The sequence below is a fragment of the Pseudofrankia coriaricola genome (assembly GCF_001854805.1).
Classification (GTDB): Bacteria; Actinomycetota; Actinomycetes; order Frankiales; family Frankiaceae; genus Pseudofrankia.
The window spans coordinates 1-57671 of record NZ_MBLO01000246.1 but is presented as its reverse complement, the minus strand read 5'-3'; the positions used below and the strand labels follow the sequence as shown (position 1 = coordinate 57671).

General features: G+C 74.4%; 46 protein-coding genes and 1 pseudogene (1 of these 47 running past the window's edge). 24 read left to right on the top strand and 23 right to left on the bottom strand.

Annotated elements, in window-relative coordinates; translation table 11 throughout:
- Nucleotides 1-766: the 5' portion of a class I SAM-dependent methyltransferase gene (locus BCD48_RS34585; RefSeq protein ID WP_083419640.1), read on the bottom strand. Its footprint begins 62 nt before the window's first position; only the first 766 of its 828 coding nucleotides appear in the window; the start codon lies at nt 764-766; the stop codon falls past the left edge of the window.
- A gap of 305 nt (nt 767-1071) precedes the next feature.
- On the opposite strand from BCD48_RS34585, the gene BCD48_RS34580 reads away from it, so the two are divergent.
- On the top strand, nt 1072-2148 hold the full coding sequence (locus BCD48_RS34580) for a GlxA family transcriptional regulator (protein WP_083419639.1): 1077 nt from the start codon (nt 1072-1074) through the stop codon (nt 2146-2148).
- Nucleotides 2149-2170: 22 nt separating this feature from the next.
- Here the strand turns inward: BCD48_RS34580 and BCD48_RS34575 are convergent, their stop codons facing one another.
- Complete coding sequence (locus tag BCD48_RS34575; protein ID WP_071052598.1) at nt 2171-2776, bottom strand: hypothetical protein; 606 nt, start codon at nt 2774-2776, stop codon at nt 2171-2173.
- 249 nt (nt 2777-3025) lie between these two features.
- Here BCD48_RS34575 and BCD48_RS34570 point away from each other — a divergent pair, with 249 nt between their 5' ends.
- A complete protein-coding gene (locus BCD48_RS34570) occupies nt 3026-4234 on the top strand; it encodes an MFS transporter (RefSeq protein WP_071052597.1) in 1209 nt (402 codons plus the stop codon).
- Between the two features lie 152 nt (nt 4235-4386).
- Here BCD48_RS34570 and BCD48_RS34565 read toward each other — a convergent pair whose 3' ends face one another.
- From BCD48_RS34565 to BCD48_RS34550, 4 genes are all read right to left on the bottom strand, one after another.
- The gene (locus BCD48_RS34565) at nt 4387-6369 is read right to left on the bottom strand and encodes an ABC transporter ATP-binding protein (RefSeq protein ID WP_116271759.1); all 1983 of its coding nucleotides are present in this window, start codon (nt 6367-6369) and stop codon (nt 4387-4389) included.
- Nucleotides 6366-8102 carry an ABC transporter ATP-binding protein gene (locus BCD48_RS34560; RefSeq protein WP_071052595.1) on the bottom strand — a complete coding sequence of 579 codons (1737 nt, stop codon included), beginning with the start codon at nt 8100-8102 and terminating at the stop codon, nt 6366-6368. Before BCD48_RS34560 ends, BCD48_RS34565 begins: the two co-directional genes overlap by 4 nt.
- Before the next feature lie 269 nt (nt 8103-8371).
- Nucleotides 8372-8959, bottom strand: a complete 588-nt coding sequence (locus BCD48_RS34555; RefSeq protein WP_071052594.1) for a Clp protease N-terminal domain-containing protein — start codon at nt 8957-8959, stop codon at nt 8372-8374.
- Between the two features lie 76 nt (nt 8960-9035).
- Nucleotides 9036-9248, bottom strand: a complete 213-nt coding sequence (locus BCD48_RS34550; RefSeq protein ID WP_071052593.1) for a helix-turn-helix domain-containing protein — start codon at nt 9246-9248, stop codon at nt 9036-9038.
- 94 nt (nt 9249-9342) lie between these two features.
- Between BCD48_RS34550 and BCD48_RS34545 the strand changes: the two genes are divergently transcribed.
- Both BCD48_RS34545 and BCD48_RS34540 read left to right on the top strand, forming a co-directional pair.
- A complete protein-coding gene (locus tag BCD48_RS34545) occupies nt 9343-10488 on the top strand; it encodes a tyrosine-type recombinase/integrase (protein WP_071052591.1) in 1146 nt (381 codons plus the stop codon).
- A gap of 160 nt (nt 10489-10648) precedes the next feature.
- A complete protein-coding gene (locus BCD48_RS34540) occupies nt 10649-12310 on the top strand; it encodes a toll/interleukin-1 receptor domain-containing protein (protein ID WP_083419638.1) in 1662 nt (553 codons plus the stop codon).
- Between the two features lie 12 nt (nt 12311-12322).
- On the opposite strand, the gene BCD48_RS34535 is transcribed toward BCD48_RS34540, so the two are convergent.
- The gene (locus tag BCD48_RS34535; RefSeq protein WP_241842224.1) at nt 12323-12877 is read right to left on the bottom strand and encodes a MarR family winged helix-turn-helix transcriptional regulator; all 555 of its coding nucleotides are present in this window, start codon (nt 12875-12877) and stop codon (nt 12323-12325) included.
- A gap of 179 nt (nt 12878-13056) precedes the next feature.
- Between BCD48_RS34535 and BCD48_RS34530 the strand changes: the two genes are divergently transcribed.
- From BCD48_RS34530 to BCD48_RS34510, 5 genes are all read left to right on the top strand, one after another.
- On the top strand, nt 13057-14712 hold the full coding sequence (locus BCD48_RS34530) for an MFS transporter (RefSeq protein ID WP_083419637.1): 1656 nt from the start codon (nt 13057-13059) through the stop codon (nt 14710-14712).
- Nucleotides 14713-14894: 182 nt separating this feature from the next.
- Nucleotides 14895-15884, top strand: a complete 990-nt coding sequence (locus BCD48_RS34525) for an SDR family NAD(P)-dependent oxidoreductase (protein ID WP_083419648.1) — start codon at nt 14895-14897, stop codon at nt 15882-15884.
- 283 nt (nt 15885-16167) lie between these two features.
- Nucleotides 16168-16581, top strand: coding sequence for a fluoride efflux transporter CrcB (crcB, locus tag BCD48_RS34520; RefSeq protein WP_241842223.1), 414 nt, complete (start codon nt 16168-16170; stop codon nt 16579-16581).
- Nucleotides 16578-16925, top strand: coding sequence for a DUF190 domain-containing protein (locus BCD48_RS34515; RefSeq protein ID WP_071052589.1), 348 nt, complete (start codon nt 16578-16580; stop codon nt 16923-16925). Before crcB ends, BCD48_RS34515 begins: the two co-directional genes overlap by 4 nt.
- Nucleotides 16922-17296 (top strand): fluoride efflux transporter FluC, encoded by a 375-nt coding sequence (locus BCD48_RS34510; protein ID WP_071052587.1) that lies wholly within the window; start codon nt 16922-16924, stop codon nt 17294-17296. The genes BCD48_RS34515 and BCD48_RS34510 overlap by 4 nt, the downstream gene beginning before the upstream one ends.
- A 74-nt stretch (nt 17297-17370) precedes the next feature.
- Here BCD48_RS34510 and BCD48_RS34505 read toward each other — a convergent pair whose 3' ends face one another.
- A complete protein-coding gene (locus BCD48_RS34505) occupies nt 17371-17838 on the bottom strand; it encodes a hypothetical protein (protein ID WP_131804158.1) in 468 nt (155 codons plus the stop codon).
- Between the two features lie 565 nt (nt 17839-18403).
- On the opposite strand from BCD48_RS34505, the gene BCD48_RS34500 reads away from it, so the two are divergent.
- Complete coding sequence (locus tag BCD48_RS34500; protein WP_083419636.1) at nt 18404-19468, top strand: hypothetical protein; 1065 nt, start codon at nt 18404-18406, stop codon at nt 19466-19468.
- Between the two features lie 14 nt (nt 19469-19482).
- On the opposite strand, the gene BCD48_RS34495 is transcribed toward BCD48_RS34500, so the two are convergent.
- The 5 genes from BCD48_RS34495 to BCD48_RS34475 form a co-directional block, all read right to left on the bottom strand.
- On the bottom strand, nt 19483-20484 hold the full coding sequence (locus BCD48_RS34495; RefSeq protein WP_198543511.1) for a lysophospholipid acyltransferase family protein: 1002 nt from the start codon (nt 20482-20484) through the stop codon (nt 19483-19485).
- Complete coding sequence (gene larAH / locus BCD48_RS34490; RefSeq protein WP_071052630.1) at nt 20481-22061, bottom strand: NPN-dependent hydroxyacid isomerase, LarAH14/15/16 family; 1581 nt, start codon at nt 22059-22061, stop codon at nt 20481-20483. The genes BCD48_RS34495 and larAH overlap by 4 nt, the downstream gene beginning before the upstream one ends.
- Nucleotides 22062-22215: 154 nt before the next feature.
- Nucleotides 22216-23523 (bottom strand): zinc-dependent alcohol dehydrogenase, encoded by a 1308-nt coding sequence (locus BCD48_RS34485; RefSeq protein ID WP_071052628.1) that lies wholly within the window; start codon nt 23521-23523, stop codon nt 22216-22218.
- Nucleotides 23520-25862, bottom strand: coding sequence for an HAD-IB family hydrolase (locus BCD48_RS34480; protein WP_071052583.1), 2343 nt, complete (start codon nt 25860-25862; stop codon nt 23520-23522). The genes BCD48_RS34485 and BCD48_RS34480 overlap by 4 nt, the downstream gene beginning before the upstream one ends.
- 452 nt (nt 25863-26314) lie before the next feature.
- Nucleotides 26315-27421, bottom strand: a complete 1107-nt coding sequence (locus tag BCD48_RS34475; RefSeq protein WP_083419635.1) for a 5'-3' exonuclease — start codon at nt 27419-27421, stop codon at nt 26315-26317.
- 240 nt (nt 27422-27661) lie between these two features.
- Between BCD48_RS34475 and BCD48_RS34470 the strand changes: the two genes are divergently transcribed.
- Entirely contained in the window at nt 27662-28207 is a 546-nt protein-coding gene (locus BCD48_RS34470; protein WP_274536614.1) for an Lrp/AsnC family transcriptional regulator, read from the top strand.
- Between the two features lie 59 nt (nt 28208-28266).
- Here BCD48_RS34470 and BCD48_RS34465 read toward each other — a convergent pair whose 3' ends face one another.
- On the bottom strand, nt 28267-28905 hold the full coding sequence (locus BCD48_RS34465; protein WP_131804157.1) for a hypothetical protein: 639 nt from the start codon (nt 28903-28905) through the stop codon (nt 28267-28269).
- 66 nt (nt 28906-28971) lie between these two features.
- Here BCD48_RS34465 and BCD48_RS34460 point away from each other — a divergent pair, with 66 nt between their 5' ends.
- From BCD48_RS34460 to lnt, 4 genes are all read left to right on the top strand, one after another.
- Nucleotides 28972-30585, top strand: a complete 1614-nt coding sequence (locus BCD48_RS34460; protein ID WP_071052579.1) for an amidohydrolase — start codon at nt 28972-28974, stop codon at nt 30583-30585.
- A 148-nt stretch (nt 30586-30733) separates the two neighbouring features.
- The gene (locus BCD48_RS34455) at nt 30734-31297 is read left to right on the top strand and encodes a SigE family RNA polymerase sigma factor (RefSeq protein ID WP_071052577.1); all 564 of its coding nucleotides are present in this window, start codon (nt 30734-30736) and stop codon (nt 31295-31297) included.
- On the top strand, nt 31294-32538 hold the full coding sequence (locus tag BCD48_RS34450; RefSeq protein ID WP_071052576.1) for a hypothetical protein: 1245 nt from the start codon (nt 31294-31296) through the stop codon (nt 32536-32538). The genes BCD48_RS34455 and BCD48_RS34450 overlap by 4 nt, the downstream gene beginning before the upstream one ends.
- A 217-nt stretch (nt 32539-32755) precedes the next feature.
- Nucleotides 32756-35620 carry an apolipoprotein N-acyltransferase gene (lnt, locus tag BCD48_RS34445; protein ID WP_071052574.1) on the top strand — a complete coding sequence of 955 codons (2865 nt, stop codon included), beginning with the start codon at nt 32756-32758 and terminating at the stop codon, nt 35618-35620.
- Between the two features lie 265 nt (nt 35621-35885).
- Here lnt and BCD48_RS34440 read toward each other — a convergent pair whose 3' ends face one another.
- The gene (locus tag BCD48_RS34440; RefSeq protein ID WP_007519376.1) at nt 35886-36230 is read right to left on the bottom strand and encodes an RNA polymerase-binding protein RbpA; all 345 of its coding nucleotides are present in this window, start codon (nt 36228-36230) and stop codon (nt 35886-35888) included.
- 96 nt (nt 36231-36326) lie between these two features.
- Here BCD48_RS34440 and BCD48_RS34435 point away from each other — a divergent pair, with 96 nt between their 5' ends.
- The gene (locus BCD48_RS34435; RefSeq protein WP_241842222.1) at nt 36327-36785 is read left to right on the top strand and encodes a hypothetical protein; all 459 of its coding nucleotides are present in this window, start codon (nt 36327-36329) and stop codon (nt 36783-36785) included.
- 21 nt (nt 36786-36806) lie between these two features.
- On the opposite strand, the gene BCD48_RS34430 is transcribed toward BCD48_RS34435, so the two are convergent.
- Complete coding sequence (locus BCD48_RS34430) at nt 36807-39047, bottom strand: WD40 repeat domain-containing serine/threonine protein kinase (protein ID WP_071052573.1); 2241 nt, start codon at nt 39045-39047, stop codon at nt 36807-36809.
- Nucleotides 39048-39467: 420 nt separating this feature from the next.
- Between BCD48_RS34430 and msrB the strand changes: the two genes are divergently transcribed.
- The 3 genes from msrB (at nt 39468) to BCD48_RS34415 (ending at nt 41768) form a co-directional block, all read left to right on the top strand.
- The gene (msrB, locus tag BCD48_RS34425; RefSeq protein ID WP_071052572.1) at nt 39468-39902 is read left to right on the top strand and encodes a peptide-methionine (R)-S-oxide reductase MsrB; all 435 of its coding nucleotides are present in this window, start codon (nt 39468-39470) and stop codon (nt 39900-39902) included.
- Between the two features lie 399 nt (nt 39903-40301).
- Entirely contained in the window at nt 40302-41054 is a 753-nt protein-coding gene (locus tag BCD48_RS34420) for a DUF4262 domain-containing protein (RefSeq protein WP_071052570.1), read from the top strand.
- Between the two features lie 78 nt (nt 41055-41132).
- Nucleotides 41133-41768 (top strand): pyridoxamine 5'-phosphate oxidase family protein, encoded by a 636-nt coding sequence (locus BCD48_RS34415; RefSeq protein ID WP_071052623.1) that lies wholly within the window; start codon nt 41133-41135, stop codon nt 41766-41768.
- Nucleotides 41769-42006: 238 nt separating this feature from the next.
- Here the strand turns inward: BCD48_RS34415 and BCD48_RS34410 are convergent, their stop codons facing one another.
- Nucleotides 42007-42897 carry a PhzF family phenazine biosynthesis protein gene (locus BCD48_RS34410; RefSeq protein WP_241842221.1) on the bottom strand — a complete coding sequence of 297 codons (891 nt, stop codon included), beginning with the start codon at nt 42895-42897 and terminating at the stop codon, nt 42007-42009.
- A 1024-nt stretch (nt 42898-43921) separates the two neighbouring features.
- Between BCD48_RS34410 and BCD48_RS34405 the strand changes: the two genes are divergently transcribed.
- Complete coding sequence (locus BCD48_RS34405) at nt 43922-44314, top strand: MmcQ/YjbR family DNA-binding protein (RefSeq protein ID WP_071052568.1); 393 nt, start codon at nt 43922-43924, stop codon at nt 44312-44314.
- Nucleotides 44315-44415: 101 nt separating this feature from the next.
- Here BCD48_RS34405 and BCD48_RS47695 read toward each other — a convergent pair.
- Nucleotides 44416-44556, bottom strand: a pseudogene (locus BCD48_RS47695) (LuxR C-terminal-related transcriptional regulator); the annotation flags it as partial.
- 147 nt (nt 44557-44703) lie between these two features.
- Between BCD48_RS47695 and BCD48_RS34400 the strand changes: the two are divergent.
- The 3 genes from BCD48_RS34400 to BCD48_RS34390 all read left to right on the top strand — a co-directional run bounded on the left by BCD48_RS34400 (nt 44704) and on the right by BCD48_RS34390 (nt 50359).
- Complete coding sequence (locus BCD48_RS34400) at nt 44704-47664, top strand: Tn3 family transposase (protein ID WP_071052566.1); 2961 nt, start codon at nt 44704-44706, stop codon at nt 47662-47664.
- 270 nt (nt 47665-47934) lie between these two features.
- On the top strand, nt 47935-49098 hold the full coding sequence (locus tag BCD48_RS34395; RefSeq protein ID WP_198543510.1) for a pentapeptide repeat-containing protein: 1164 nt from the start codon (nt 47935-47937) through the stop codon (nt 49096-49098).
- A 316-nt stretch (nt 49099-49414) separates the two neighbouring features.
- Nucleotides 49415-50359, top strand: coding sequence for a tyrosine-type recombinase/integrase (locus tag BCD48_RS34390; RefSeq protein ID WP_071052620.1), 945 nt, complete (start codon nt 49415-49417; stop codon nt 50357-50359).
- Nucleotides 50360-50397: 38 nt separating this feature from the next.
- Here the strand turns inward: BCD48_RS34390 and BCD48_RS56935 are convergent, their stop codons facing one another.
- On the bottom strand, nt 50398-50469 hold the full coding sequence (locus BCD48_RS56935) for a hypothetical protein (RefSeq protein WP_241842226.1): 72 nt from the start codon (nt 50467-50469) through the stop codon (nt 50398-50400).
- 1 nt (nt 50470) lies between these two features.
- Complete coding sequence (locus BCD48_RS34385) at nt 50471-50764, bottom strand: response regulator (protein ID WP_071052565.1); 294 nt, start codon at nt 50762-50764, stop codon at nt 50471-50473.
- A 28-nt stretch (nt 50765-50792) separates the two neighbouring features.
- Between BCD48_RS34385 and BCD48_RS34380 the strand changes: the two genes are divergently transcribed.
- The gene (locus tag BCD48_RS34380; protein ID WP_071052564.1) at nt 50793-51629 is read left to right on the top strand and encodes a bifunctional 5,10-methylenetetrahydrofolate dehydrogenase/5,10-methenyltetrahydrofolate cyclohydrolase; all 837 of its coding nucleotides are present in this window, start codon (nt 50793-50795) and stop codon (nt 51627-51629) included.
- A 502-nt stretch (nt 51630-52131) separates the two neighbouring features.
- Here BCD48_RS34380 and BCD48_RS34375 read toward each other — a convergent pair.
- The 3 genes from BCD48_RS34375 to BCD48_RS34365 form a co-directional block, all read right to left on the bottom strand.
- Nucleotides 52132-54390, bottom strand: coding sequence for a GGDEF domain-containing protein (locus tag BCD48_RS34375; protein WP_071052563.1), 2259 nt, complete (start codon nt 54388-54390; stop codon nt 52132-52134).
- Nucleotides 54391-54946: 556 nt separating this feature from the next.
- Nucleotides 54947-56245: an adenosylmethionine--8-amino-7-oxononanoate transaminase gene (locus BCD48_RS34370; protein ID WP_071052619.1), complete on the bottom strand. Its 1299-nt coding sequence runs from the start codon at nt 56243-56245 to the stop codon at nt 54947-54949.
- Between the two features lie 158 nt (nt 56246-56403).
- A partial coding sequence (locus tag BCD48_RS34365; protein WP_491677191.1) for an MFS transporter occupies nt 56404-57671 on the bottom strand: 1268 nt, incomplete at its 5' end.

Genomic DNA, 57671 nt, shown 5'->3' with positions numbered 1-57671 from the left:
GGTAGAGGCCGTCGTCGCCGTGGACCAGGGTGTCGAACCGCTGGGACGGCACGCAGTCGTGCTCGTGGAGGAACTCCAGGCGCAACCCGGCGCCGGCGACCGCCGAGACAACGGACCCGAGGGTGTGGTGGTACTCGACGGTCACGTTCGCGTCGGTCTCCGCGTCGGGGTCGGCGTAGCTGCCCTCCTCCTCCCAGACGATCGGGCCGATGTCGAAGTAGTCGAGGTCGAACGTCGAGCCCGACTCGTCGTCGAGGACGTCCTGCACCGGATGGGTCTCGGCCAGGTAGAGGAAGCCACCGGGGGCGAGCAGCCTGGCCACGACACCCGCCCAGCGGGCGATGTCCGGCAGCCAGTTGAGCGCGCCGATACCGGTGTAGACGATGTCGAACGTCTCACCCGTGAGGACGTCCGCCGCGTCGTAGACGTCGGCGGTGAGGAACCGGGCCGGCAGCGTCAGCTCGGCGGCCAGCGCCTCCGCCGCGTCGACCGCCGGGGCGGAGAAGTCCAGTCCGGTGACCGTCGCGCCGCGGTGCGCCCAGGACAGGGTGTCCAGGCCGATGTGGCACTGCAGGTGCAGCAGCCGGGCACCGGTGACGTCCCCGACCTCGTCGGTCTCGAAGGCGCGCAGTACGTCGGGCTCGGCGAGGAACTCGTCGAGGTCGTAGTAGTCGCTCGCGAGATGGATCGGCACCCGCTCGTCCCACCACGCCCGGTTCGCCACCGCCCCGTCGCCCGGCCCGGCCCGCTCACCCAGCTGCGTCACGCGGGTGACTGTAGCGCCTCGGCCGCGTTCCCTCTCCCGATTTTCTCGGCGGCCCCTGGACCAGTCCGCATGCGGAAACCCGGACGGAGATCAGAGCCACCGGGGGCCGCCAGGACGGTGGTGTGCCACCCGGAGGCTGGCCGGTCACCACCGCGGGCCAGGCCTGCCGCAGGGCCTCCATGATCTGGTGGATTTTTCGGGGCCGGAGCACGTTTTCGGGGCCGGAGCACGGACGAACACACCAGATCATGGCAGGGCCGTGGCGGCGAGATGGCTGGAACCCGGCGGTCGGCTAGGTTCCAGCCATGACGACGTTCCCAAGGACCGGCCAGCCCGCCTCCGGGGAGGCGTCTCGCCGAGCGGTCGAGCCGGCGCCAGTGGTCCGTCCCGTCCCGGTAGCGGGATCGGCCGGCCGGCATCTGGTCGCGGTGCTGGCGGTCGACGGGGTGGTTCCGTTCGACCTGGCGGTGCCGGTGGAGGTGTTCGGGCGGGCCCGGCTCGCCGACGGCCGGCCGGCCTACCAGGTCGTCGTCTGCGCGGCCCGGCCAGGAGCCGACATTGACGCGGGGACGTTCACGCTACGGGCGCGCCATGGGCTGGACGCGCTCGCCGAGGCCGACACGGTCGTGGTGCCCGGCGCCGCCGACCCGGCCCTCCCCGTCGAGGCGGTCGTCGTCGACGCCCTGCGCGGCGCCGCCCGTCGCGGGGCGCGGGTGGCCTCGGTCTGCTCGGGCGCGTTCCTGCTCGCCGCGGCCGGGCTGCTCGACGGGCTGCGGGCGACGACGCACTGGCTGGGAACGGCGGAACTCGCGGCCCGCTACCCCGGGGTCGACGTCGACCCGGAGGTGCTGTTCGTCGACAACGGCGGCCGGATCCTGACCTCCGCGGGGGCGGCGGCCGGGCTGGACCTGTGCCTGCACATGGTCCGCGCCGACTTCGGGTCGGCCGTGGCCGCCGACGCGGCGCGGATCTCGGTCATGCCCCTGGAGCGTGCCGGCGGGCAGGCGCAGTTCATCGCGCACGAGCCGCCGGCGCCCGACGGGGTCTCGCTGGAGCCGCTGCTGCGCTGGCTCGCCGACAACCTCGACCGGGAGCTGTCCCTCGACGACATCGCCCGACAAGGCGCCCTGTCGACTCGTACCCTGTCGCGGCGGTTCCGTGAGCAGACCGGCACCACCCCAGCCCAGTGGCTGGCCCGCGCCCGGCTGCGCCGCGCCCAGCAGCTGCTCGAGTCCACCGACCACGGGATCGAGTGGATCGCCGAACGGGTCGGCTTCACCTCGCCGTCCACGTTCCGCGACCGTTTCCGCCGCCTCGTCGGCACCAGCCCCCAGTCCTACCGCCGGGCCTTCCGCGCTCCTGAGGCTGAAAGGGCGGCCTGACCCGGCGTCGGCCCACGGGCCGTCAGACGCCCGTGGTCGAGCCCGGGCGGACGATCATGAGGACGACGACGGCCGCCCAGAGCAGGTTGAAGATGCCGGTGGTCATCCCGAGCCGGGCGGCCGCGCGGGACAGCACCGGCGACGCGTCGGTCGCCACCCGGGCAGGGGACGCGACGGCGACCGAACCGGCGGAACCACCGGAATCGGCCGAGCTGGCGGAGCCCGCCGGAGCGACCGCGGCGGCCGGAGCGGGCTCGTCGTCGCCAGCGGCGGGTCGCGGCGCGGCTTCGGGAAGGGTAGCGAGCGCCCGGCGCTGGCCGGGCAGGATGACGGCGGCGAGCAGGGCGGCCGCGGCGGCGGTCAGCACGATGGAGATGATCACCCAGGCGTCGCCGAAGACGTGCAGCGGGCCGGCGGTGGCCAGGCCGAAGAACGGCACCGCGATCCCGAGCAGCGCGTAGACCCGGCAGATCCGGTGCAGGGCCCGCGCCACACCCGCGGCCGGGCCGTCCGCCGGACCCACCGCCGCCAGCCGCAGGTAGCGGGGGAAGATGCTGGCGGCCACCGCCACGGGCCCGATCGCGAGGATCGCGGCGAGCACATGCAGGCTGAGCAGGATCTTGGCCACGGATCAGTCTCTCCACGGGTCGTCGGGGTCGAATCACGACGCTAGCGACGCCGCAACCGCCCGAGCAGTGGCCAGAACGCCAGATGCCGCCGGATTCCGGCCAACGGCGCGCACAGAAATGCCTTTGGCCCGGGCCTGGCTGGCCATAGGTTGCTGACCATGACCTGGCGACATTGATCCCACCAATGGCAACCCAGCCGGCGACGAAGCGCCGCGCGGCCCGAGCGGGCCCTCGCGCGGCGGCTGTACATGTACGCGTTCCTCGAGGAATGCGTGCCGTTCTACGCCCTCTACGCGCTGCTGTTCGCGGACAGCGGGGTGTCGACGGCGGGCATCTCGGCGCTGTTCGCCCTGTGGTCAGCCACGACGTTCCTGCTGGAGATCCCGTCCGGGGTGTGGGCGGACGTCGTCTCCCGGCGCCGGCTGCTGACGTTCGCCCCCGTGCTCGACGCGGCGGGCTACGCGCTGTGGACGGTCGCGCCGTCACTCTGGTCGTTCGCCGTGGGGTTCGTGCTGCTCGGCGCCGGGGTCGCGCTGCGCTCCGGCGCGCTGCAGGCCCTCGTCTACGCCGAGCTCGACCGGCTCGGCGCCACGGCGGCCTACCCGCGGCTGATCGGCCGCTCCCAGGCGGCCGGCGGAGCGGCCGGTCTGCTCGCCACCGCCCTCGCCGGCCCGCTGGTCGCCGTCGGCGGCTACCTCGCGGTCGGCGCGGTCAGCGTCGCCGCGCTACTCCTGTGCGCCGCCGCTGGCCGCGCCCTGCCGGACCGGCCGCCGGTGGACGGCGCTGCCGGCGGCACAGGTGGAGACAACGGCGGCCAGGACGGTTGCGCCGCGGCGCCTGACGAGGACACGGTCCCCGACGACGAGCGGTCCGGGCTGGCGGTGCTGCGGTCCGGGCTGGCGGTGGTACGCCGGTCGGCGCCGGTGCGCCGCATGCTGTTGCTGTCCGCGGCGCTGACCGGCGTCGCGGCGCTCGACGAGTACGTGCCGCTGCTCGTACGCGACACCGGCGCCGCGCCCGCCGCCGTGCCACTGCTGGTGCTGGCCGTGACAGCCGGGGCGACGCTGGGCGGATTGTTCGCCGGCCGTGGCGGGCGGCTGCTCCCCGCCCTGCTGGCCGTCGCCGCGGTCCTGCTGGCCGTCGGCGCGGGCAGCGGGAGGCCGGTCGGGATCGCCGGCGTCGCCGTCGCGTTCGGGATCTTCTACTGGGCGCTCGCGCAGGCCGACGCCCGGCTGCAGGACAGCCTCGACGACACCTCCCGCGCCACCGTCACCTCGCTGTCCGGCGCCGGCATGGAGGCCGTCGGCATCGCCACCTTCGCGGCCTACGGCGCGGGCGCCGACGGGCTGGGCCTGTCCGCCCGCTGGCTGTTCGCCGCGGCCGCCGTCCCCTACCTCCTGCTCGTCCTCCCAGCCGCCGCCCGCCGGGCCAGGTCCCGGTCCCAGGCGAGCCCATGACCCAGACCAGGCTGCACGCCGCGCCCGCCTGGGACGCCGGCCCGCGGGTCGTGTGGGGATCCGCCGCCTGGGACGCCGGCCCGCGGGTCGTGTGGGGATCCGCCGCGTGGTCCCGCCGCAGAAGCGGCGGGACCACGCGGCCGGTTGCGCGCTCAGACCTCGACGACGGCCTGGGCGAACTGGGCCTTGTACAGCCTGGCGTAGGCACCGTCGGCGGCCAGCAGCTCCTCGTGGGTGCCCTGCTCCACGATCGAGCCGTGCTCCATCACCAGGATGGTGTCGGCGTCGCGGATCGTGGACAGCCGGTGGGCGATGACGAACGCGGTCCGCCCGGCCCGAAGCTGCGACATGGCCCGCTGGATGAGCACCTCGGTGCGGGTGTCCACCGAGCTGGTCGCCTCGTCGAGGATGAGGATCTGCGGGTCGGCGAGGAACGCCCGGGCGATGGTGATGAGCTGCCGCTCGCCGCCGGACACGCCGGCGCCCTCGTCGTCGAGGACCGTGTCGTAGCCATCGGGCAGGGTGCGGGCGAACCGGTCGACGTGGGCGGCCTTCGCCGCCGCGATGACCTGTTCGCGGGTGGCGCCCTCGGCGCCGTAGGCGATGTTGTCGGCGATCGTGCCGCCGAACAGCCAGGTGTCCTGCAGCACCATGCCGGTCGCCGCACGCAGCTCGTCGCGCGTCATCGTCGCGATGTCCACGCCGTCCAGGGTGATCCGCCCACCGGTGACCTCGTAGAACCGCATCAGCAGGTTGATCAGCGTGGTCTTGCCGGCACCGGTGGGGCCGACGATCGCGACCGTGTGCCCCGGCTCGGCGACCAGCGACAGGTCCTCGATGAGCGGCTTGTCCGGCTCGTAGCGGAACGCGACGTGCTCGAACTCGACCCGCCCACGCGGCTCGGCGGGCCGGACCGGCTCGACCGGGTCGAGATCCTGCTCGGGGGTGTCGAGCAGCTCGAACACCCGCTCGGCCGACGCCACCCCTGACTGCACCAGGTTCGCCATCGACGCGACCTGGGAGAGCGGCATCGAGAACTGCCGGGAGTACTGGATGAACGCCTGCACCGAGCCGATCGACAGGTCACCGGAGGCGACCCGCAGCCCGCCGACGACCGCGACGAAGACGTAGTTCAGGTTCCCGATGAACATCATCGCGGGCTGCATCAGCCCGACGATGGCCTGCGCCCGCCAGCTCGCCTCGTAGAGTTTCTGGTTCTGCTCGGCGAAGACCGCGGCGGCCTCCTCCTGCCGGCCGAACGCCCGCACCAGCATGTGCCCGGTGTACATCTCCTCGACGTGGGCGCCGAGCCGGCCGGTGGTGCGCCACTGGCTGACGAAGTGCGGTTGCGCGAACTTCCCGATCCGCGCCGCGAGCAGCATCGACAGCGGGACGGTGACGAGCGCGATCAGCGCGAGCAGCCAGGAGATCCAGAACATCACCGCCAGCACGCCGATGATCGTCAGGACGGACTGGACGAACTGCGCGATGCTCTGCTGCAGGCTCTGCCCGAGGTTGTCGATGTCGTTGGTGACCCGGGACAGCACCTCGCCGCGCTGCGCCCGGTCGAAGTACCGCAACGGCAGCCGGGTGATCTTCTCCTGGACGTCGGTACGCAGCTGGGACAGCACCCGCTGCAGTGCGGCGTTGGTGAGCCGGGCCTGCAGCACGGAGCAGACGCCGGCGAGCAGGTAGACGGCCAGCACCCAGGCGAGCACGGCGCCGATGGCGTGGAAGTCCATCCCGGCGCCGGGGGTGACGTTCAGCGAGTTGAGCAGGTCGGCCTGGGTGCCGTGGCCGGTGGCGCGCAGGTGGTCGACGGCCTCGGCCTTCGTCGTGCCCGCCGGCAGGTTCCTGGAGAAGACGCCGGTGAGCACCAGGTCGGTGGCGTGGCCGAGCAGCTTCGGGCCGCTGACGTTGAAGGCGACGGCAATGGCGCACAGCACCAGCGAGGCGACGAACAGCCGCCGCTGCGGGCGCAGCAGCCCGAGCAGGCGCCGCGTCGACCCCTTGAAGTCCGCCGACTTCTCGACACCACCACCCATCATCATCCGGACCGCCGGGGGGCCGCCGCCCGCGGCGGCGGGGCGCGGCGCCGGCAGCCCACCGGCTGGTCGGCCGTTGGGACTCGTCATGCGGCGGCCTCCTGTTCGGTGAGCTGGGACAGCACGATCTCCCGGTAGGTCTCGTTGCCGGCCATCAGCTGGTGGTGGGTTCCGACGCCGACGACCCTGCCCTCGTCGAGGACGATGATCTGGTCGGCGTCGCGGATCGTCGCGACCCGCTGGGCGACGATCACGACCGTCGCGGCCGCGGTCTCACGGGAAAGCGCCGCGCGCAGCGCCGCGTCGGTGGCGTAGTCGAGCGCGGAGAACGAGTCGTCGAACAGGTAGATCTCCGGGTGGCGCACCAGCGCGCGGGCGATCGCGAGCCGCTGGCGCTGTCCGCCGGAGACGTTCGTGCCACCCTGCGCGATCTGCGTGGCCAGCCCGTCGGGCATCGCCTCGACGAAACCGCGGGCCTGGGCCGTCTCCAGGGCCTGCCAGAGCTCGTCGTCGGTGGCGTCCGGGTTGCCGTAGCGCAGGTTGGAGGCGACGGTGCCGGTGAACAGGTAGGGCTTCTGCGGGACGACGGCGACGGTGGCGGCGAGCAGCACCGGGTCGAGCTCGCGGACGTCGACGCCGTCGACGAGCACCGCCCCCTCGGTGACGTCCGACAGCCGGGGGATCAGGGACAGCAGCGTCGACTTGCCCGCCCCGGTCGACCCGATGACCGCGGTGACCTGGCCCGGGCGGGCGAGAAGGCTGATGTCGCGCAGCACCGGCTCCTCCGCGCCCGGGTAGCGGAACCCGACGCCGCGCAGCTCCAGCTCGCCGTGCCGGGTCAGTCGCGTGACCGGCGCGGCCGGCGGCAGAAGGGTCGTCTCGGTGCCGAGAACCTCCTCGATCCGCTCGGCGCAGACCTCGGCGCGAGGGATCATCATGAACATGAACGTCGCCATCATCACCGACATCAGGATCTGCATCAGGTAGCTGAGGAAGGCGGTGAGCGCGCCGATCTGCATCGCCCCGGAGTCGATGCGGTGCGCGCCGAACCACAGGACCGCGATGCTGGAGAGGTTCACCATGGTGAACACCAGCGGGAACATCAGCGCCATCAGCCGGCCGAACCGCAGCGACGTGTCGGTCAGCTCCGCGTTGGCAACCCCGAACCGGGTCCGCTCGTGGTCGTCGCGGACGAACGCCCGGATCACGCGCAGGCCGGCCAGCTGCTCACGCAGCACCCGGTTGACCGTGTCGAGCCGCTCCTGCATCGCCCGCCCCAGCGGGCGCATCCTGTAGATGATCAGTGAGATGATGATCGCCAGCAGCGGGACGACGACGACCAGCAGCGTCGAGAGGCCCAGGTCCTGGTGGATCGCCAGCACGATCCCGCCGATGCACATGATCGGCGCGGACACCATCATGGTGAACCCCATCAGGACGAGCATCTGCACCTGCTGCACGTCGTTGGTCGCCCGGGTGATCAGCGACGGAGCCCCGAAGTGGGCGACCTCGCGGGCGGAGAACGACTGCACGCGGTCGAACACCGCGGCGCGCACGTCCCGGCCGACCGCCATCGACGTGCGGGCGCTGAAGAACACGGCCCCGCCGGAGCACACGATCTGCCCGACCGTGATCGCCAGCATGATCCCGCCGAGCCGCAGGATGTAGCCGGTGTCCCCGGTGATCACCCCGCGGTCGATGATGTCGGCGTTCAGCGTCGGGAGGTAGAGCATCACGAACGTCGCCGCGAGCTGCAGCGTGACGAGCGCCGCGAGCTGCGCGCGGTAGGGCCCCAGGTGGGCCCGCAGAAGTCGGATCAGCATGCGGTGGCGGTCCCTCTCAACGGTGGTGCGGGTGGCGGCGCTGCCGGCGCTGACAGCGCTCGCGCACGGGTGTGACAGCCGGTGGCGGCCGGGCGTCGCGGGCCAGCCGGGCCGCGGGCGGCACGTTCGGACACTACGGACTCACCTCCAGGTGAGGTCAAAGGCATTTCACGCGTTCCCACGGCGGCCACCAGCTGGCCAGGGCGGCGGCGCGGCCGGGCACGGCGGCCGTGCTGGTCCCAACCAGCCGACCGGCGGGTCTGTTCTCATCAGGACGGGTCGCCGAGCTGGCCGCGGGCGGCGGCGCGGTCGACGCCGAGCCGGTCGAGCAGCGTGGCGGCCGGGTCCGGAGGCGGGCGTTCGAGCAGTGCCAGCAGCACCAGCTCGGGGGTGACGCGGCGGGCCGGGGTGGTGGGCGCGACGGCGAGGGCCCGGGAGAGCACCGCGCGGGCGCCGGAGCTCAGCGCGGTGCGCAGCTGGGCGACCTGCGCCGGCGTCGGCCGCTGCCGGTCATGGCCGAAGAGAACAGCGGCCGGATCGTCGCCCGACGCCGGCTCGCCCGACGCCGGCGCCCGCGCGGCGGGCCACGGGTCCACGCCGTCGTCGGCCGGCGCCGCGGGCGCCAGGGCGCCGACGGCGATCCCCAGGGCGGCCAGAGCAGCCTGGTCCAGCGCGGCGAGTGCCGAGCGCGCGGCGGGCAGGTCCACCCCGAGCGCGCGCGCCGCCTCGGTGTCTGGATGGTGCAGGACACCGAGGAGCAGGTGCTCGGTGCCGATCCGCCGGTCGCCGCGCAGCCGCGCCTCGGCCAGCGCCGCGCCGACGACCCCACGGGCACCGGCGGCGAAGCGAGCGGGCATCCGCCATCGCCTCCTCTTTCTGCTGTCCGAATCTGTCCTGTCCGAAGCACCGGAGGGACGCCGCGCGGGGCGCGGGCTAGCCGGCCGCGCGCCCGTGCTTGGCGTGCGCGGACTGGCGGGACACGCCCAGGGCGTCGCCGATCTGCTCCCACGACCAGCCCTGCTCGCGGGCCGTCACGACGGCCTGCGCCTCCACCTGCTCGGCGAGCCGGTGGAGCGCTCCGACCGCCCGCAGACCGAGCGCCGGGTCACCGGCCCGCACCCGCGTCAGCAGATCGCCCACGTCCATGGCTGTCAGTTTGGACTGACAGCCATGACTTTGTCAATTCAGACTGACAGCCATGGTCTTGCTGACGCGGGACCCGGGGGAGAAGACTTCACCCATGCCCACCGGACGCGAGCCAGCCGCCGACCCCACGGGCGGCGAGCAGTCCGCCGAGGTGGCCAGACTGCCCGCGCGGGCCGACGCCGAGGTGGCGTGGGACGGCGACGCGGACCTGACCGCGGCGCTGGCCGGCCGGGTGACGCAGTACGCCCGCGCCGCGCGGGCGACCTCGACGTGGCGGGCCTACGACACCGACCTGCGGCACTTCCGCGCCTGGTGCGCCGCCCAGCCGACGGTGCCGACGGCCGTGCCGGCGAGCGCGCTGACCGTCGCCGGCTACATCGCCGCCCTCGCGGACGCCGGCTACAAGCCGTCGACGATCCGGCGGCGCCTCGCCGCGATCTCGGTCGCCCACCAGCTCGCGAAGGCGCCCAACCCGGCGACGTCCCCGGAGGTCGCGACCGTGTGGGACGGCATCCGCCGCGTCCACGGCACCCGCCCCGCCCGCAAGGAGGCGCTGGAGACGTCGCTGCTCACCCGCGTCCTCGCGGCGATCGACGAACCACCCGCCGACGCGCCGACCAGCACCGGCGCACCCGCCGACGAGACGCCGAAGGGCGCGTTGGCGGGCGACGCGGTGCCGGGCAGCGCGGCCGCGGCGCTCGCCGCCGTCCGCGACCGGGCGCTGCTGCTCGTCGGGTTCGCCGGCTGCCTGCGCCGTTCCGAGCTGGTCGGCCTCGACGTGGCCGACATCGAGGTCACCGCCGACGGGCTGGTGCTGTCGATCCGCTCGTCGAAGACCGACCAGGAGGGCGCCGGCGCGCTCGTCGGCGTCGCCTACGGCTCCTACCGGCCGACCTGCCCCGTGCGCGCCTGGCAGGCGTGGGCCGCCGCCGCGAGGCTCACGGGCGGCCCGGCCTTCCGCGGGATCAACCGGCACGGCCACGTCGGGGCCAGCCGGCTGCACCCCAGCTCGGTCGCCCGGATCGTGCAGCGCCGGGCCGCGGCGGCGGGCCTGGACCCGGCGGACTTCGCCGGCCACTCGCTGCGCTCCGGGTTCGCCACCGCCGCCGCCCGCGCCGGCGTCGCCGACCGGGCGATCATGCGGCAGGGCCGGTGGCGCTCGGCCTCGTCCCTGGACAGCTACGTGCGCGCGGGGCGGCTGTTCGACCGTGACAACCCGTCGGGCCGCGTCGGCCTCTAGTCCGAAGTCGCTCCCCCGGAAGATCGGCTAGCGCCGATCTTCCGGGGACCCCTGCGGCGATGATGGCGGAGCCTCGCGTGGCCGGAGGCCATCAGACGCGACCCAGTCCGACGCGGGGCCGGCTGGGCCGGGTGACCAGGCACGTGGGAGGCTCGCGGGCGTGACAACGGGCAGTGGGACAGGTGGTTCGGCGGCGCCAGGCGTGGTTCGCTGGGACCTCGCGGTGAGCTTCGCCGAGCAGGACCGCGGCTGGGCCGACTGGCTGGTCTGGCAGCTGCAGGACGCGGGCCGGCGGGCCACCGCCGAGCCGCTGCCCGCCGGCAGCCCGGGCGCTCCAGCCGTGGCGGTGGCGCTGCGGTCCGCCGCCGGGCACGCCGACCAGGTGCTCGTCGTCCTGTCCGCCGCCTACCTCGCCGCTCTCGGTGACGACGCCGGCGAACCATCCAGCCCGGCCGCGCACCCGCCGCGCCTCGGCGAGCCGGCGGCCGGCGGGGACGAGGACACCGACACCCCGGCCGGTGGCCAGGGCCCGGAGACCGGCGCGGGCGAGGTGCCGGTCGGGCGGATGGTCGTGGCCCGTGTCGAGGACCTGCGCCGGCCCGCGCTGCTCGCCGGCGCCGTGTCGTTCGACCTGTTCGGCCTGGAGCCCCCGGTCGCCCGCGAGTGGCTGCGCCGCCAGCTCGCTGTCCTCCCGGCCACCGCCCGCTCCGTGAACGCCGCTCCGGCGACGCCGGCCGACGCCATGCCCGTGCCGTCCGCCGCGGCGGCGCCCTCGGCCGGCACGACCACGCCGGCCGAGGCGCGGCCCGCGGCATCGGCCGAGCCGGCGGCGTCAGCGCCGGTGCTGACGCCGGGGGTGCTCGCCGAGCTGCAGGGGCAGCACTCCCCGGTGCGCGCCGTCGTGCTCCCGTCGACTGGCGGGGTGCTGGTCAGCGGCGCCCAGGACGGCAGGGTCCGGCTGTTCGACCTGGCGAACCCAACCCGCCCGGCGCCGCTCTCCGTGATCGAGTACGGCGGCCGGCTGACCCAGGAATGGGTCCGCGCGCTGGCGGCAAGCGCCGACGGCACCCGCCTCGCCATCACCGGCGACGGGATGCGGGTCGCGCTGTGGGACATCACCGACCCCTCCGCGCCGGAGGAGGTCTTCACCGAGCGGGGCCACCGCCACTACATCCGCGCGGTCGCGCTCAGCCCGGACGCCCATCTGCTCGCCTCCGGCGGGCAGGACAAGATCGTTGCCCTGTGGGACACCCGCCGCTCCGGGACGGACAGTCTCCTCGTCGCGCTGACCGACCATCGCAAGGGGCTGCGGACCGTCGCGTTCAGCCCGGACGGGCGGCGCCTCGCCAGCGGTGGTGACGACAACGTCGTGCTGCTGTGGGACCTGGCCGACCCGGCGAAACCGACCCGGATGGCGACGCTGGCCGCGCACCGCGACACCGTGTACGCCGCACGGTTCGTCCCGTCCGGGCCCCTGCTCGCCACCGCCGGCGGCGACCGGCTCGCACGGCTCTGGGACGTCGCGAGCCCGGCCCATCCAGAGCCGGTCGCGGACCTCGCCGGACACCGCAAGGCCGTGACGGCGCTGGCCGTCACGGCCGACGGCCGCGGGCTCGCCACCGGCGGCGCCGACGGCCAGGTGCTGCTGTGGGACCTCACCGACCCGGCCCGCCCGGCACGGGTCGCGGCGTTCACCGCCGGGCACGGCGCCATCAACGACCTGGCGTTCTCCCGTGACGGCGCGCTGCTCGCCGCCGCCTGCGCGGGCAAGGCCACCGTCCTGTGGAGCACCGGCACCCTGCTCGCCACCGCGAACCACTGACCCGGCGGCGCCTCAGGCGCCCGGGTGGGGTTCGCGGGCGAAGCCGTGGAGAGCGGTGTGGTGCTCGAGGACGCGGGTGAGCAGGCTGATCAGCTCGGCGCGCTCCTCGGTGTCCAGGGGGGCGAGGAAGACGTCCTGAAGGTCGGCGGCGACCACGTCGAAGTCCGCCAGCCGCGACCGCCCGGCCGGGGTGATCGCGATGATGTTGCGGCGCCGGTCGGCCGGATCCTGCGCACGCTCGACGTGGCCAGCCTGGACCAGTTCGTTGACCATGGTCGCGACGTCGCTGCGGTCGAACCCGCAATGCCGCCCGAGGTCCGCCTGGCTCGACGAGCCGAACTCCTCGAGTGAGGCGAGCAGCGCGTAGTGGAAGCGGCGGCCGCCAACGGCGGTGAACGCCTCGGCGGTCAGCCGGTGCGAGTGCACCGCCGTCTTGTTCACCAGCCAGCCGGCGAGCCCGCGCACCCGGGCCGGCCAGGATGCGGCAAGCCCTTCGGCGGCGGTGGCTCCCACGGTATCCGTCGCGGCCGCCGCGACGCCGCCCGCAGGGGCACAGCTCTCGCCCACCAGGTCCCACCCCGCTTCGTCCGACAAATTTGTTGGCGCCACCCACGAATCTTGTTAGTGTTGGCGACACCAACGTTGGCAGTCCCCATGATAGTGCCGCCGAAGCCCAGCATCCCGCATCCGGTTTCGGCGCCCGGCACGAGACCCCGCCAGGACGCGGGGCAGAGGGTGGAAACGCGATGAGCACGGACCCTTCACCGACACGGCCCGCCGACCCGGCCGCCGCGGCCACCAGCCCCGACCACGACGACGGCGCGGCCGACCCGCGGCGCTGGCGAGCGCTCGCGGCCGCGGCGCTCGGCCAGCTGATGGTCGCCGCGGACTTCACGATCATGAATATCGCGTTGCCGTCCGCGCAGCGCTCGCTGCACATGTCCGACCCGAGCCGGCAGTGGGTCATCACCATGTTCGCGCTCGGCTACGGCGGCTTCCTGCTGCTCGGTGGCCGGGTCGGCGAGCTGCTCGGCCGCCGCCGCGCGCTGCTGATCGGCCTGGCCGGCTTCGCCGTCGCCTCCGCGCTCGGCGGCGCCGCGGTGAACACCGGCATGCTGCTGGCCGCCCGCGGCCTGCAGGGAGCGTTCGGCGCCCTGTTCACCCCGGCCGCGCTCGCCCTGCTGGGGACCACGTTCACCGTCCCGGCCGAACGCGCTCGCGCCTTCGCCATCTTCGGCACGGTGATGGGCTCCAGCTCGGGGATCGGGCTGATTGCCGGCGGGCTGCTCACCGGCTACTTCTCCTGGCGCTACAGCCTGTTCATCTCCATCCCGCTCGCCATCCTCGCGAGCGTCGTCACCCTCGCGGCCGTGCCCGCCAAGGCGGCACGCCCGGCGCGCGGCACCGAGGCGGCCAGGATCGCCAGGGCGGCGCGGGAACGGCTCGACCTGCTGGGAGCGCTCCTGGCGACCGTCGGGCTGATGGCGCTGGTCTTCGGGTTCTCTCGGGCGGAGACCGACGGGTGGGACGCGGCCATGACGATCGTCTCCCTGGTCGCCGGCGTCGCGCTGCTCGCCCTGTTCGTGCTCGTCGAGTCCAGGACCGCCAGCCCGCTGCTGCCGCTGCGGGTCGTCACGCACCGCGGCCGCGGTGGCTCGTACCTGGCGACGTTCAGCCTCGGCGTGGCCGTGTTCGCCGGGATGTTCTTCCTGACCTTCTATCTCCAGGAGGTGCTCGGCTACTCGCCGACCCGCACCGGCGTCGCGTTCCTCCCGATGACCATCGGCCTGATCATCGGGGCGCGCATCGTCGGCCGACTGATCGTGCGGGCGCCGATCCGCAACCTGCTGGTGACGGGACTGGTGAGCGCGGCCGTCGCGCTCGCGCTGATCGGCCTGCTGCGGCCGGACAGCTCCTACTGGACCGGGGCGCTGCCGTCGCTGGTCGTGCTGGGCTTCGGGATGGGCTGGGTGATGATGCCGGCGAACAGCATCGCCACCCTCGGCGCCGGCCGTGACGCAGGGGTCGCCGGTGGCGCGGTGATGACCTCCCAGCAGATCGGCGCGTCCCTCGGGCTCGCGCTGCTGGGCACCATCGCCGGGACCGCCACCTCCGGCTACCTGGGCTCCCACCCGGCGGCCACCGGGGCGGCGGCCCACGGGCGGCTGCTGACAGCCGCGACCGTGCACGGCTTCAACGTGGCCAGCCTCGTCGGCGCCGCCTTCCTCGCGGCCGCGGCCATCGTCGTCTTCCTGGTCGTCGGCGCCCGCGCGTCCACCGCCACCGGCGGCGCCGCCGCCGCGCCCGGCCCAGGCCCGGCTCTGGCGGCCGAACCGGCGGCCCTCCCCGCCCAGGCCCAGGGCGCCACGCCCGAAGCGACCCCGGTCCCGCTGGCCACCTAGCCCGGCGGATGGCCGGCCGGCCGCCGCGTGCCGCCCCGGCACACGGCGGCCGGCCCGTCCCGCCGGGGAAACACGGCGGCGACGTTCCGCCAGCCCAGCGGGCACAGCCGGCCGTACCGTGGGACGATCCCCGCCGGCCGGGGGTGCCCCAGGGGAGGCACGCGGGTGCCGTGGGAGTGACGATGGTGGAGACGACGCCTGAGACGGCGAAGAAGCCGGCACAGCCGGCGCAGGGTGGCCCGAGCCCAGCGGCGGGCCACGGCGACGCGGGGCAGGCCGCGGACCGGACGACCCGGGCGCGGGGCAGCGAGACGGACCGGCCCACCGCCGGGCGGTCGATGGTCGGCAGGACCGTCGTCATCACCGGAGCGAGCGCGGGGATCGGCGCCGCCGCGGCCCGCCAGCTGCGCGCCCTCGGCGCCCGGCTCGTGATCCTCGGCCGCTCGCCCCAGCGGACCGCCGCCGTCGCCGCCGAGACAGGCGCTCTGCCCGTCGTCGCCGACTTCGCCCGGCTCGCCGACGTCCGCCGCGCCGCCGCCGAGATCATCGACGTCTGCCCCCGTATCGACGTGCTCATGAACAACGCCGGCGGGCTGTTCCCGGCGCTGACCCGGACCGAGGACGGCAACGAGCTCACGTTCCAGGTCAACCACCTGGCCCCGTTCCTGCTCACCGGCCTGCTGCTGCCGCGGCTGTCGGCCACCCCCGGCTCGCGGGTGGTCGTGACCAGCAGCGTCGTCAACCCCCTCGGCCGTCTCGACGCGAAGGACCTGGACCGTGCGCGGCGCCGCTACCAGCAGTTCGGCGTCTACTTCGACAGCAAGCTCGCCAACGTCGTGTTCGCCCGCGAGCTCGCCCGCCGGGCCGCGCCCGGCTGGCCGACCGCGACCGCCGTGCACCCGGGTGTCGTGGTGAGCAGCTTCGGCCGCGACACCTGGTTCGTGCACACGTTCTACCGGCCCCTGCGGCTGGTCGGTGCCCGGACCCCGGCCGGTGGCGCCCGCCCGCTCGTGGCGCTGGCAACCCGGCAGGACCCGGAGGCCGTCAATGGCGCCTACCTGCACCGCTACAAGGTGCGTGACCGGTTCTTCACCGGCCGGCAGGCCCGTGACACGGAGCTTGGCAGGGCGCTGTGGGAGTACTCGGCCGCCCGTGTCAGCCTGCCTGACTGACCCTGCCGGGCGGTGACCAACGGCGCGGCCGTGTGCGCGCCTCGTCGCGGCCGGGCGGCATACCGTGAGACGGCGGCGCGGCCGCCGATCGGCCTGGCGCGGGCCGTGGCCGCCGCACCGCTTCGGTACCGGCCGGCCAGGGACACCGCCGCCGGCCGGCAGGCTGTCCGTCGCGGCGGACAGCCGGGGACGTCAGCGGGAGAGAGCCCTGAGCGACGCGGAACCTGTCCTTTCGGCGGCGCCGGCGGTACGCCGCCGGCCGCTGGCGGGGACGCACGGCGCGGTGATCGCGGTCGTCGCCGCCGGCGGGGTGGTCGGCGCCTGCCTGCGCTACGGCGCCGCGCTCGCCTGGCCGACCCCGCAGGCGGCGTTCCCCTGGACGACGTGGGCGGTCAACACCGCCGGCTGCGCGGCGATCGGCGTGCTCATGGCGGTGGTCGCCGCGCGCCGGGCGGTGCACCCGCTGGTCCGGCCGTTCCTGGGCACCGGCGTTCTCGGCGGCTTCACCACCTTCTCCACCTATGCCGTCGACGCGCAGCGCCTCCTCGACGCGGGCCGGGCGGGCCTGGCGCTGGCCTACCTCGCGGCGACGATGGCGGCGGCGCTCGCGGCCGTCACCGTCGCCTCCGCCGCGACCAGGCTTACGCTGCGGGCGGGGCCTCAGGCGGCCCGCGCGCTGTTCGGGAGGCACCGATGACCAGGCTCGCAGGCCGGGCGCTGCGCCTCACGGTGTTCATCGGCGACAGCGACCAGTGGCACCATCGGCCGCTGTCGAGCGAGATCGTGCGCCGGGCGCGCGCCGCCGGCCTTGCCGGGGCGACCGTGTTCCACGGCGTCGAGGGCTACGGCGCCTCGTCCGTCGTGCACACCACCCGGCTGCTGTCGCTGTCGGAGGACCTGCCCGTCGTGGTCGTCATCATCGACGAGGAGCCTCGGGTCCGGGCGTTCCTCCCCGAACTCGACGAGCTGGTCGGCGAGGGGCTGGTCGTGCTCGACGAGGTCGAGGCCGTCCGCCACACCGACCGGCGGCCGGCGGGGTGAACTGGCTGCTCGTCGCCGCCGGCGCCGCCGTCGGCGCCCCGCTGCGCTACCTGGTGGACCGGGCGGTGCAGGCCCGCCACGGCGCCGTCTTCCCCTGGGGGACGTTCACCGTGAACGTGGCGGCGAGCCTGCTGCTGGGCCTGGTCGCCGGGGCGGTCACGGCCGGCGTCGCGTCGCAGCGGGTGGCCCTGCTGGTCGGGACGGGGCTGTGCGGGGCGCTGTCGACCTACTCGACGTTCTCCTACGAGACGCTGCGCCTGGCCGAGAGTGGTTCCCGGCTGGTCGCCGCGGCGAACGTCGCCGTCACGGTGCTGACCACGCTCGGCGCCGCCATCCTCGGCGCCGCCGTCGCGGGCGCCGCCTGGGGCTGAGCGGGCCGACCGGCGGGCGGTCACCGCGCGAGGCGGACGCCAGGGAGCCGAGAAGGGTGCCGGGTCCCCGGCGGTCACCCCGCCGCGACCAGCCGGGAAGGCGGCGGCTGGTCGCGGGCGGCGGTTGACCGCCTCGGTGGGTCGGCCGGCCGGTACGCCCGCGCGATGGCGGGGCCGGAGGTGGGGCGGCCCGCGACCGCGGTGCGCTGCCGGTCGGCGCGGCGGGCCAGCAGCCGCTCGGCGAGCGCGTCGGCGCGTTCGATGTCGTCGAGGGTCGCGCGCTGGCGGGCGTCGACCTCCAGGATCGCGGCGAGCAGCTCGGCTGACAGACGGGTCCGGGCCGCGACGCGGGCGACGCTCGGTGGCAGGGCGGCCGGCGCCCACGGCGGGCCGCCTGGGGCGGCTGCCCGCGCGGCGACCGGTGGGTGGGTGACGGTGGCGCGGTGCGCCGGGGCGGGTGGCGGGGCGAGGCCCGGGGCCGGCGCGGCGCCGCGATGGGCCGTCTCGGCGGTGGTCGTCTCGTCGCGGCGGAGCCGTTGCATCAGGGCCATGCACCCAGTGATACCTGCGGGCGTGTCCCGTTCAACGCCTTGACATCCGGCCTGTCGGCGGGATCAGCCCTGTCCCACAGGCGATCCCCAGCCTTGACCCCCCCCGTCCCCAGGGGGCACCCAGTTACCCACCGTGTCGTCACCAGGGTTATCCACATGTCGATCATCATGTGACGCATCTCACATGCTGTGGCCGGGGGGTGGGCCAGGCCTCCGACGCGCGGGGTGCGCACACTGCCGACCTCTCACCGGCGCCGGGGTGGCCGCATCGCGGTCATCCCTGTGGACGAAAGGTGTCCGTCCACAGGGATGAGACGAGCCTGGCGGGCCGGGCGCGGCCCGGTCCACGCTCGGTCCCGCCTGGCGGACGCGGCGCCAGGGCTCGCGGCCGGCGGTCATCCGCCGACGGCCGACGGTGACCGACAAGGACGAGGGGCCCAGGCATGGCGGTGAAGGTGCGGCGCGGCGGGGTCGCGCACGCGAGGGACGGCGCCACGGCGCCGCGGGGACGCCACCAGGCGGCCCCGGTGGCGGGACGGGCGCGCGGGGGTACGCGGTGAACGGCGAGGCGGCCCCGGTGCCGGTGAGCCTGGTCGCGGCCGGCCGGAGCACCGGGAGACCGGCGGCCCAGGCCGAGGGCCTGGGGGACGTGCTGCACCTGCGGCTCGAGCCCGACGACGCCGTCGCGGGGGTGTCACTCGGCCAGGCAAGGGCGCTGTTCGCCGGGGTCGCGCGGCTGTTGCAGGCCGCGGCGATGGCGGCCATCGGCCCGGCATCGCGGTTCGCCGGCCGGCGGCCGGACGCGGTGAAGGCGTTCGTCGAGCAGGACGTCCGGTTCGTCCACGCCGAGGCGGACAGCCCCCTGCTGGCGGTCTACACCCGGCTCGACGACGGCCCACTGCCCGGCGCGGACCGCGGCCGGGGCGCGCCCGCGGCCTGGCCTTCGGGGGCGCGGCTGGCGCCGTTCCAGCGGCGGGTGGGCACGACCCTCGCGGGCGCGCTCGTCGAGGTCACCGAGGCGATCCGTGACCACCACACGGCCCGCCGCCTGCCGTTCGCCGAGCCGGCGGACGACCCGGCCGGCCCGCTGGCCGTGCCGGCGGCGGGCCTCGGTCCCGCCGGCGGCACGGCCACCGAGGCGGCGCCGTCGCCGCTGGTGCTGCGCGGGGTGAGCGTGGACTTGTGCGACGCGCTGCTCGGGATGGTGACCGCGCCACGGGTGCGCAGGATGGAGCTGGCGTTCTACTGGGCGCCGCGCGCCGGGCTGGACACCCCGGCGGTGGTCCGGGTGGCGTTGCGCCGCGACGACGCCGAAGCGCTGCTGCGGCTGCGAGCCGTCCTGGCCGCCCTGTCCGAGCGGCCCAGGACGGCGGTGTACGGGCAGGTCACCCGGCTCGACCGCGGCGAGGCCGACGACGGCGGGATCGCCACGATCCGCGGCGTCGTCGGCCGGTCCACCCCGCGCACCGTGCAGGTCACCGTGTCCGGCCCGGAGTACGACGACGCGATCCGCGCATACCGGACCAGGGAGCCGGTCGTCGCCACCGGCCGGCTGCGCCGCCATGGCGGGGTGCACATACTCACTGGCCACTTCGCCGTCGCCAGCGGCGACGGCCAGTGACCATGCCCCCGCCTTTAGGAGCCGCCCCAGGGGGAGCGGGGGCGGGTGGGTGCCGGCGGCTCCGTCGCCGCCCACACCTTGCGCCACCGGGCCGGCTCGCCACCGCCGGGGGCGGGGACGGCGGCGCGGGTGCCGCCGGGAGGTGGCGTCGGCCGGCCCGGCCGGGGCAGCGACGCCCACCAGGACGTCTCGCTCTCGGTGACGAGCCTGTCGACCTCCGCGGCCAGCCGGGCGGTGAGGCCGCGCACGTCGTCGCCCTCACCGGGCCGCAGCGGGCGACCGAACCGCACCGACACCTCCGGGCGGCCCGGCACCGGCCACGACCGGCCCCGCGGCATCGCCGCGAACGTGCCGCGCAGCCCGACAGGCACCACCGGCACCCCGGTGTTGATCGACAGGAACGCGGCGCCGAGCTTGAACCGGCCCCGTGCCCCGTCCGGCGACCGGGTGCCCTCCGGGAAGATCACCAGGTTCCAGCCGTCGCGCAGCAGGTCCACCGGCGTCGTCGACGGGGCGCCGCCGCTGCGGTCGATCGGCACCGTGCCGAACGCCAGCGCCGTCGACAGGCCCCGCCACGTCGACTCGAAGAAGTAGTCCGCCGCCGCGGTCACCACCGTGCGCTCCCGCACCGCCGGCGGCAGCGCGCACAGCAGCACCGTGGCGTCCAGATGGCTCGCGTGGTTCGCCACGATCAGGGCCGGCTGTTCGCCCAGGTCGGCGAACACCTCGGACCCCTCGACCGTCCACGTCAGCTGGGAGTGCAGCAACGGGTCCATGATCCCGCCGAGGAACGCCGCCCGGGCCGCCCTGGCGGCCGGGCCGCGCGCCCACGCCGTCGGGAACTCCCGGCCCGGCAGCGGCGGCCGGTACACCTGCGCCGACGCCGGTACCAGCCGCTGCCCGCCGAGACGGAACCCGCGGGCAGCCTGCCGCAGCCCCACGCCGGGGTGGGGCTGCGAGGACGACGACGAGCCAGCCCGCACCGGCCGGCCCGACGCCCCACTGACCCGGCTCACCGGACGTCCGCGATCGCGTGCGGCGGCGAGTGCAGGTAGGTGATCGACGGGTCGCGACCGACCGTGCCCGACACCATCTCCAACGCGTCGGCGAACGTCGACGCCGCTCGGAAACCCATCCGGGCGCACGCCCTGCGGTCCCCGCCGACCCAGACGACGTCGCCGACGTGGTCCATGCCGTGCGTCGCCCAATACCACATGTAGAAGGGGTGGACGCCGTGGTAGGCGTGCGAGGTCCGGTACAGGTGGATGTACCAGGGGTCGGTCGCGTACTGCTTCTCGAACTTCGCCTCGATCGTCGCCGGGTCCGTCGACTCGGCGAGGACCTCCTCGTAGAAGTCCACGTACGAGGGGTGGTGCAGCTGGGTGAACTCGGGCGTCACCGGGTGGTACAGGATCATCGCGCCCTTGTGCCGGACCAGCGGCCTGCCCCGGTACATGTTGAAGAAGTAGCCGAGCCCCAGGCAGGTCGCGAGGATCGGGTTCATCACCGCGTCGGAGTTGTACGGCCCGATGTACGGCAGCCCGACGACCAGCACATCGGACTGGCCGTCGACCTCGACGAGCTGCTGGCGGTGCACCGACTCCAGGGTCCTCTCGTGCACCGCCTCGGTCTCGCCGGCGTTGACGGCGGTGACCTGGTAGTCGGCGACGATGTTCTGGAACAGCCGGTGGCGCTGCCGGCCGGGCAGCTTCGGCAGCGCGGCGGTCATCCCGTAGGCCATCGCCTGGTCCTTGCGCGACCACTCCCACTCGCGCTTCGTCAGGAAGCCGTACTTCTCCGGGAACGCCTGGTTGTTCACCGTCGTCTCGACCGTGAAAATCTTGACGTGCCGCGCGAGGAGCCGGCCCATCCGCCACGCCGACGAGTGCATCGCCGAGCGGGTGTGGTCCATGAACGAGTTCGAGTGCAGCATCGTGTGGCTGTTGTGGTGATGCCGCAGGCTGTTGTACGACGCGAGGCCGATCGGCACCGACTTGTGCCCGCCGTCCATCGCGACCAGGTTCACGTTCACATAGACGATCAGGTCCGACTCGGCGGCCCGCCGGTTGATCTCGACGTCCTCGCCGTGGTCGGTGACCCCGACGTGCAGCAGGTTGTCGCGGTCCTCCGCGTCGTGGTTGTACAGGTTGTCCGGCCAGAACGACCGGAACACCCGCTCCCCGACGACGTACTCGATCTCGGCGGCGGTCATCCGCCGGTGCAGCGCCGTCGCGACGATCAGATGGACGTCGTCGACCCCGGCCTCGGCGGCCAGCGCCAGCACCTGCTCGATCACCCGCTGGCGGATGTCCGGGCGGCGCATCCTCGGCAGCGGGATCGACAGGTCGTCGAACGCGATCGTCAGCTTCATCCCGGCGAACAGCAGCGCCCGCAGCGGCTCGCTGCCGTGCGGGTGCTCCAGGGCGTCCGCGATCACCGCGTTCACGTCCGGCACACCGGGCAGCGACTCCGGCGGGTACACCACGCGCGTCCCCAACGGGAACTGCTCCAGCAGCAGACCCTCACCCTGGTGCACCAGCAGCGGGGGAGTCCGCTCGTCGACCTCGAGCACGAACCCCGGTCTCACAGCCACGTTCCCCTCATCGCGGGCCCGCACGGCCGGCGTCGGCCGCCGCGTCGGGCTGTTCGGAATATCGCCCCGGCCGCGGACCGGGCCGGTGGTGCGGCCGCGGCGCCAGGCGTCGCGACCATCGTGCTGGATCCGGCACCGGCGGTCACGCCCATGGTCATGCCGGCATCGTCGGGTCGAACGCGACCTTCACCGCGCCGAGCCGGCCGGCGGACAGCGCATGGTCCAGCGCCTCCCGCCAGCGGGCCAGCGGGTAGACCGCCGAGACGACCCCGTCCAGCGGCGCCGACGCCGCCAGCTCGAACGCCCGGCCGAAGTCGGACCGCGCCCCCGCCGCGCCGTCCACCCCGGCCGCCGCGCCGGCACCCGCCGCGTCCAGCTCCAGCCCGGCGCCGGTGGCCCCGTCCGCCGGCCGGCCGGTCCGGCCCGACGACGCGTAGGTGCCGACGAGCTCCAGCTCCCGGTACCACAGCGGCGTCAGGTCCACCGACCCCGACGGCACCCCCGACAGCACGACCCGCCCGCCCGCGCGGGTGACCCGCAGCGCCGTCGACAGCGACGACGACGACCCGGCGCAGTCGACGGCGATGTCGACCCCGCCGAGCAGGAACGGCCCGCCGAGCTCAGGCTCGGCGCGCAGCGCCCTCGTCGCCCGCCGCACCCCGCCGAGCGCGTCCGACGGGGACAGCACCTCGTCCGCGCCGAAGCGCCGCGCCAGCTCCACCTGGCGGCGGTGCTTCGCGACCACGGTGATGTGCGCCGCCGGGGTGTAGGCCCGCAGCGCCAGCAGCGTGAACAGACCGACCGCCCCGGAACCGATCACCAGCACCCGGTCCCCGGGCGCGACCCTCGCCCGCCCCGCGGTGTGCACCGCGGTCGCCAGCGGCTCGACGAGCACGGCCCGCTCGTCGGACAGGTCGCCCGGCACCGGGTGCAGCTGGCTGTGGTGGGCGACCAGCGCCCGCGCCCAGCCACCCCCGGTGTCCTTGCAGTACCCGGTCTGCAGCCCCGGCGAGAGATGCCCGACCGTCACCCGGTCGCAGCGGCTCGTCAGCCCCGCCGCGCAGTGCGCGCAGGGCTCCAGGCCGCGGGCCGCGCAGCCGAGCACCGGGTCGATGACGACCCGGCTCCCGGCCTTGTAGACGGTGCCGTCGGGCAGCGCCGCGTCCGACTGCAACGTGCCGACGACCTCGTGGCCCGGGGTGAAGGGCATCGACACCAGCGGCGAGAAGTAGAACGACGACTGGCCGGTCACGGTCGCCAGGTCCGACCCGCAGATCCCCGACAGCGTCGGGCGCACCGTCACCCAGCCTCTGCCTGGCAGCGCCGGGTCGCCCTTGTCGACCAGCCGCAGCGGCGCGGCCGACGTCGCCGCCGCCCCCGCGAGCGACGGCACCCTGCTCGAGAGCACCCGGGCCGCGGCGTAGCGTGGCATCGACCGGTACAGCTCCAGCCCGCGGCTCACCGCGCACCCCCATCCCGTCCCACGCCGGCGCCCGTGCCCGCGCCGGTGAGCGTCGCGGCGGCGGTGCGGGCCGCGTGGAACAGCGACCGCTCCTGCCGCGACGGGGCCACCGCCCGTGGCTCCCCGGCCGTCGACGGCCACTCCTCGACCGCCCAGCCGTTCGCCTTCGCCGTGCGGAACAGCGACAGGTCCGGGTTGACCGCCACCGGGTTGCCGACCGCCCGCAGCATCGGGATGTCCGACTGCGAGTCCCCGTAGGCCCACGACGACGACAGGTCCGCGCCGACCTGCCCCGCGTAGTGGTCGAGGAACGCCGCCCGGGCGTCCCCGACCAGCGGCGACGACGCCAGCTTCCCGGTGAGCAGCCCGTCCGCGCCGACTGTCAACTTCGAGGCGACGACCTCGTCGAACAGCGGTGCCAGCGGCCGGACCAGGAAGTCCACCGACCCGGTGAGCAGCACCGTGCGGTGCCCCGCCTGCCGGTGCGCCCGCACCCGGCGGATCGCCGCCGGCTTCACCCGCCGCAGCAGGATGTCACCCGCGACCTCGTCGATGATCCTCGCCAGCTCCTCCGGGTCAGCTCCCTTGTACCGGGCGTACACCGAACGGATCAGATGCCCCCGGTCGGTGCGCTCGGCCCGCAGGTAGCGCGGCAGCACGGCCGCGAGCCCCGCGAGCTCCCGCGCCCGGCCCGCCGGCGCCTCGTCCGCGAGCCGCAGCCACAGGTACGACTCGATCACCGTCGAGGTGACCAGCGTGCCGTCGAGGTCGAACACTGCCAGCGCGTCCGGGTTCGCCGGCAGGTTCACCCCGCTGCGCTTGGGCGGCGCCGGGTCCCGCGGCCTGCGCAGGATCGCGGTGACCGCCGGGAAGTGCACCTCCTGCAGGTAGTGGTACCAGTCGTAGCAGGCCGGGTCGAAGTTGAAGTCGGCCTGGTCGGCGGCGTCGAGCGCGTCGTAGAGCGCCTTCGTCGCGTCGTCGACGTAGACGAGCTCCGCCTTCGTGTACGCCCGGTAGATGTCGGCGTAGCGGCGCAGGAACCCGACCCGCGACTCGAACCGGTCGAACTCCTGCGCCCATCGGCGGACCTTCTCCGAACGCGGCACATGCTCGAGCACCCGGCCGGCGACGGCCGCGACCCGCTCGCCGTTGCGAAGCTTCGCCTCCGCCGCCCGCGCCCCGGCGAACGGCCACTCCGGCACCGCGATCGGCCCGCGGCCCCGCTTCGGCAGCGGATGCTCCTGGAAGTACTCGTGGACGTGCTCGAACAGCTCCCGGAACAGCAGCGGGTTACGGAACCCGGAGCACACCGTGTAGTACGCCGGCTCGTCGGCCGGCGGCGTCTGCGCGGCGGCGGCGATGATCGCGTTGACGACCAGGTCGACCGGGATGATGTCGATCGTGGCGTCCGGGGACGCGGGGAAGTCGGGGAACTCGCCCCGGCCGTAGGCGAGGATCAGCGGCTCCGCCATCTTGAAGCCCTCGATCCACCCCGGGTACGGCCGCGCCAGCGCCGACTCGATGATCGACGGCCGGACGATCGTCAGCGGCAGGTCGCCGTGGGAGTCCTCCAGGCAGCGCTCCGCGAGCGCCTTGGTGAACGTGTAGCAGTCCGTCCAGCCGAGCACCTGCGCCCGCTCCGCCCCGGAGCGGACCAGCCGGTCGCGCACCCACTGGCGGCGGCGGTCCTCGGCGTCGCGGGACACGGACTGCGCCCCGGCGCGCAGGTGCTTGGCCTGCGCCTCCGCCAGGAACCGCGCCGAGTGCTCCGGCGTGCGCGACGCGTCCTCCGCGGCCTGGCGGGCCCGGCCGGCGACGGCCTTCTCCGCCTCCCAGTCGACGTCGTGCGTGAGCCGCCCCTCGGCGATGTGCCCCGAGCGCAGCCCGGCCACGTACGCCGTCGACACGTGCACGATGTGCGGCGACGCGCCCCCGGCACGGGCCGCGCGCAGCAGCTCCTGCACACCGCCGACGTTCGTCGTGAACCCCTCGTCGACCGGCGGGTCGAACGACACCTCACCGGCGCAGTGGATCACCAGGTCGACGTCGGCCGGGATGTCCGGAATCGACGCCAGGTCCCCGTCGAGGACCTCCACCCGGGCCGCCAGCTTCTCGACAGCCCCCTCGCCCACCTTCTCCCGCAGCGCCTTGAACGCGGGCTTGCGCAGCTGGCGCCGCAGCCGCGACGCCCCGTCCTGCCCGCCGCGGGGTCGTACCAGCGCGACGACCCGGGTGTCCGGGAAGTCCGACAGCAGGCGCTCCAACAGCGCCTCACCGACGAATCCCGTCACCCCGGTCATGTACACGCGCCTACCCGCGAGCCGCTCGCGCAGCCCCACCCGTCACCTCCGCTACCGCACCGACATCCGCTGGGCAACGGTAGGCGACGATGGACCCACAGGCGGTGTCCTGGCCGAATCGTTCGCGTGCGCGTGCTGCCCGAGCCGGAGTATGACTGGTCAAACTACCGGCCCACCGACCCGGCGCCGCCGGCACCCGGCTACCGCGCCGCCAGCCCCGCCCGGGCGGCGGCCCGGCCCGATGCCCAGCACCCGCAGTCTCCACCGCGGGTGCCCGCCCGGCCGGTAGGCCAGCCCCGACCGGGCCGAACGTCGCCACCCCGCCCACAACGGCCGGCCCATCTTGCCCCGGTGTGGGCCACATCTCCCGCCCACCCCGGCCCGGCCGTACCCAGCGCCACGAGCCCGGCGGGCCGGGTGCCCGGCCGGGCGGCGTGCGTGAGCGGCGGGCCACGCCGAGACGCCAGCCGCCGGCGGGCCGTCAGCCGCTGTCAGCGGCCGGCGGCCGAGGTCGCCAGGGCGCGGGCCAGCCGGGTCGCCGCGGAGGTGAGGCCCCAGCGCTCGGCGAGGGCCAGCACCCGGTCCGGGTCGGCCGGGGCCGCGGGCAGGGCGGTGCGCAGCGGCGGCAGCGGCACGTCCGGCACGACCCGCACGACGACCTCGGCGCGGTCCAGGTAGTCGCGGGCCACCTCCAGCCGCCGCCGTGCCCCGGCCGGGAAGCCGTCCTGCTGGCCGGCGTCCAGCGCGTCCAGCGCGGCGGTGAGCGAGCCGAACCGGGTCAGCAGCGCCGCCGCCGTCTTCGCGCCGATCCCCGCCACCCCGGGCAGCCCGTCGGACGGGTCGCCGCGCAGCGCGGCGAAGTCGCCGTAGGCCCTGCCTGGCACGCCGTAGCGGGCGGTCACGGCCGCCTCGTCGATGATCGCGAACTTCTCCACCGAGTAGCGGACCCGCACGGGCACGTCGTCGCGGATCAGCTGGAACAGGTCCCGGTCGCCGCTCAGCACGTCCACCGGCCCCGCCCAGCCCCCCGTCGGCGGCCCCTGCCCGGGTGCCGGGTCGCGGACGGCCCAGCCGTCGCCGTCGCCGTAGGGGAAACGGGTCGTGAGCGTGCCGATGACGTCGTCGGCCTCGAACCCGGCGGCCTGCGCGCGGGCGATGCCGAACGCGTCGAGCATGTCGTCGATGACCGGCAGCTGCGGCGTCAGCTCGTCGGGCACCTCCTCGACCTGCACGCCACCTTCACCGCCCGCGCCCGCGGCGCCCGTCGCCGCGTCGCCGTCGCCGGGCGGGACGGGAGAGACGGACGTTGACGCGGGCACCTCGGCCGGCGTGAGCACCTCGGCGACCCGGTGCGCCTTGTACGACGCCACCAGCTCGACGCGGAACGCCGGACGCCAGTCCGCGTCGAAGCAGCACACCAGGTGCCGCGGCCGAAGATCCAGGATCTGGCGGGCGAGCACGTCCAGCAGCCCCCGCACCGCGTTCACCGGCGTCCCGTCCGGCGCCGTCACCGACCGCGGCACCCCGTAGAACGCCCGGAAGTACAGCGACGGCGTGTCCAGCAGCGCCAGCCCGCCGCCCAGCTCTGTCCCATCCACACCGCCCACCCTGGCACGGCCCACCGACAACACCGACAACCCGGCAGCCCCGTCCGGGACGGACACACACCCAGACGACTGGCCCGTCCCGCCCCCACCGCCCCCGTCGAGGCACCGACCCAGGCCGGGCGCGACTCGGCCCATTACCATGCCCCGCCCACCGTGTCGCTCCTGGTGGCGCCCCACGAACCCGCCCGCAGCACCCGCTAGCCCATTGGTGCCATCAGCGGAGACAGCTTCATGACAGCCACGGGCGCGACAGACCGGAGCCCCGCTCGGCCACGCCGCACCCGGCGGATCACCGGTGAACGCTCCGCCCTGCCAGGCCCTACGCTGCCCCTCGTGCTGGAAGATCTCGACCGCCAGATAGTGCGGCTGCTGTGTGACGACGGGCGGATGAGCTTCACCGACCTCGCCAAGGGGACCGGGCTGTCCGTGTCCGCGGTCCACCAGCGCGTCCGCCGCCTGGAACAGCGCGGCGTGATCACCTCCTACACCGCGCAGGTCGACGCGGCGCTCGTCGGCCTGCCCCTGACCGCGTTCATCTCGATCAAACCGATCGACCCGTCGCAGCCCGACGACGCCCCCGACCGGCTGCGCCACCTCACCGCGATCGAGGCCTGTCACTCCGTCGCCGGCGAGGAGAGCTACCTGCTCAAGGCCCGCGTCGCGGCCCCCGCCGACCTGGAGACCCTCCTGCAGCAGGTCCGCGCCGCCGCGAACGTGTCCACCCGCACCCTCGTCGTCCTGTCCACCCCCTACGAGGGCCGCTCCCCGGCGCTCTGACGGCGCCGACGGCCGCCGGCAGATCCACCACCGACGGGGCCGGACGGTACCGGCCCTGGTCAGGGGAACCTGGGGCAGCCTGGCACGGTGGTCATCATCACCAGGCAGAAGCTGGACCGGGTCACCTTCCAACCGTCGGCGGTCTCGACGAACCGCAGCTCGGCGTTCCGGCTGTTCGGGTGCAGCTGCTCGCCGGGCCGTGTGACCGTCACCCACGTGGCGACCAGCTCCGTGTCGCTGAGGAAGACCAGGTCGCCGAGGCTTTCGTACAAGGTGACGAGCCGTATCTGGCGCACCTGCTCGGGCCTGGCGGCCAGCGCCCGGTCCAGGGCGGGCCGGATCAGGGTCGGGTCCGTCACCGCGGCCAGCATCCCGGCCCCGGAGGCTCCGTCGAACGCCGCCCGCCCCGCCGCGTTGATCCCCGCGAGCACCGCGGGAAGGTCGGCCGGCCCCTGCGGCTTGGGTCCGACGGTGGTGCTCCGCGCGATCCGCAGCACCGACGCCCGGTCCGTCCCGGAGACCTGCACGGCGGTGTGGTCGACGATCTGACGGTGGACGTTCTGCTCCGGAGTGAGGCCCCGGATCGTCACCCAGCCCGGCTGGTCGACGACCCAGTACACGGCGGTCTGCCCGGCGGCGGAGACCAGCAGCGCCGGCCGGCCGTTCACCGTCGTCTGCTCGAAGGCCTGTGGTTCCATGTACATCCCCTGGGCTTTTCCAGGCCGCGGAGGGCGGCAGGCAGACTTGGGCAGGTGCGCACCCGGATGTCGCCCCGGTCCGCCGGCGCCGAAGGCCGCCGGGACCAGGCGGTGCTCTACCGCGGCGGCCACGTGCACAGCCCGGCGTACCCGGGCGCGACGGCGCTGCTGACCGTCGGCGACACCGTCGCCTGGGTCGGCGCCGACCCAGGCGAGATCGGGGCGCCCGGGCCCGGCAGCGGCGTCGACGCGGTCGTCGACCTGGACGGTGCGCTGGTCACCCCCGCGTTCGTCGACGCCCACCTGCACGCCACCGCCACCGGGCTCGCCCTCGGTGGCCTGGACCTCGCCGCCGCGCCCACCCTGGCGGCGGCGCTCGACACGGTCGCCGCCGCGGCCCGCGCCGACCCGGGCACGGCTCTGCTCGGTACCGGCTGGGACGAGACCCGCTGGCCCGGGCGGCGCGCCCCGGCCGCCGCCGAGCTCGACCGGGCCGCACCCGGCCGGCTCGTCTACCTCGCCCGCGTCGACGGCCACACCGCCGCCGTCTCCACCACCCTCGCCGCCGCGTCCGGCGCCGCGGGCCTTCCCGGCTGGCTCGGCGACGGCCTCGTCGCGGGCGACGCCCACCACGCCGCCCGTGTCCACGCCTACGCCACCATCAGCCCCTCCCAGCGCGCAGGCGCCTGGCGGCGGCTGCGCGCCACCGCCGCTCGCCTTGGGATCGCGGCGCTGCACGAGATGGCCGGCCCCGACGTGTCCAGCGCCGAGGACCTCGCCGCCCTGCTCGCCCACGCCGCCGCCGAGCCCGGCCCCGCCATCCACGGTTACTGGGCGGGGGAGGCGGCCGTCCTCGCCGACCTCGACCCCGACGGCCGGCTCGCCGTCGGCCTCGGCGGTGACCTGTTCGTCGACGGGTCGCTCGGCTCCCACACCGCCGCGCTGCGCGCCCCCTACGCCGACCGCCCCGGCCATCGCCCCGCACCGATGCTGGACGCGGCCGCCGTCCGCGACACCGTGCTCGCCGCGGTCGCGACCGGCCGCCAGCCCGGTTTCCACGCGATCGGCGACGCCGCGCTCGACGTCGTCCTCGACGGTCTCGACGCCGCCGTCCGGACCGTCGGCGCCAGCCGGGTCGCGGCCAGCCGGCCCCGGGTCGAGCACTGTGAACTCGCCCACCCCGACCAGATCACCCGGCTCGCCCGCACCGTTGCCGTCGCCGTCGTCCAGCCCGCGTTCGACGCCGCCTGGGGTGGCCCGGACGGCATGTACGCCACCAGGCTCGGCGCGCGGCGGGCCGGCGCGATGAATCCGTTCGCCGCGCTCGCCGCCGCCGGCGTCGGCCTGGCCCTGTCGTCCGACGCCCCGGTCACCCCGCTCGACCCGTGGGGTGCCGTGCGCGCCGCCACCGGCCACCACACCCCGACCGCCCGCCTCGACCTCGCCACCGCGCTGCGGGCGGCCACCCACGGCGGCTGGCACGCCGCCCGTGCCGACGCCGACGGCTCCGGGACCCTCGCCCCCGGCCACCCCGCCACCCTCGCCGTCTGGCGCCTGCCCGCCGGCCTCGACCCGGCGGCCGGGCTGTCCCGGCCACCGCTGCCCGACCTGACCGGTGCGGACCCGGCCTGCGCCCGCACCGTCCTGGCTGGCGACGTCCTCTTCGACGCCGGCACCTGACCGCCGTCACGGCCAGCCCCGCCCCGAGCCCGTCCCCACCTCGCCGGCCGACGCGGGCCGGTTGGTCCAATGTTGTGAATGTGGCCGTCGCCCCGGACGGGCCGCCGCCGCGTCATGAGGACGGACCCAGACGGCGGAAGGGGACACCATGCCGGACGGTGGCGCGGCGCCGCGCCGCGACGACCGGTCGTTCGAGGACTACGTGGCCGACCGCGGCATGACCCTGCTGCGCACCGCCGTCTTCCTCACCGGCGACCGGCAGGCGGGCGAGGACCTGCTGCAGGACGTCCTGCTGCGCGTCTACCGGCGCTGGCGGCACATCGACGACCCCGACAGCTACCTGCGCCGGTCGCTGGCCAACGGCGCGGTCAGCCGGGCGCGGCGCCGGCTGACCGCCCGGGAGAACCTCGTCGACTGGGACGACCCCGACGTCGACGACCCCGCCGGGCCCGCTGACGAGGCGGCCCAGGCCACCGACCGCCACGACCTGCTCGCCGCGCTGCGCCAGCTGACAGCCCGGCAGCGGGCAGTGATCGTGTTGCGCTACTTCGGGGACCTGCCCGAGGCCCAGATCGCGGCCGAACTCGGCTGCGCGCCCAGCAGCGTCAAGACCCACACCGCCCGCGGCCTGCTGCGCCTGCGCGCGCTCCTGGGCCCTGGCGCTCCCGCTCTGCCCCCGCTGTCCCCGTCCCCGAAGGGAGCGACCGCATGAGGGCGCCCGAACCGGCCGGCCACGACGCCAGGCCGGGGCCGGCGGAGCTGGCCGGGTTCGAACGCCGCCTGCGCGTCGAGTTCGACGCCGCCGCGGCCGGCATCCTGCCCCCCGCGCCGACCGGCGCCGCCATCATCACGCGGCGCCGCCACCAGCGCCGGGCCGTGACCGCCGCCATCGCCGTGGCCGCCGCCGTCGCGCTCGTCACCGGCGGCGTCACCGTCCTGACCGGCACGACCCGCCACGCCGCCCCGGCGGTCGTCCCCGCGCACACCCGGCCCGAGACCCACATCGACGTGTACGGCGTGACGTTCGGCTGGCTGCCCCCGGGCGTCGCCCGCTACGACGACACCGTCACCGCCCTGGGCCCCACATCCAACGTCAACGCGCCCGTCGGCGTCGCCCGGCCAGGACCGACGGTCCAGCAGGAGCTGAAACTCGCCCCCGTCGCCGAGGTCAACCAGGCGCTGGCCGGCGGCGACCCGCCCAGCCCCGCCACCGCCTACACCGTCGCCGTGCTGCGCGTACAGCCCGATCCGCTCACCGGTGCTTCCCCCGACCCGGGCATCGAACTGCGCCGCCAGTGGGACCGCCACCAGAGGTTCTCCCCCGACTGGTCGGCCACCGAGGTCTATGCGCCCGGCCTACCCGCCCGGTCCACGGTGCTCATCCGCCGGGACGCCCGGCCGGCCGGCCCCTCGGCCGGTGACATCCCACCCGTGTCGTACGCCCTGTACGTCCACGTCCCAGGAGCCCCTGCCGGGGTGATCGTCACCGGTCCGGACGCGGACACGGTCGGGCGGATCGGGGCCGCCGCCACCGTCGGCCCCCAGCCAGCCGTCGCGCCAGCGCAGCGGGCCTCAGCCCTCGCCGGGTTCCGCCAGGCCGCGCACGCCGCGTTCGACGGCCCCGCCGGTGCCGGGATGCTCGCCGCCCTCACCGCTCCCGACCGGGCCCGGCCCGCGCTGACCGAAGCGCTGGCGAGCCACGGCGCGCGGATCCACGCCGTCCGGTTCGTCGGCCTCGGCGAGCTCGACGACGACGAACCCGACCCGCTGTTCCTCGGCACCACGGAAGCCACCGTGACGGCGAGAGTCGAGCTGCCCACCGCCGACGGCCAGGGGCACGGGACCATACCCGTCGAGCTGCGTCTCGTCCTCGCCGACGGCCACTGGAAGATCACGACGGCGAGCTACTGCGCCGCGCTGACCTCCGTGCTGCGCTGCCCGACCATCCCCTGACCCGGCCCGCGCCGCCCTCCCGGCAGCCACGAGGACAGAGCTACGTCACAGAACGTTACGAACGCCACGATGAGTACTCGCCAGGGGGCCGGGCAGGGCCGGACGGCACGGGGACAGGCAGATCCGGACAGCGGGGGAGCGGGCCGCAACCGGCCCGGGCGCGGGCAGGACGGGCACTCCCGCCCACCAGATCCGTTCTGTCCAGCACACTGGGACCGTGACACCGCCGTCCGCCGCCTCCGCGCGCACCGGCCCGCCGCCCTCGGTCGAGTCCCGCCCCGGCGGACCCGCGACCGAGGGCACGGTACCCGGCGTCGCCACCGACACCGCCCGGCCCCGGCGGCGACGCCTCCGGCCGCCCAGGCCCGCGACGCTCACCCGCGCCGTGGCCGCGCTCGCCGCCGGTGTCGCCCTCTACCTGGCGTTCCCCCCGGTAGGGGCCTGGCCACTCGCCCCCGTCGCCGTCGCCGCCTTCACCCTGCTGGTACGCGGCCGGCGGCTGTGGTCCGCCTACCGGGTCGCGTTCCTGTTCGGCCTGGGCTTCTTCCTGCCGCTGCTGCGGTTCGTCTCGTTCGTCGGCGAGGACGCCCTGGTCGCCCTCGCCATCGGCGAGGCCGCGATCCTCGCCCTCGCCGGCCCCGCGACCGTGCTCGCCCTGCGGCTGCGCGCCAGCTACGCCTGGGCCGCCGTCGCCTGCGTCTGGGTCGCCCAGGAGGCGGTACGCGGCCGCGCCCCCTTCGGGGGCTTCCCCTGGGGCCGGCTCGCGTTCAGCCAGCCCGACGGCCCCTACACGCCGCTCGCCGCCGTCGCCGGCGCCCCGGCGATGACGTTCGCCGTCGCCGCCACCGGCGCGCTGCTCGCCCTCGCCCTGCACACCCTCGCCACGACCGGCCGCGCCGCGCTGGCCACCCGCCTCGGCGTCCCCGACGTCACCGCACCCCCCGGGCCAGCCACCAGCCCCACCGGCCCGGCCGCCGTGCCCGCCCAGCGGTCCGGCGACGGCGACACCCGCACCGGCCGGCACGGGCGGGCGAGGGTGCTCGCCCTCGGCGCCGCGCTGCCCGCCGCCGGCATCGCCGCGCTCGCCGCCGTCGGCCTCGCCGTCCCGCTGCCCACCGCGGCCCAGGACGGCACCCTGCGCGTCGCCGCGATCCAGGGCGACGTCCCCGAACCCGGCGGCCTCGACGCCCTCGGCGAGAAGTTCCAGGTCACCCGCAACCACGTCGACGAGACGCTGCGCCTCACCGCCGACGTCGACGCCGGCCGCACCCCCAGACCCGACCTGGTCGTCTGGCCGGAGAACTCCTCCGACGTCGACCCGTTCGCCGACCCCCGCGCCGCGGCGCTGCTCGACGAGGCCGCCCGCGCCGTCGGCACCCCGATCCTGCTCGGCGCCGTCCTCGACGGCCCCGGCGCCGGCCACGTCCGCAACGCCGGCCTCGTCTGGACCGCCGACGGCTGGGCCGGCCAGCTCTACGTCAAGCACCGACCCGTCCCGTTCGCCGAGTACCTCCCCGGCCGCGCCCTCCTGCAGAAGGTCATCACCCGGTTCGCGACCGAGATGCCCAACGACTTCGTCCACGGCACCGGCCCCGCCGTCCTGCCCGCCGCCGGCACCACCATCGGCGACGTCATCTGCTTCGAGGTCGCCTACGACGGCAACGTCCGCGACTCCGTCGACCAGGGCGCCCGCCTGATCGTCGTCCAGACGAACAACGCATCCTTCGGCCGCAAGGGCGAAAGCCAACAGCAGCTCGCGATGACCCGGATCCGCGCCGTCGAACACGGCCGCGCCACCATCCAGGTCTCCACCAGCGGACAAAGCGCCATCATCACCCCCGACGGCACCATCCTCGCCCAGACCGGCCTGTACGAACCGGGCATACTGTCCGCCGAGCTGCCACTGCGCACCGGCCGCACTCTGGCCGACCGGGTAGGCGCCATCCCGGAGGCGGTCGCGAGCGCCCTCGCGGCGGCGGCCATTATGGCTGGGATCGCCACAGGGCGCCGGCGCCCACGGCCAGCCGGTCCCACCCCGTCCGGCGCCGGGCACCCCGGCCCTGACGCCACCCCGCGGGACACCCCCGCCCCGCGGGCAGGCCACCGGCCCGACGGCCGTGGACCAGAAAGGAGCGGCGTGGACGCCCACCGGGTAGTCGTCTGCATGCCGACGTACAACGAACGGGAGAACCTCACCCGCACGGCCCACCGGCTCCGCGAGGCGAACCCGGCCGTCGACCTGCTCGTCATCGACGACAACAGCCCCGACGGCACCGGTCAGATCGCCGACGAGCTGGCCCGCGAGGACCCCCAGATCCACGTCCTGCACCGCGCCGGCAAGTCCGGTCTCGGCTCCGCCTACATCGCCGGCTTCTCCTGGGCCCTGCGCCACGGCTACGACGTCATCGTCGAGATGGACGCCGACGGTTCCCACCAGCCCGAGGAGCTCGCCCGCCTGCTGGCCCGGCTGAACACCGCCGACCTGGTCATCGGCTCCCGCTGGGTCCGCGACGGGCAGGTCCGCAACTGGCCACGCAGCCGGCTCATCCTGTCCCGCGGCGCGAACCTTTACGTCCGCGCCGCCCTCGGCATACCGCTGCGTGACGCCACCGCCGGCTACCGCGCCTACCGGGCCGACGTGCTGCGGGCCCGCGACCTCGACGCGATCCAGTCCCAGGGCTACTGCTTCCAGGTCGACCTGGCCTGGACCGCGTGGCGCGCCGGTTTCCGCGTCGCCGAGGTACCCATCACCTTCGTCGAACGCGAACGCGGCGCGTCCAAGATGAGCCGTTCCATCATCATCGAGGCCTTCTGGCGCACCGCCCTGTGGGCACTCACCTCCGGCCGCAGCGGCCCGGCGCCCCGCCCGCTGCCCACCACACCGATCAGCGTCCCCGCGCCCTCCACCGAGCCCGCCCTCGTCACGGCCACCGCCACCGCCGGCGCGCCCACACAGCCCACCAAGCCCACGATCGCCACCACCAGTCCGTCCGCCAGCACGGCGACGTCACCCAGCTCCGCCGGCACCACCACCGTCAACCCGCCGGCGCCCGCCCACCAGCGCACCTCCGACGAGCCCTGACCCATGGCCAGGCGACCCCCGACCGGGAACCCGGCCCGGAGGACAGGCAAAAGGGGCGTGGCCTCGGCGCCACGCCCCTTTTGCCGCGTCCGCGGCAACACTTCCGCCGCTTCCGCTTCTCCGTGCTCTTCGCTCGCTCCGTCGGCCTCCGCCGGGCCGCGCCCGGCGGACAGGCTCCGAGGGTCACCCCCGGAGCAGAACAACTGACCCAGGCCCGCCGGGACACCACCCGAAGGGGCGGCGACCACGCCAGGCCCGCTACCCGTCAGCTGGCCTGGCGGCTGTCCCCACGCAGGACGGCCAGACGCTCCGCCAGAACCTCCTCCAGATCCGCCGTCGTCCGCCGCTCCATCAGCATGTCCCAGTGGGTACGCGGCGGCTTGGCCTTCTTCGGCTCCGGCCGCTCCCCGTCCACGATCACCGACGCCTCGCCGCACACCCGGCACTCCCAGACCGAGGGCACCTCAGCCTCAGCGGCGAACGGCATGGTGAACTGGTGGCCGTTCGGACAGTCGTACGACGCGGTCTGCCGCGGAGCAAGCTCCGTGCTGCGGTCGGTCTCGTAGGACACCGCGCCGAGACGGCTGCCCCGCAGAACGCGCTCGCCCATAGAACCCCTCCGAGCCGTTGATAACCGGTGTCTCTGTTCTCCGAACGTCGGAGCCAGCCGAGACGTTCCCACAACGGAAGGGTCGGTAACGAGACCGTGGCCACACTACGTGTCCGCACGCTCACATCCATCACACCGCAAGCCGGCGGCCGCACGCATCTCGGCCTGCTCGCCCTCGGCCGCTGCGCCATCGGCGCCGCCGCGCTCACCCGCCCCGTCACCGCCCTGCGCGCCACCGGCGTCGACCGCGTCACCGCCGAGAACACCGCCTGGGCCGCCCGCCTCCTCGGCGGCCGCGACCTCGCCCTCGGCACCGGCCTCCTGCACGCCCTCGCCCGCCGCCACCCCACCGACGGCTGGGTCTGGGCCGGCATCCTCACCGACGCCGTCGACGCCACCGTGCTGTCCACCGCCGCCGCCCGCCGGCAGATCTCCCCGGCCGCCGGCGCCCTCGCCGCCCTGCTCGGCGCCGGCGCGGTCGCCTGGGCCGCCCCAGCCCTCACCCGCCCCGCCGCCGGCCCGACCGACCCGGACACAGACACAGACACAGACTGAAGTCCACCCGCGGGCCCCCGGTCACGGAACCGACCACAGCCGGGCGGTGCCGTCGCCGTTTCCGGTAGCCAGCAGCCGGCCATCCGGCGACAGGGCCAGGCTCGCCGCCCCGCCCTCAGGGCCCGCCACGTGGCGCGCGGTCAACACCGGCCGCGCCGGATCCGTCACATCCCACACACCGACACCCCAACAGCCCGCGGCGGCGAACATGTCGCCGTCAGGGGAGAACACCATCCGATATGCCCCGTCCGCGACCGGCACGCTCGTCGGATGCGCCGGGTCGGACACATCCCACAGCCGGGTACGATCATGGCCGCCGAGGCTGTTGGTGGTCGTCGCCAGCAGGCCGCCGTCGGCGGAGAGCGCCACCGCCACCATCTGAACGCCCTCGGCCAACGTGGCGACCGGACGCGGCCGCGCCGGGTCGGACACATCCCACAGCCCCGCGCCGACGCCCGCGGTCGCCAGCCGGCCGCCCTCGAGGGCAACCAGGTTCGTGTCACCGACCGGCAGCCGGGCGGCCAGCCGGCCATGGGCCGGGTCGGACACGTCCCACAGCCGGGCCGCGTCATAGAAGCCGCTGCTGGCCAGCAGCCGACCGTCCGCCGAGAACACCACCGCCCCGACCGGCCCGGCCTGCCCCGTCAGCGGCTCACCCACCTCCCGCGGACGTGCCCGGTCCGTCACGTCCCACAGGCGGATCGCCGCGTCGAACCCACTGGTCGCCAGCACCCCGCCGTCCGGGGAGAACGCCAACGCCTCAATGATGCCGGTCGTCGCGAACGTCCCACCGACCCGCGACGGCCGCGCCGCTTCCGACACGTCCCACAGCCGGACAGCCTGGTCGTCACCACCGACCGCCAGCGTCCGCCCGTCGGGGGAGAACGCCACCGCGTGCACGTTGCCCGAACCAGAGGACGCCACCCCGGACTGCTCGAGCACCCGCCCCCCGGCCGGCGGCTCGCAGACAACCTGCCCGGCCCCATCCGAGCCCTGGTCGCCACCACCGTCACGCGCCGTGAGGACGACGGCGGTGACGACGCCCGCCAGGACGACGGCCGCGGGCGCGGCGACGAGCGCCAGACGCCGCCGGCCGCGCCGTCGCGGCGCGTTGCCCGCGGCCGGCACCCCACCAGCCACCCCACCCGGCGGCGGGACAAACGGCCCTGACTCGCCCTGCCAGGGCGCCCGCCGGGTCACCGCATCCGGATCCGGCGCCGCACCCATCGTTGCCCGAGGCGGCCCGGCGGGGCCGGTCACGACGGAGGTGACGGGCACACCCGCGCCATCCGCGTCACCGTCCCCGCCGACCGACCCGGCCGGCATCGGGGGAGGCGGGGTCGGCGGCGGGGTCAACCGGGCACCCGCATCCGGAAGCGTCGGCCCGGCCGCCGCCGGCCGCGGCGGGCGGGCCGCGAGCCGATGCAGCAACAGCAGCAACTCGTCGGCGGCCGGCCGATACGCCGGATCCTTCGACATCGCCCGGGCGACCAACGGACGCAGCGCCCCATGCACCGAGGACAGGTCCGGCGCCTCGTCGACCACCCGGCGCAGGACCACCGGCGTCGAGTCACCCTCGAACGGCGGCCGGCCCGACGCCGCGAACAGCACCACCGCGCCCCAGGCGTACACATCGGCCGCCTCCGACACCGGCCGGCCCAGCGCCTGCTCCGGCGCCATGAACCCCGGCGTGCCGATACTGCCGTGCGTCAGCGTCGCGGTGACGTCCAACGCCCGGGAGATCCCGAAATCGATCACCCGGGCACCCGTCCCGGACAGCAGGATGTTCCCCGGCTTCAGATCACGGTGCACGATCCCGGCCGCGTGAATCGCGGTCAGCGCCGACGCGACCGCGACCGCGAGACGCTCCAGCTCCGCCGGTGGCAACGGCCCACCCGCCCGGACAGCGGCGAACAGCGTCGGCCCGTCGATGAACTCCGTCACCAGGTACGGCCGCCGCCCGACCGTACTCACGTCGATCACCTCGGCCGTGCAGAACCGCGCCACCCGCTGCGCCGACCGTGCCTCCCGCAGGAACCGCTCCCGGAACTCGGGAATGCGCGCCAGATCCGGCCGGATCACCTTCAGCGCCACCAGCGGACCCGCGTCACCTCCCGCCCCGCTGGCCTCGCCGGAACCGTCGGCCACGCGGCGGCGCGCCAGGTACACACTGCCCATCCCGCCATCACCCAGCCGACCCAGCAGGTCATACGGGCCGACCGACGTCGGGTCGTCCTCGTCCAGCGGCAAAGTCGGCACCACCGGCGAACCTCAACCCCCCTGGCCGCGAACCGGCCCCATCCCCGCGAACCGCGTCATACGGCCACACCTGCGGCGATCGTAGGGAACCCGGCGCCCTCCGTCCTGCGTGCTACCACTGACCCGTGCCGCCGTCCTGGCGACACCGCACCCCCGCGGCGGCCAGCCGGCCCCACGGGGAATGCCCACACCAGCCGGACCGCTGCATCATGTGACGATCGACGACCCCACCAGGCACCCACTGGACCAGTCCCATCAGGACACCCGCGACCGTCAGCGACCACCCGCCAACCACCGATGGAGAAGCCGCCGCAACGGCGCACAGCGCCGACGCACCACCGCCGCGGGCACCCACGACCGGCGAGGCAGCGGCAAACGGCAAACCGTCCCGGCGACGCGTCGTCGTCCACCGACAGGAGCACCATGACCGACAGCCAGAGCAGCACCCCGCGCGCCGCCGACGAGAAGGTCGTGCGCGACGACACCGAGTGGCGCGCCCTGCTCGACCCGTCCCGCTACGCCATCCTGCGCCAGGCCGCCACCGAGCGGCCCTTCACCGGCGCCTACACCTACTCCAAGGAGACCGGCACCTACCTGTGCGGCGGCTGCGGCAACCCGCTGTTCGCCTCCGACACCAAGTACGACTCCGGCAGCGGCTGGCCCAGCTTCTACCAGCCGATCACCGAGGGCGCCGTCGAGTACATCGAGGACCGCTCTCACGGCATGACCCGCACCGAGGTCCGCTGCGGCCGCTGCGGCTCCCACCTCGGCCACCTGTTCGACGACGGCCCCGCCCCCACCGGCCAGCGCTACTGCATGAACAGCCTCGCGCTCGACCTCGACACCAACACCACCTGAGCCCAGCCGCCCGCCACGCCGGCCCCCAGGACCGGCCACACCCCGGCGGCCCCGCCTCGGGGCCGCCAACCCACCCGACCCGGCACATCCGACCCCGCCGGCTCCGCCCACGCCGTCGACGGCCCGGACCGGACCCGCCGGACATGCCCACCGCGAGCCGCCGCCGGTGAGCAGCGCCTACACCAACCCCGGCCCTGCGTCGGGCCCTTCGCCACCAGCACCCGGATCTGTGGACGGCCCGCCGACATCCACAGCGGAACTCGCCGGCACCAGCGCACATCCACGCCAGTCCGTAGCGTGACCCACCGGAGGACCACAGGCGCACCGACCAACCACACGGCTCCCAGGAACCCGGAGCCGCGACGCAGGGGGCGTTCCACCGCACAGCGGGAGACGCCAATGAGCAAGCACCGCGGCCCCCGGACCCGCCCGCGCCGCACCCTCACCATCACCAGCGCCACCACCGGCCACACCCACGGCACCAGGACCCACCGCACCACCCCGACCGGCGGGCCCAACCGGCTCATCGACACCGAACACGAACTGGACCGCCTCTGCGACCAGTTCGAACAGCGCTACACCGCCCTCCTCGACGCCACCATCACCGAGCAGGGCTGGGCACTCCAGGGCGTCGGCGGCGACCCCTGCCTGCCGCGCCACGTCTACACCATCGGCCTGACCGCATACGACCATCCCGAACTCGTCGTCGTAGGCCTACGCACCCAGCCCGCCGCCCACCTCCTCAACACCCTCGGCGAGCAGGTCCGCGCCGGCGCCCGCCTCACCGCCCGCCACCAGTGCGCCGACTTCCCCGGCTGGCCACGCCTCGCCCTCCTCGACGTCGACCCAGGAACCTCCGCCGACCTCCTCACCTTCGCCAACCGCCGCTACCAGACCCCCGACGGCCCACCCGTCGACGCCCTGCAGATCGTCTGGTGCGACCCCGCCGGCCACTTCCCCTGGGAACCCGGCTGGGTCCTGCCCCACGACACCCAGCCGATCCTCTACTACCCCCTCGACCCCTTCGCCGCCCTCGACGACGAGGACGAGACCGACCTCGCTCACCCCGCCGCCCCCGACGGCGAGCACGGCGAGCACACCGACCAGGACGGCGGAGACGACTCCCCCCGCCACCACACCGCCGCCAACTGACCACGGCCCGCCCCCAGGAACCGGTTCCCCGGACAAGGCGGCCATCCCGCCGGGGGACCGGTCCATACAGTGGCCGCCATGCCACGGACCGAGGCCACCCGCCTGCCCGAGCTGATGTCCCACAACCGAGCCGACCTCGACCGGCTGCTCGCCTCCACCGTTCTAGGCCACGTCGGTTTCGTCGACGACGATCACCCCGTCGTCCTGCCGACCGCCGTCGTCCGCTGGGACGACCAGCTCCTCATCCACGGCTCCACCGGGTCCCGCTGGCTGCGCGCCATCGCCACCGGCCAGCCGGTGTCGGTCTCCATCGCCGCCATCGACGGCGTCCTCATCGCCCGCTCCGCCTTCGAGTCGGCGCTCCTCTACCGCAGCGCCGTCCTGTTCGGCACCTTCACCCCGCTCACCGGCACCGACAAGGAGACCGCCCTCGACATCCTCACCGACCGGATCGCCCCCGGCCGCGTCGCCGAACTGCGCCGCCCCACCGCCAGAGAACTCGCCGCCACCCTGCTCCTCGCGATGCCGATCCGGCAGTGGTCGATACGCGTCCTCGACGACTGGCCCCACGACCCCGCCGACGACGTGGCCGGACCCGCCTGGGCCGGCCAGGTCCGCCTCGGCACCCCACCCCTCACCGTCCTCGACGCCCCCGACCTGCGCCCCGGCATCCCCACACCACCCTCGGCCACCGCCATCCACGGCATTCGCTGACCCCACAGCCACCCGCGACCCCGTCCGAACCCGGCACCCGGCGCTCCCCGGCGAGTCCCAAACCCGCCGGGGGAGTATCAAAAGCCGGACCGCCGAACTGCGTGCCGCCACCGCCAGCCCCTGACGGGCCCCGCCCGGGCAACGCCACAACCACGTCACCCGAGCCCACGCGCGCCATCCCACGCAGCGCCCAGCACAGGCCAGTCCGAGACCCGTCCGCCACGGGTCCACCGGCGAACTACCCGCCCAACACCACAGCCGGCCCCGAGACCGACACACCACCGGCCGCCGGAACATCCACCGTCAGGACACCCGGACGCCCCATGTCCTGCCCCTGGTGGACCGTCAGCCGCGCCGGCGTCACCACCAGCTCCAACTCGCGCAGGTAGCCACCCAACGCCGCCGCCGCGGCACCCGTCGCCGGATCCTCGACCACCCCACCAGGCGGGAACGGGTCACGGGCATGGAACGTCGCCGCGTCCGCCCGCCACACAAGCTGCACCGTCGTCCAGCCCTCCGACGCCATCAGCGCCGCCAGCCGGTCGAAGTCGTAGTCCAACGCCGCCAGCCGCGCCCGCGAACCCGCCGCCACGATCGGATGAAACGCCCCCGCATAGCCAACCCGCGGCGGCAGGGCCGGATCGAGGTCCTCCGGCCGCCAGCCCAGCGCCGCCAGCAGCTCCGACAACGCCCCGGCGGACACCGGCGCCACCCGCGGCGGCACGCTCGTCAACGTCGCCACCACCCCCGCGTCCGTCACGGCCGTACCGACCTCCACCGGCCCCGCCGCCGTGTCGAACACCAACGCGCCTGTCCCATGCCGATCCGCGTAGGCCACCGCCGACGCGATCGTCGCGTGCCCGCAGAACGGCACCTCCACCAGCGGGCTGAAATACCGCACGTCGAACCGGCCGCCGCCCCTCGCGACCAGGAACGCCGTCTCCGAATAGCCCACCTCCGCCGCGATCCGCAACATCTCCCCGTCGGACAGCCCGGCCGCGTCCAACACCACCCCAGCCGGGTTCCCACCCTCCGGCGACGACGTGAACGCCGCATACCGCAACACCTCGACGCCAGACCCGGACACCCGCACCAGCTCCATCCCTCGCCAGATCCGACCGCCACGCACGCGCGTCTCCCAGGCACCGCGTCGCGCCCGATCGGGACGCTGCCCGTGGGCGTGGGCACGGTGCCAAAACCAGCACACGGCCCGACAACAGCTACCAGACCACGCGTCACCCCGGAACACACCCCGAAGCCACATTCAACGAACCCCACGGCAGCGGATGTGGGGAGGGATTTCCGACAGGTGTGGTCGACATCCTCCCTGATGCCCGGGCCATCTATTGGGACGCGTCGGGCCGGTCCAGGGCAAGCTCGGTGCCGGTAGCCGCTGGCAGGTGAGCACTCTGACCGCCTGACCTCAGGCGAGGTGTCCGCGCTCAGGGACCAAACTCAGCGCACCTCGGCCCCGAACCCACAAGCCGTTCATGATCTGGTGGGCTCGTCCGAGCCGCGGCCCCAAAATTCCACCAGATCATGAAACGCGGCACCAACAGCGGCAACCAGTGGAAGACCTCGCCGCCGGGTGTCGGAGAGGCAGAAAACCCGCTGGCACCAGCAGTTCCCCCCCACTCCCCCAAGCGCCGATAAGGAACATTATGTCAAGTAGAGGGGAGTGGGGCCGGCCTGTCGCGGCCCACCGGCCGGGCCCACCCTCCGAGCCTCACCCGAGAAAGTCCAACCGGCCACGCCGCCGGCTCGCCCCGTCCCGCGGCGCGAGCCCCGGGGAAATGCCGATCCAGCCAGCACCCGCCGACGGGACCGTCGCCCACGTCACGACAGCCAATAGTGGATCTTGCCGCCATCGTCGCCGGGGTCGTCGATGACCCCCGGCCCCCGGTGATGTACCGATTCTGATCTTCAAGATCAAACTGACGGATGTCTGCTCGTCAACAGCGTTGATTATCTTCGTTGTTGCGCCGGTGATCAGATCGCCCGGGCCATGACCGGGTCGGCCGATGACCTCGATCGTTCGTCGTTGGAGCTGAGACGCAGGACGCGGGACGTCGGGACCTGGCGCCAGCTCGGCACGGTCGGCCGTTCCTGGCGAGCCGGGGTGACCTGTCGGTGGTGTGTGGCACATTGCGGGCATGCCGGAACGCCCACCCGTACCGCGCGAGATGGTCAGCCGCCTTGGCGCGCTCCTGACCGGGTTCCCCGACTGCGTCGAGGAGGACGCCTGGACCGGTGTGCGCTGGCGCGTCGGCCAGGCGACGGTCGCGCACGTGTTCGGCGGGGAGGACCAGCTCATCAGGATCACCTTCCGGGCCGAGCTCGGCGAGGTGATGGCGTTCGAGCGCCTCGGCCCGCCGTACTTCAAGGCGTCGTGGGGCGAGAACGTCGTCGGCCTCGTCCTTGATGGCCAGACCGACTGGGAGGAACTTGGCGAGCTCCTCACCGACGCCTACTGCCTCCAGGCCCCGCCCCAGCTCGCCGAGCGGGTGCCGCGACCAGACCTCGCCGGCCGGGCCAACGGCGCCTAATGTAGATCAACTCCGCTCATAGATCAACTTCATCGCCGCCGGCGCGTCAACAGCGTTGACTATCTTGTGTGCCTTCGGGCCGACGCCAGGCGCGGCGGCGGTCAGCGGGTGTTCGGGGTGACGAGGCCGGTCTCGTGGGCGACGACGACGGCCTGGACACGGTCGCGCAGCGAGAGCTTGGACAGGATCCGGCTCACATACGTCTTCACCGTCGCCTCCGACAGAGGTACGGGCGCCATTAACGGACGTGTCACTGGCCCCAAACGGGGTGGATCTTCGATGGATTGGCCGTTCCCGACGAGGGTGCTTCACTGACGCGACTGCACGGGGGCCAGGGCTCTGGTGCCCGGTCGTCGCTGACGAGCCGTACTTGAGCATGATGTGCGGCCATGGCGCGGCAGCCGGTGGGCGTGGATGAGCTGGTCCAGTACTGGACGGTGCTCGGTGACGAGCTGGAGCTCGTGGCGGGTAAGCGGGGTGGGACGCGGCTGGGGTTCGGGCTGCTGCTGAAGTACTTCACTCGGCATGGCCGGTTCCCCCGTGGTGGGGCGGAGTTCCCGGACGAGGTGGTCGAGTTCGTGGCCCGACAGCTGGAGGTGCCGGCGGCGGAGTTCGAGTCCTACCAGTGGGTCGGGAGCACGATCGAGTACCACCGTGCCCAGATACGCGGGCATCTGGGGTTTCGGGCGTGCTCGGTGCAGGACGCGGAGAAGTTGACGGCCTGGCTGGCCACCAACGTCGCGCACGCCGAGCGGAACGCGGACCGGGTGCGCGAGGAGCTGCTGAAGCACTGCCGCGAGGAGAGCATCGAGCCCCCGGCGCCGGACCGGATCACGCGGATGGTCCGTTCCGCGTTGCACACCGCGGAGGAGACCTGGTTCGCCACCGTCGCGGCCCGGTTGGTTCCGGAGGTGCGAGAGCGGATCCTCACTCTGGTGGCCGCCGCCGGTGACACGGACGAGGAGGACGCGGACGACGGCGAGTCGGTGCTGGCGCTAATCAAGGCGATGCCAGGGAACGTGAGCCTGGAGTCGATGCTGCGGGAGATCCGCAAGCTGACCGCGATCCGGGCGATCGGGCTGCCGGCGTCGCTGTTCGCCGACGTGGCACCGCAGGTGCTGGCTTCCTGGCGGGCGCGGGCTGCGGTGGAGTCGCCGTCGCACCTGCGCCGGCGGTCGCAGGAGGCTGCGGTGACGCTGCTGTCCGCGCTGCTGGTGGAGCGAGAGCGGGAGGTGACCGACTCGCTGGTGGATCTGCTCATCGCCACAGTGCATCGGACCGGCGCCCGGGCCGAGCAGAAGGTGACCAACGAGCTGATCAACGCCTTCAAGCGGGTGACGGGCAAGGAGAACATCCTGTTCCGGATCGCCGAGGCGTCGCTGGCCCAACCGGACGGTGAGGTCCGCGAGGTCGTCTTCCCGGCCGTGGGCGGAGGCGAGCAGACGCTGAAGGAGCTGGTCCACGAGTACCGGACGAAGGGGCCGGTGTACCGGCACACGGTGCAGACCACGCTGAAGGCGTCCTACACCAGCCACTACCGGAAGGGTCTGATCGAGCTGCTGGAGGTGCTGGAGTTCCGTTCCAACAACTCCGCGTACCGGCCGGTCATCGACGCGCTCGCCCTGGTCCAGAGGTACGCGAAGGCCGGGAACACCACCTACTACCCGCTCGGCGAAACTGCGCCGGAGCATCGGGTCACCACCGGGCAGTGGGCGGAGCTCGTCTACCGCGCAGACAAGCGCGGCCGGCGTCGGATCGTGCGGATGGTCTACGAGGTGGCCACCTTCCAGGCGTTGCGCGAGCAGCTGCGCTGCAAGGAGATCTGGGTGGTCGGCGCGGGCCGCTGGCGCAACCCGGACGAGGACCTGCCCACGGACTTCGAGGCCCGCCGGGTCGAGCACTACAACGAACTGCGCAAGCCGCTGGACCCGGCGGTGTTCATCACCTCCCTGCGTGAGGAGATGACCGAGGCCCTGGCCGGCCTTGATGAGGCCCTGCCGGGCCTGGGCTGGGTGGAGATCAAGGAGCGTAAGGCCGGGGCGATCAGATTCACCGCGCCGGAGGCGTCCGAGGAACCGCGTAACCTGCGGCGGGTCAAGAACGAGGTGGGCCGCCGCTGGAACGCGGTGCCGCTGATCGACATGCTCAAGGAGGCCCTGCTGCGGACCGGCTGCCTGACGGCGGTGACCTCCGTGGTGGGCAGCGGGCACCTGGCGCCCGAGGTGCTGGCTGAACGGCTGATGCTCGCGATCTACGCCTACGGCACCAACGCTGGTATCCGGTCGGTAGCCGGTGGCGAGCACGGCCACACCGAAGAGGAGATCCGCTACGTCCGGCGCCGCTACCTGACCTTGCAGGCTGCCCGGCAGATCGCCATTGAGATCGCCAACGCCACCTTCGCCGAGCGAGAGACGGGGTTGTGGGGCACCGGGTCGACCGCGGTGGCCTCGGACTCCACGCACTTCCGTTCCTGGGACCAGAACCTGTTCACCGAGTGGCACTCGCGCTACGGCGGCCGGGGGATCCTGGTGTACTGGCACGTCGAGCGGGGCTCGGTGGTGGTGCACTCCCAGACGCTGCGGGCCTCGGCCTCGGAGGTCGCGGCGATGGTCGAGGGCGCGATCCGCCATGGCACCACGATGAGCGTCGAAGGCAACTATGTGGACAGCCACGGCCAGTCGGAGATCGGGTTCGGCATCACCCGGTTACTGAACGTCGACCTGCTGCCGCGGATCAAGCAGATCAACCGGGTGCGCCTGTACCGGCCGAACGCTGGCGACCCGGGCGCCTACCCGAACCTGCAAGCCGCCCTGACCCGGCCAATCCGCTGGGACCTGATCGACGCCAACTACGACCAGGTCATCAAGTACGCCACCGCGATCCGCACCGGCACCGCCTCCACCGAGGCGATCCTGTCCCGTTTCACCAGGGCTGCCTCGCACCCCGCCTACCAGGCGATGCTGGAGATCGGCCGCGCTCAGCGCACCGTCTTCCTCGCCCGCTACCTGCGTGACCGGGACCTTCAGCGGGAGATCGAGGAGGGCCTGAACGTGGTGGAGTCCTGGAACGCGGCGAACGCGGTGATCTACTACGGCAAGGGTGGGGAGATCTCCACCAACGGGCGTGAAGAGATCGAGACGGCCGCGCTGTGCCTGCGGATCCTCCAGGCATCGCTGGTGTACGTCAACACGCTGATGCTCCAGGACGTCCTCGTCGAGCCGCAGTGGTCAGGCCTGCTCACCCCCGCCGACCGGCGTGGGCTCACCCCGCTGTTCTGGTCCCACGTGCGCCCCTACGGAGAAGTCCGCCTGGACCTGGGATCACGCCTGGCCATCGGCCCCACGACCTGAACTGCGCGAGGACGTGCAGCCGGGTCAGCGGCGTATCGCCTGGGAGCGGGACCTTGCCCGCCGCAACGTGCTCGTCGACGTCGGAGCGGACGCTGCCGCAGATAATCACCGACTTTCTGCGGAACCCGCCCAGACCCACCGATCATGCACCCGCAGACCGCCCATCAGCACCGACTCAGGCCTAGCATTGTTTTCGTTCCGATGTTCCTCAAACCCCAACCAGTACAACACGCACAGAGCCGGTCAAAGTCTTACTAGACTTCCATATCCATGGCGATTGGGGGGCCGGACAGCGGTCGCCGGCCGTGGCGCGACCGGCTGGTCTGGCGCCGTGCGGTCGCGGCCCTGCTGGCCGGAGTAGCGGGGCTGGCCGTTCTGGGCGCGGTGTTCGTCGTCCTGCCGGGTGTGGTGGTCGACCACGATCTCGCTAGGGCGAGCGTCGCTCCGCAGGACCGGCCGAGCGCGGTGAACGACGTCCGTACGACGCTTCTGCAGGCCGTCGGCGGCATGATCGTGCTTTTCGGCGCATACGCCACCTGGCGGCAACTGCGAGTCAGCCAGGACGGCTTGCGCGCCACCCAGGAGGGCTACGTCACCGACCGGTTCAGCCGGGCCGTCGATCAGCTCGGCAGTGACAAGCTGGAAACCCGCATCGGCGGGCTCCACGCGCTGTGGCGAATCGCGGAGCACTCCGCCCGCGACCGCGAGGCCGTCATCTCCATCCAGGCCGCTTATCTGCGTACGCACCTGCCCTGGCCGCCCACCGGTCCGGAAGCTCCAGCGGCGGAGGTGCCTATCAACGACATCTCGCCGCTGGAGGTCCGTGCCGCCGATGCCCAGGTGGCGCTGACCGGCCTCGGGGTGCTGTGCCAGCGCCGGGAGCAGTCCTGGGTCAACCTCAGCGTCACCGACCTGCGACGGGCCGACTGCGACGGGCTGTGGCTGCCCGAGGTCAACCTCGATCGTTCCTGCATGGAGGCGGCGGGCCTTTACCATGCCAACCTGACGCAAGCGTCCCTCGTCTCGGTCAACCTGCGACACGCCGACCTCAAAACCGCGATCCTGCGCCGGGCCCGCTGCGTTCTGGCCGATTTACGGGGCGCACGACTGGTCGAGACCGACCTGCGCGACGCAGACTTCACCGAGGCTGACCTGCGCGAGGCGAACCTGCGCAAGGCCGACGCCAACGGCGCTGTATTCCGCCACACCGACCTGCGCTTGGCCGACGTGCGTGGCACCGACCTGAGCACGGCCGATCTTCTCCAGGCACGTCTGACCGGCGCGGTGGCCAGCGAGCACACTCGCTGGCCCGCTGGCTTCGACCACTCGGCCGCCGGCGTCGTCGTTACCGAGGACCCCGGCCCCGAACCTCCGCCGCTACTCCAGCCACCAGGGATAACGACACAGCACCCGCCCCTGCAATCCATGCCGTGACCGGGAGATCCGGGTGAAGACCGTTGCGGGCACGAAGACCTGGCCGGCGTTACTTCTCCGGCCGGACGAGACGGTCTGTGACCTGAGCCCCTGATGGCGCATCCAGCGCCGCCCACACAGCCGTCGCCAGTGCCTCGCCCGCCGGGGAAGAAAGCCCGTGGGATCACGCTAGTGACCGCAGCCGGGCAGTGACACAGAATCGAAATTACCTGTCACATACCCTCACCGCGGGGCGCGTGGGCCCAGGTCGGTGCTCACCGCCCCGCGGACGACTCCGTAACGTTATGTGTCACATCAGTTCGGGAGGCCGGCCGCCGTGTCCGTCGTCGCGTTCCCCGGCCCGGCCGCCGAGCCCGTGGCTCTCGCGGCCGCCGTCGACCGTTACCTCGACTCCATCCAGGTGTTGACGACCCGCGCAAACTACGCCGAGACCCTCGCCCGCCTGGTTGCCGTCGCCGCGGCCGACCGGCCCGCCGCCCTGACTCCCGAGGACTACGCCGCCGTGATGCTCCGGTGGAACGGTGCGGCGGGAGCCACCTGGAACCGGCACCTGACCGCGCTCACCTCCTTCACCGCCTGGGCGCAGCGCCAGGAGCTGCTGGCGACCAACCCGGCCCGGCGGTTGGAGCGCCGCAAACCCACCCGCCGCGGGGACCGGGCCATCCCCCGCTCCCGCCTGGAGGCGCTGTTCACCGGCGACCACAACGGGCTGCGTGAACGCGTTCTCTGGAGGCTGCTGTATGAGACCGCCGCCCGCGCCGAGGAGGTCCTCTCGCTGAACATCGAGGACCTCGACACCGAGTTCCGCCGCGCCCGGGTGATCTCCAAAGGCGGCGCGATCGAGTACGTGCACTGGCAGACCGCCACGGCCCGCCTCCTGCCCCGCCTGCTGTCTGGGCGTACCACCGGCCCGGTGTTCCTCGCTGACCGGCGCGCTCCCGCCTCCGGCCGCCGCGCGCCCGCAGCCGCCGACATCGACCCGGCCACCGGCCGCGGCCGGCTGTCCTACCCCCGCGCCGAGCACATGTTCAAAACCGCCTCCGCGCAGATCGACCCGCACAGCCACGGCTGGACGCTCCACCAGCTACGCCACTCCGCACTCCAGCACCTCGCCCAAGCCGGACGCACCGCACCCGAACTGCAAGCCAAGTCGCGCCACCAGCACCTGGCCAGCCTCGGACACTACGTCCGCCTCGGCGAAGAAACCTCCGCCCGCGTCACCGCCGAACACGACCCCACCACCCGCCGCCGCACCCGCTGACGGAACCCCCACCGGATTTGGGGCTGGTGACACGTTCGTTAATGGCACCCGAGGTACAGCGCGGCGGCGATCTCGGTGTTGGACAGGCCACGGGCGATCAGGGTCAGCACCTCACGCTCCCGCGGCGTCAGCGATGCCAGGTCGCGGTGGGGGGCGGCCTGGTTCGTCCGGGCGAACCGCTCGGCCAGACGGCGGGTGATGGCCGGTCGGCTGGCCGTCGGTGGCGGCCGGGGCGTCGGCGAGGATGCGCCGGGTGGCCTCCAGCCCGTCCAGCTCCGGCATCCGGACGTCCATGAGGACGGCGTCCGGGCGCAGCCGGCGGGTCGCGAAGATCGCCTCCAGCCCGGTGCCCGCGTGACCGACGACCTCGACGCCGCCGGCAGCGAGGATCACCTCGACCGGCAAGCGCGCGGGCTCTTGTTACGGTGCGGGCATGAGGCTTCTGGACGGGCGGGCGATGGCGGCCGAGATCGGCCGGGGCGTCGTCGACGAGGTCGCGCACCTCGCCGAGACAGGGGTGACGCCGACGCTGGCGGTGGTGGTGCCCGGCACCGATCCGGCGGCGCTGTCCTACGTCCGGGTCCTCGAGCGCACCGCCGGCCGGGTCGGCGTCGGCTTCCAGCGCCACCAGCTGACCGACGACCCGGCGGAACTGGCCGCGGCACTCGACCGGCTCGCCGCCGACCCGGCCGTGCACGGCGTGATCGCGCAGACGCCGCTGCCGGCCGGGATGATCACGGGCGAGGTGGGTGACCGCATCCCACCGGTCAAGGACGTCGACGGGATGAACCCGGTCAGCCTCGGCCGCCTCGCGCTCGGCCTGCCGGCGTTCGCCCCGGCGACGGCCGCGGCCGTGGTCGAGGTGCTGCGCCGCGGCGAGGTGGCGATGTCCGGCGCGCGGGCCTGCGTGATCGGGCGCGGCGCGGTCGTCGGCAAGCCCGCCGCGCTGCTGCTGCTCGCCGAGAACGCCACCGTGACCGTCTGCCACTCCCGGACGAGCGGGCTGGCCACGGTCGCGCACGAGGCGGACATCGTCGTCGCCGCGGTGGGCCGGCCGGGGCTGGTCGGCGCGGGCTTCGTCCGCCCGGGCGCCGCCGTCGTCGACGTCGGCACGACCGTGACGGACGCGGGCCTCCTCGGCGACGTCGACGCGGACGCGATCGCCGGCGTCGCCGGCGCCCTCACCCCCGTTCCCGGCGGTGTAGGCCCGGTCACGACGATGATCCTGCTTCGCCACACCGTCCAGGCCGCATACCACGCGACCCGCTGATCCCTGCTCCCAGTCCCCCTCACCCGACGATGTCCAAGATCGAATTTGGGCGCCCGGCGCTGTCAACACCGTGGACAACACCGTGAGACCCACCCCCGTCTCGTGACGTCCCGCGCCTTACAGGCGAGTCGATGTCCTCTGGCGTCCGCGCCGCCGCGAATGGGACTTCGGGGGCATCGTGCGGACGTGAACGCCGGCGGCACCTCCTTCACGGAGATCTCCGGAAGCGTCACCGTTCGGTTCGGTTCGGTTCGGCCACGATGGTCGGGACCTGGAGCAGCGGCGCGACCTACGGTGCGCGTCAACGACACCGGCCTCGCCTCGGCCGCATCATCCCAGTACCGTTTCCGCCTCGCCCTGTCCGGCCACTGACCACCGTCCGCGCCAGCGCGGTTTCCCGCTGGCCCGACGGCGCCACGGGCACAGGCGCGGCCGCCCGGCAATGGTCGGGAGCGGCCACGGACAGGTTCCCGACGCCAGGCCCGCTGGCGGGGAGCACGCCCTAATCCGCCCGGGTCGCCTGAGGAGGTACGGGGGGAGCTCCGCCCTGGACCGGCGGCCCGGCCTCGCCCGCCGGCGCGGCGGCGGCGGGCCGCTCGGCGGCGGAGGCGGCGAGATGGACGCGGTTGCGGCCCGCGGCCTTGGCGCGGTACAGGGCGGCGTCGGCGGCCGCGAGGGCGGAGGCGAGGCTGGCCGGCGGCTCGCAGGCCGCCGCGCCGACCGAGACGGTGACGCTCACCGTCCCCCGGTCATCGTCATCGCCGCCGTCGAGACCTGCGGCGGGTGACGGGCCGTCGAGCGGGCAGCGGGTGGCGGCGACCTGACCGCGGATCCGCTCGGCGACCTCGGCCGCGGTGGACAGGTCGACGTCGGTGAGCAGCACGACGAACTCCTCGCCGCCGAACCGGCCGACCAGGTCCCACGGCCGGGTCGCCGCCCGCAGCGCGTCGGCGACGGCGACCAGCACCGTGTCGCCGAACAGATGGCCGTGGCGGTCGTTGACCTGTTTGAAGTGGTCGATGTCGACGAGCAGCACCGACAGCGGCCGGCCGGCGCGCCGGGTCCTGGCGAGCTCGGCCTCGGCGACCTCGCGCCACCAGGTCACGTTGGCGAGCCGGGTCTTCGGGTCGGTGCGGGCGGCGGCGAGCAGCTCGTCGGGCGGAAGGCTGCTGGCGAGCAGCAGCACGGGTGGGACCACGGCGAGCATGAGCAGCGGGTTCGCCGCCCACAGCGCCGCGACCGCCACCCCGGAGCACAGCTCGGCGATCTCCGCACCCTTCGCGGGCCCGCACAGGCCGCGCCAGCGCCCGGTCACGCGCGTCCGGGACCCGGGGACCGGTGCGCGCCACCAGCCCGTCCAGATCGCGTCCGCGGTCCAGGTCTCCCCCGAGGCCTCGTTCCCGGTCGGCGCCACCGCCCCGCCCTGGACGGGGACGCGGCTGGCGCCCGGCTCCCCACCGGCGCCAGTACCGGTGATCGCCTCGGCGTTGGCGTACGCGCGGTGTCCGGGGAGGCTGGCACGCCGGACCGCCGGCCGCGGCGAGCCGAGCAGCAGGCGGCGGACCAGGGCGTAGCCGAGCACGGTGGCGGCGACCGCCGCGAGCCGCCCCGGCGAGCCGGCGAGGCTGTGCGCGGTGTAGGGCTCACCCGTGGGCGCCAGCAGCCCGTGCAGCCAGGACGCCGCCGCCCCGGCCACCCCGAGCGCCGCGGCCCCGTGGATCTGCCGGCCGCCGGCCCGCGCCACTCCCCGCGCCACCACCGCCGGCCGGATGGCCCGTCCCTCCGAGCCGCCGGCGCCCGGCGCGGCGGCGGCGCGGGCCGGCGGCCCCTCGCGGGTCCCCTCGGGCTGCGCGGGGCGCGGCGCCTCGGCGGAGCCCGGCGACACCATGGCACCTGCTGGCGCCGCCCGGTTCGCGGCGCCGTGGGTACCAGGGGCGCAGGGCCGGCCGGTCGCAAGCAGGCAGAAGGGCAGGTGGGTGACCAGGGCGTAGACCGGCGGGAGCAGGAGGACGACCGGCAGGGTCCAGATCTCCAGCAGGTCGTCGCGGGAGCACACGCCAAGGCGGCGCGAGGCCGTCAGTGCCAGTGCCCCGAGCGCGAGCAGCGTCCCGAAGGTGAGGACGTCCGTCAGCCGGAACAGGGGGTCGACCAGCCAGCTCGCGGCGAGTCCCGCCCAGGCGGCTCCCACCGCCGCCGCCCGCCAGCTCGGCCACATCGCCCTCGGGGTGCCCCCTGGCCGCGCAGGCCGCGGTCCGGGTCCGGTCGAGAGGTGACCGGTCGCGAGCCGTGCGGCCGGCGGCCGGCGGCCGGCCGGCGCGACGGCCGCGGCGCGCGGCTCCCGCTGGCCGTCGGCACCGGCAGGCCGCCGGCGCGCCGACTCGCCGACAATCGCCGCGGCCGGCGGGCGCGGACGCTTGCCCGGCGGGCGGGACAGCGGTGGCGCGCCGTCTCCCGTCGCGGGCGGCGCGGGGACCGTTGGCAGCCCGGCCGGCGGCGTGTCGACGACCCAGCCGCCGTCTCCCAGGACGCCAGGGTCCGGGACGGCCGGGCGCCGACGACGCGGCGATCGTGCCATCATGGCCATACCCGCGTTGATGACCACGCCGAGCCGTAAGAACACGGACGCCATCGACCAGGCCCATGCGCGGCGCAGCACCGCGCCCATCCGGTTGCGGCGCCGGTCCAGACCGCCGTTCCCACCGGTGCTGCCCCGTCCGCGGCGCTCGCCGTGGGACGCGGCGGCTTCGGTCACTGTGGCCATGGGGCATCGGCCTTCCTCGTCCAAGGTCCAGGCGGGAATTGCCGGTCTGAGGCCCCCCTGGGGTATAGCTACTCCCTGTGCTCCGCTGAGAACAAAGAGTACGAAGTTCGGGTGCGCATCGGCAACCACTTCACCAATGTCGGTCATCTGTCGCCTTAGGTGACCACCGTTGCTGATCTAGATACACACAGCAACATAGCGACCACCCTGACGCGGCGCTGACCTGCACGAACACCGGCTCCCCCCGCCGCGCGGCGCGCCCCCAGGTCGCCAACCCCGCCCGCGGGAGCACTGTGGCCTCCGGAGCAGAGGTCACATCGCGTCCACACCAAGCCCCTCCGACCGGCCGCGGCACGCCCCGCCATGGCACCTCCGGGCAGAACGGCGCAGGCCCCCGGCCCGGCGGATCAGGGACCGAAATTCCACAGTCGGCCGCCGTCAACGTCGTTGACTATCTTGTGGCGGCCCGCCCACGGGCCCGCCGAGGCCAGCGGGCAGCGGGCAGCGGGCAGCGGGCAGCGGGCAGCGGGCAGCGGGCAGCGGGCAGCGGGCAGGATCATCCCGTGGTACGGGCGACGGCCTCCACCATCGCGGACGTCAGGGTGGCGACGTCAGCGGTGGAGGTGATGAAGGGCGGCATGGCGTAGACGAGACGCCCGAAGGGGCGGACCCAGACACCCAGGTCGACCAGCAGGGGCTGGATGACGGCCATGTCGACCGGCTCACGGGTCTCGATGACGCCGACGGCGCCCAGGGTGCGGACATCCGCGACGCCCGGCAGGCCGGCGGCGGGGGCGAGGCCGGCGGCGAGCTCGGCCTCGATGCGGCGCACCGTCTCGCGCCACGGGGAGGACAGCAGCAGGCCGAGGTTGGCGTTCGCGACCGCCGCCGCCAGCGGGTTGGCCATGAACGTCGGGCCGTGCATGAACGCGCCCGCCGGTGGCGAGCACACCCCTTCGGCGACCTCCTCGGTGCACAGCGTCGCCGCCATCGTCAGGTAGCCGCCGGTCAGCGCCTTGCCGACGCACATGATGTCCGGGCTGATCCCGGCATGGTCGCAGCCGAACAGCTCCCCCGTCCGGCCGAACCCGGAGGCGATCTCGTCGGCGACGAGCAGCACGCCGTGCTCGTCACACAGCTCGCGGACCCGGGCGAGCCAGCCGGGGGCGTAGCCGCGCATCGCGCCCGTGCCCTGCAGCACCGGCTCGAGGATCACGGCGGCCACCTCGTGGGCGTGGGCGGCGAGCAGGGCCGCGAACGGCTCGGCGTCGGCGTTCTCGAACGGCTCAGCGAACCCGCGCGCCGGCGCCGGGGCGAACAGGTGGCGCGACAGCAGGCCGGTGAACAGGTGGTGCATGCCGGTGTCCGGATCGCAGACCGCCATCGCGCCGGAGGTGTCGCCGTGGTAGCCGCGCCGGATCGTCAGCAGCCTGCTCCGCTCCGGCCGGCCGCGCCCCGTCTGGTACTGCAGCGCCATCTTGATCGCGACCTCGACGGAGACCGACCCCGAGTCGCACAGGAACACCCGGCGCAGCGGCTCCGGGGTGATCGCCACCAGGGTCTCGGCGAGTGCCACCGCCGGCTCGTGGGTGAGCCCGCCGAACATGACGTGCGCCATCGTGTCGATCTGGGCGTGCGCGGCGGCGTCGAGCACCGGGTGGCGGTAGCCGTGGATCGCCGCCCACCACGACGACATCCCGTCGACGAGCTCGCGGCCGTCGGTGAGCGTGAGACGAACACCCGAGGCGGAGGCGACCGGGTACAGCGGCCCGCGCGCGCCCGGCCCGACCGCCGCGTAGGGGTGCCACACGACGGCCCGGTCCCGCTCGACCAGCCGCCGCGCCGCGCCCGTCAGGACCACCGAGGCGGCCACCTCGTCCTGGCCGCCCGCCAGCGGCTCGCTCAGCAGCTCCACGCCCCCACTCTGCCTGACTCTCCCGCTGCCCCGGCGCCCGGCCGGGGTCCCTGCCGGGTCGCGAAGCGATCTGGGAGGTCTGGGGCGCCGCGGCCGGCTCACGACGTGGCGGGGCGCCGCGGCGCCCGTCCCAACAGGGCCAGGACAGCCAGGGCCAGCAGGCCGACGACGGCGACGAACACCAGTCCCGCGGTCCGCAGCGTCGTCAGCGTGGCGAGCACGCCGATACCGACAACGGGCACCGAGAGCGCGACGTAGGCGACGACGAAGAACGCCGACGAGGTCCGCGCCCTGGCCTGCGCCGGCGCGGCGGTCAGCAGCGCGCCGAGGCCGGAGGAGAAGCTCAGTCCCTGCCCCACGCCCGCGATCACCCCGCCGAGGGTCAGCATCGCGAGCGAGGCGAACACCAGCGCCAGCGCGACCACCCCCACCCCGACGATCAGCACGACGCAGCCGAGCGGCAGGCCGGCACCGGGCCCGGTCCGGCGGGCGACGAGCTGGCCGGCCGCCGACGACCCGAACACCGCGGCGACCACCAGCCCGGTGACCAGCGGGTTGTGCACGCCCAGCTCCTCGCCGAGGAACGCCGGGCAGACGGCGGTGAACATGCCGAGCACGGCGAATCCGGCGAACCCCGCCAACGCGGCCCGTACGAACGCCGCCCGCACCTGCGCCGGGACCCGCGGCCGGGCGACCAGCCGCCCGCTGGCCCGCGCCGCCGCGCGCGCGGCCGGCGCCACGGTCTCCGGCATCAGCAGCACCCCGAGCACCGCGGGGACGAGCAGCGCGAGGTCGACGACGAACGTCAGCCGCAGCGGGTGCTCGCCGAACCGGGCGACCAGGCCCGCCAGCACCGGCCCGCAGCCAAGGCCGCCCATGTTCGCGACCGTGGCGACGAGAGCGGCGCGGCTGGCCTTCCCCGGCGCGGCGAGGTCGACGATGGCGGCGGTCGCGGTGCCGGTGAGGATCCCCGCGGACAGGCCGGACAGCAGCCGGCCGGCGAGCAGCGCCGGCAGCCCGCCCGCGAGCAGGAACACCACGGCGCTCGCCGCCGAGGCCGCCAGCCCCGGCAGCAGCGCCGACCGCCGCCCGACCCGGTCGGACAGCCGGCCGAACAGCAGCAGCGCCGCGATCACCCCGACGGCGTAGGTGGCGAAGACGACCGTCACCATCAGCTGCGAGAACCCGAACTCGGCCCGGTAGGCGGGGTACAGCGGCGTCGGCAGCGTCGTGCCCGCCATCGTCACCACGAACGCGTAGGCTGCCGCCGCGAGCCCCGCCGCCCGGCCCAGCACCACCCGCCGCCCGCGCGCGCCGGCAGGCGGGCCCGAGGACGACCCAGGCGCAGTGCTCACCCCAGGCGCGG

Excerpts from the sequence above, each read along its gene's own strand:
- msrB (WP_071052572.1), top strand. The coding sequence starts at position 39,468 with ATGACCGACAGCCAGAGCAGCACCCCGCGCGCCGCCGACGAGAAGGTC.
- BCD48_RS34415 (WP_071052623.1), top strand. The coding sequence starts at position 41,133 with ATGCCACGGACCGAGGCCACCCGCCTGCCCGAGCTGATGTCCCACAAC.
- BCD48_RS34525 (WP_083419648.1), top strand. The coding sequence starts at position 14,895 with ATGGTGGAGACGACGCCTGAGACGGCGAAGAAGCCGGCACAGCCGGCG.
- BCD48_RS34400 (WP_071052566.1), top strand. The coding sequence starts at position 44,704 with ATGGCGCGGCAGCCGGTGGGCGTGGATGAGCTGGTCCAGTACTGGACG.
- BCD48_RS34505 (WP_131804158.1), bottom strand. The coding sequence starts at position 17,838 with ATGCAACGGCTCCGCCGCGACGAGACGACCACCGCCGAGACGGCCCAT.
- BCD48_RS34570 (WP_071052597.1), top strand. The coding sequence starts at position 3,026 with ATGTACGCGTTCCTCGAGGAATGCGTGCCGTTCTACGCCCTCTACGCG.
- BCD48_RS34450 (WP_071052576.1), top strand. The coding sequence starts at position 31,294 with ATGAGGGCGCCCGAACCGGCCGGCCACGACGCCAGGCCGGGGCCGGCG.
- BCD48_RS34465 (WP_131804157.1), bottom strand. The coding sequence starts at position 28,905 with ATGGAACCACAGGCCTTCGAGCAGACGACGGTGAACGGCCGGCCGGCG.
- BCD48_RS34460 (WP_071052579.1), top strand. The coding sequence starts at position 28,972 with ATGTCGCCCCGGTCCGCCGGCGCCGAAGGCCGCCGGGACCAGGCGGTG.
- BCD48_RS34420 (WP_071052570.1), top strand. The coding sequence starts at position 40,302 with ATGAGCAAGCACCGCGGCCCCCGGACCCGCCCGCGCCGCACCCTCACC.
- BCD48_RS34560 (WP_071052595.1), bottom strand. The coding sequence starts at position 8,102 with ATGCTGATCCGACTTCTGCGGGCCCACCTGGGGCCCTACCGCGCGCAG.
- BCD48_RS34550 (WP_071052593.1), bottom strand. The coding sequence starts at position 9,248 with ATGGACGTGGGCGATCTGCTGACGCGGGTGCGGGCCGGTGACCCGGCG.
- BCD48_RS34440 (WP_007519376.1), bottom strand. The coding sequence starts at position 36,230 with ATGGGCGAGCGCGTTCTGCGGGGCAGCCGTCTCGGCGCGGTGTCCTAC.
- BCD48_RS34555 (WP_071052594.1), bottom strand. The coding sequence starts at position 8,959 with ATGCCCGCTCGCTTCGCCGCCGGTGCCCGTGGGGTCGTCGGCGCGGCG.
- BCD48_RS34375 (WP_071052563.1), bottom strand. The coding sequence starts at position 54,390 with ATGGCCACAGTGACCGAAGCCGCCGCGTCCCACGGCGAGCGCCGCGGA.
- BCD48_RS34405 (WP_071052568.1), top strand. The coding sequence starts at position 43,922 with ATGCCGGAACGCCCACCCGTACCGCGCGAGATGGTCAGCCGCCTTGGC.
- BCD48_RS34565 (WP_116271759.1), bottom strand. The coding sequence starts at position 6,369 with ATGACGAGTCCCAACGGCCGACCAGCCGGTGGGCTGCCGGCGCCGCGC.
- BCD48_RS34515 (WP_071052589.1), top strand. The coding sequence starts at position 16,578 with ATGACCAGGCTCGCAGGCCGGGCGCTGCGCCTCACGGTGTTCATCGGC.
- BCD48_RS34395 (WP_198543510.1), top strand. The coding sequence starts at position 47,935 with ATGGCGATTGGGGGGCCGGACAGCGGTCGCCGGCCGTGGCGCGACCGG.
- BCD48_RS34545 (WP_071052591.1), top strand. The coding sequence starts at position 9,343 with ATGCCCACCGGACGCGAGCCAGCCGCCGACCCCACGGGCGGCGAGCAG.
- BCD48_RS34530 (WP_083419637.1), top strand. The coding sequence starts at position 13,057 with ATGAGCACGGACCCTTCACCGACACGGCCCGCCGACCCGGCCGCCGCG.
- BCD48_RS34455 (WP_071052577.1), top strand. The coding sequence starts at position 30,734 with ATGCCGGACGGTGGCGCGGCGCCGCGCCGCGACGACCGGTCGTTCGAG.
- BCD48_RS34380 (WP_071052564.1), top strand. The coding sequence starts at position 50,793 with ATGAGGCTTCTGGACGGGCGGGCGATGGCGGCCGAGATCGGCCGGGGC.
- BCD48_RS34580 (WP_083419639.1), top strand. The coding sequence starts at position 1,072 with ATGACGACGTTCCCAAGGACCGGCCAGCCCGCCTCCGGGGAGGCGTCT.
- BCD48_RS34470 (WP_274536614.1), top strand. The coding sequence starts at position 27,662 with ATGACAGCCACGGGCGCGACAGACCGGAGCCCCGCTCGGCCACGCCGC.